Origin of the sequence: Azohydromonas australica DSM 1124 (assembly GCF_000430725.1) — a bacterium.
GTDB lineage: Bacteria > Pseudomonadota > Gammaproteobacteria > Burkholderiales > Burkholderiaceae_C > Azohydromonas > Azohydromonas australica.
This window is the reverse complement of record NZ_AUMO01000045.1, coordinates 1-55480: the sequence shown is the minus strand read 5'-3', so window position 1 is coordinate 55480 and position 55480 is coordinate 1. Positions and strand designations below refer to the sequence as shown.

Genomic DNA, 55480 nt, shown 5'->3' with positions numbered 1-55480 from the left:
GCCCTTCATGGCGGTGAGCGCCTGCAGGTCGTCGCTGAAGCGCTTGAAGCGCAGCAGCCGGCAGAAGGGCTTCTGCAGCGCCACGCGCTCCTGCACCGCAACCTCCACGCCGTTGACGGTGGCGGAGGTGATCTCGAACTGGGGCTTCTCGTAATCCTTGGCCAGCCGGTGCAGCAGGTCGAGGGCGGCGGAGATGCGCTGCGACAGGATCGAGTGGGCAAAGGGCGACAGCGGATGGTCGTACAGCTTTGAAGCCGCGCTGGCGAACTCGGAGAAGGGCGCCATCAGGGCGCGCTGGCTTTCGTAGAGCTGGTACAGCATCGAACGGAACCTCGCAGCAGATTGGGGACGGACGACGTCTCGGTCGTTTTTAGGATGAGCGCCGCAGATGAGCTGCACCTGACAAGGTACGGCTCTTTGTGCAAGTGCAGCAATTTTTATGCGCGACGAGGCGGGAGCGTGCCATCCTGAAACAAGTCAAGGATGTGCGAAGGGCCGGAAACCCGGCCCATGTGCGATGCAGTTCACGCAAAATTTCCGGCCACCGTGCCCGCTGTCGCGGCGGTGCGCCGGAAGTCAGGTTCGCGTCAGGCGGAAACCTGGGCCATGGCGCTGGCCACCGCGTCGATGTTGCGGCTGTTGAGCGCGGCCACGCAGATGCGGCCGGAGTCCACGCCGTAGACGCCGAACTCGCTGCGCAGGCGCTGCATCTGCTCCTTGCCCAGGCCGGAGTAGCTGAACATGCCCTTCTGGCGAACGATGTAGGAGAGGTCCTGCTTCACGCCGGCGGCCTGCAGCTTCTCCACCAGCAGCGAGCGCATGAGCTTGATGCGCTGGCGCATGCCGGCGAGCTCCTCTTCCCATTGCGCGCGCAACGAGGGCGTGGTCAGCACCGTGGCCACCACCTGCGCACCGAAGGTGGGCGGGTTGGAGTAGTTGGTGCGGATGACGATCTTGAGCTGCGAGAGCACGCGGGCGGCCTCGTCGGCGCTGTCGCACACCACGCTCAGCGCGCCCACGCGTTCGCCGTAGAGCGAGAAGCTCTTGGAGAACGAGGTGGAGACGAAGAAGTCGATGCCCGCGTCCAGGAACTGCTGGATCACGGCGCCGTCCTCGGCGATGCCCTCGCCGAAGCCCTGGTAGGCCATGTCGAGGAAGGCGACCAGGCCGGCGTCCTTGACGGCGGCGACCACCTGCGTCCACTGCTCGGGCGTGATGTCGTAGCCGGTGGGGTTGTGGCAGCAGGCGTGCAGCACCACGACCGTGCCCTTAGCGGCGCTGCGCAGCGCGGCAACCATGTCGTCGAAGCGCACGCCGCGCTTGTCGGCGTCGTAGTACGGGTAGGTGCCGACTTCGAAGCCCGCGTTGGTGAACAGCGCGCGGTGGTTCTCCCAGCTCGGGTCGCTGATCAGCACCTTGGCGCCCGGGTTGACGCGCTTCAGGAAGTCGGCGCCGATCTTCAGGCCGCCCGTGCCGCCCAGGGCCTGCACGGTGGCGACGCGGCCGCCCTTGACGGCGTCGCTGTCGGCGCCGAACACCAGGCCCTGCACCGCCTTGTCGTAGGCGGCGATGCCGTCGATGGGCAGGTAGCCGCGGGGCTTCTTGGCCTCCAGCAGCTGTTGCTCGGCGGCGGCGACGCACTTGAGCAGCGGCAGCTTGCCCTCATCATCGAAATACACACCCACGCCCAGGTTGACCTTGGCGGGGTTGGGGTCGGCGGCGAACTGTTCGTTGAGGCCCAGGATCGGGTCGCGCGGGGCCATTTCGACGGCGGCAAACAGGGACATGGGTGATTCCAGAAGGGGGAGAGGAGCGTCGCCGCTGAGGGTACGGGCGATGCGCTAGGCTGTCGGATTGCCCTGCGGTGTGACCCGCGAGGGCGCGCAATTCTAAGCCGCCACGTCGTTTTCCCCGGTATTCCAGGATTCCAGATGCCTTCTCCCAAGCCCGTACCGAGCTCCGCCGCCGTGCAGGACGACGCCCCGGCGGCGCCGCAAGCTGAAGCGCCGCAGGGCGAGTTCGCGCGCTTCGCCGGCTCGCCCTTCGAGCTGTTCCAGCCCTATCTGCCTGCGGGCGACCAGCCCACGGCCATCGAGCAGTTGGTGGAGGGCGTGCAGGACGGCCTGAGCTTCCAGACGCTGCTGGGCGTCACGGGCTCGGGCAAGACCTTCACCATGGCCAACACCATCGCGCGGCTGGGCCGCCCGGCGATCGTGTTCGCGCCCAACAAGACGCTGGCCGCGCAGCTCTACAGCGAGTTCCGCGAGTTCTTCCCCAAGAACGCCGTCGAGTACTTCGTCAGCTACTACGACTACTACCAGCCTGAGGCCTACGTGCCGCAGCGCGACCTGTTCATCGAGAAGGACAGCGCGATCAACGAGCACATCGAGCAGATGCGGCTCTCCGCCACCAAGAGCCTGCTGGAGCGGCGCGACGTGGTGATCGTCGCTTCGGTCTCGGCCATCTACGGCATCGGCAACCCGGCCGACTACCACCAGATGGTGATGACGCTGCGCGTGGGCGACAAGATGGGCCAGCGCGACGTGATCGCGCAGCTGGTGCGCATGCAGTATTCGCGCAACGACACGGAGTTCTCGCGCGGCGCTTTCCGCGTGCGCGGCGACACCATTGACGTGTTCCCGGCCGAGCACTCGGAGCTGGCCATCCGCATCGAGCTCTTCGACGACGAGGTGGAGTCGCTGCAGCTCTTCGACCCGCTCACCGGGCGCATCCGGCAGAAGATCCCGCGCTTCACGGTCTATCCCAGCAGTCACTACGTGACGCCGCGCGAGCGCGTGCTCGCGGCCGTCGAGGGCATCAAGGCCGAGCTGCGCCAGCGCGTGGACGAGTTCGTCGCCTCAGGCAAGCTGGTGGAGGCGCAGCGCCTGGAGCAGCGCACCCGCTTCGACCTGGAGATGCTGCAGGAGGTGGGCCACTGCAAGGGCATCGAGAACTACACCCGCCACCTCTCGGGCGCCATGCCCGGCTCGCCGCCGCCCACGCTGGTGGACTACCTGCCGCGCGACGCGCTGATGTTCTTCGACGAGTCGCACGTGCTCATCGGCCAGTTCGGCGGCATGTACAACGGCGACCGCGCGCGCAAGACGACGCTGGTGGAATACGGCTTCCGGCTGCCCTCGGCGCTGGACAACCGGCCGCTGAAGTTCGAGGAGTTCGAGACCAAGATGCGCCAGTGCGTCTTCGTCTCCGCGACGCCGGCGGACTACGAGAAGCGCCACACGGGCCAGGTGGTGGAGCAGGTGGTGCGGCCCACCGGGCTGGTCGATCCGCAGATCGAGGTGCGCCCGGCGCTGCACCAGGTGGACGACGTGCTGCAGGAGATCCGCGAGCGCGTGGAGCTCGACGAGCGCGTGCTCATCACCACGCTGACCAAGCGCATGGCCGAGCAGCTCACCGACTACCTCACCGACAACGGCGTGAAGGTGCGCTACCTGCACTCCGACGTGGACACGGTGGAGCGGGTGGAGATCATCCGCGACCTGCGGCTGGGCCTGTTCGACGTGCTGGTGGGCATCAACCTGCTGCGCGAGGGCCTGGACATCCCGGAGGTGTCGCTGGTGGCGATCCTGGACGCGGACAAGGAAGGCTTCCTGCGTGCCGAGCGCAGCCTGATCCAGACCATCGGCCGCGCGGCGCGCAACGCCTCGGGCAAGGCCATCCTGTACGCCGACAAGATCACCGACTCCATGCGCCGCGCCATCGACGAGACGCAGCGCCGGCGCGCCAAGCAGGAGGCCTACAACGCCGAGCACGGCATCACGCCGCGCACGGTGCGCAAGCAGGTGCGCGAGATGATCGACGGGGTGGTCTCGGACAAAACCGCCAAGGACGACCTCAAGAACGCCCAGGCCGCCGCCGCGGTGGAGGCCATGAGCGAGAAGGACCTGGGCAAGCGCATCAAGCTGCTGGAAAAGCAGATGCTGGAGCACGCGCGCAACCTGGAGTTCGAGCAGGCGGCGCGGCTGCGCGACCAGCTCGCGCTGCTGCGCGAGCAGGCCTTCGGCGCGGCGGTGCACGACAGCAACGTGGTGCCCATCAACGGCCGCGGCTGAGCCGTCCGGCCCGCGCCGCGCCCGGCGTTGGCGGGGCTTGGCGCGGCATTGCCGCCCCAAGCACGGCCCGCCTTTCCTGGCAAGCCCGCCGGGGGGTGAGGTGCGCAGCACTCACTGCAACCCGGGGTTGCGCCAAAGCAAGCTTTGTGCGGGCGCTGTATGGTTCCAGGGTGTAAACCCCGATGGCATCAAGGGAACTTCCACGTAGTTCCCCCGAGTCCAAAGGGTGGCTTCATGTATAATCGACCAAAACACTCGGAATAAGCCGGGTGGAAAGCCCTCGAAAGGGGGTAGAGGTCGCATGACGGCCGACCCGTGTGATCCGCGGGAGGACCGGGTCAGCGATTGCCGCCGCAGCGGCGCAGGAGTACTTCGATGCGTCTTACCACCAAGGGCCGTTTTGCCGTCACCGCGATGATCGATCTGGCGCTGCGCTCGCATTCGGGCCCGGTTGCCCTGGCGGCGATCAGCCAGCGCCAGCAGATCTCGCTGTCGTACCTGGAGCAGCTGTTCGGCAAGCTGCGCCGCCACGAGCTCGTGGAGAGCACCCGTGGCCCGGGCGGCGGCTACTCGCTGGGCCGCAAGGCCGAAGACATCACCGTGGCCGACATCATCGTCGCCGTGGACGAGGCGCTGGACGCCACGGGCTGCGGCGGCAAGGAAAACTGCATGGGCGAGGACTCGGGCAAGTGCATGACGCACGAGCTCTGGACCAACCTCAACAACAAGATGATCGAGTACCTCGATTCCATCTCGCTGCAGAAGCTCGTGGACGACCAGATCGCCAAGGGCGTGTCGGTGGAGGAAGCGCCGGTCAAGCGCGCCATCTCCAGCACCCCGGTGGTCAAGCCGATCAAGGTCACGGCGCCCAACTCGGTCTTCGCGCTGGGCAACGCCTTCACCAAGTGAGCACGCGGGGCGCGCGGGCGCTCCGTCTTCTCTAACACCCGCGGGCGGCATGCCGCCCGCCCAATGCTGGACAAAAGCTCTTTCCCATGGACATGACGCCGCACTTCCCGATCTACATGGATTATGGCGCCACCACGCCGGTGGACCCGCGCGTGGTCGATGCGATGGTGCCGTGGCTGCGCGAGCACTTCGGCAATCCCGCCTCGCGCAGTCATGCCTGGGGGTGGGAAGCGGAGGAGGCCGTGGAGAAGGCGCGCGCGCAGGTCGCCGCGCTGATCAACGCCGACCCGCGCGAGATCGTCTGGACCTCCGGTGCCACCGAGTCCAACAACCTCGCGCTCAAGGGCGCGGCGCATTTCTACAAGACGCGCGGCAAGCACATCATCACCGTCAAGACCGAGCACAAGGCGGTGCTGGACACGGTGCGCGAGCTGGAGCGCCAGGGCTTCGAGGCGACCTACCTGGACGTCCAGGAGGACGGGCTGCTCGAGCTGGAGAAGTTCAAGGCCGCGCTGCGTCCGGACACCATCCTGGTGTCGGTGATGCTGGTGAACAACGAGATCGGCGTGATCCAGGACATCCCGGCCATCGGCACGATCTGCCGCGAGCGCGGGATCATCTTCCACGTCGACGCGGCGCAGGCCACGGGCAAGGTGGACATCGACATGCAGACGCTGCCGGTGGACCTGCTGAGCCTGGCCTCGCACAAGACCTACGGGCCCAAGGGCATCGGCGCGCTGTACGTGCGCCGCAAGCCCCGCGTGCGCCTGGAGGCGCAGATGCACGGCGGCGGCCATGAGCGCGGCATGCGCTCCGGCACGCTGCCCACGCACCAGATCGTGGGCATGGGCGAGGCCTTCCGCATCGCCAAGGAAGAAGGCCCGGCCGAGCGCGAGCGCATCCGCGCGCTGCAGCAGCGGCTGCTCAAGGGCCTGTCGGACATCGAGCAGACCTTCGTCAACGGCGACCTGGAAAAGCGGGTGCCGCACAACCTGAACATCAGCTTCAACTTCGTCGAGGGCGAGTCGCTGATCATGGGCATCAAGGGCATCGCGGTGAGCTCGGGCTCGGCCTGCACCTCGGCCAGCCTGGAGCCCAGCTACGTGCTGCGCGCGCTGGGCCGCAGCGACGAGCTGGCGCACTCCAGCCTGCGCATGACGATCGGCCGCTTCACGACCGAGGAAGAGATCGACTACGCGGTCTCCACGCTCAAGGAGCGCGTGGCCAAGCTGCGCGAGCTCTCGCCGCTGTGGGAGATGTACCAGGACGGCGTCGACATCAGCACGATCCAGTGGGCCGCGCACTGACCCGCACACGCACTTGATTCACTAGTTTTTCGGAGAACGGTCATGGCATACAGCGACAAGGTGGTGGACCACTACGAGAACCCGCGCAACGTGGGCTCCTTCGCCAAGGGCGACGAGACGGTGGGCACCGGCATGGTGGGCGCGCCCGCGTGCGGCGACGTGATGAAGCTGCAGATTAAGGTCAACCCGGCCACGGGCCTGATCGAGGACGCCAAGTTCAAGACCTACGGCTGCGGCTCGGCCATCGCGTCGAGCTCGCTGGTGACGGAGTGGGTCAAGGGCAAGTCGCTGGACGAGGCGCTGACGATCAAGAACACGCACATCGCCGAGGAGCTGGCGCTGCCGCCGGTGAAGATCCACTGCTCGATCCTGGCTGAGGACGCGATCAAGGCCGCGGTGGACGACTACAAGGCCAAGCACGGCTCGGTGGCGCAGTAAGGCCATGGCTGTCACGTTGACCGAAGCGGCAGCCCGCCACGTCACGCGCTACCTCTCGCGCCGCGGCAAGGGCGTGGGGGTGCGGCTGGGCGTCAAGACCACCGGCTGCTCGGGCATGGCCTACAAGCTGGAGTACGCCGACGAGGTGGCGCCGGAGGACCATGTCTTCGAAGGGCATGGCGTCAAGATCCTGATCGATCCCAAGAGCCTGCCGTACCTGGACGGGACGGAGCTGGACTTCGTGCGCGAAGGGCTCAACGAGGGCTTCAAGTTCCACAACCCGCGCGAGAAGGACCGCTGCGGCTGCGGCGAATCCTTCCGCGTTTGAGCTCGCGCCACGCCCGTGCCGGTGCCGCCTTCGGGCGGCACTGTCGTTGCGTGGCCCACAATGCGCGCCCGCCGCGCCGCTCGATCCGCCGGCCCGGCCCGCGTTCATGAACCTCACCGACGACGACTTCACGCTGTTCGGCCTTGCGCCGAAGTTTTCCATCGACCGCGCCGCGCTCGATGCCTGCTGGCGCCAGCTGCAGGCGCGCGTGCACCCGGACCGCTTCGCCGCCGACGGCCACACCGCGCAGCGCCTGGCCATGCAGTGGTCGGTGCGCATCAACGAGGCCTACCGCCGCCTGCGCGACCCGCTCACCCGCGCCGCCTACCTGTGCGAGCTGCGCGGCGCGCCCATCGACGCGCACAGCAACACCGCCATGCCCGGTGCCTTCCTGATGCAGCAGATGGAATGGCGCGAGGCGCTGGAGGAGGCCGAGGATGCCGCCGCGGTGGAGGCGCTGGACGAGGAGGTGCGCGCCTCCGAGAAAGCGCTGCTGGACGAGGTGAGGCAGCTGCTGGACGAGCGCCACGACGCCGCCACGGCGGCGCAGCGCGTCAGAGCCCTCATGTTCGTCGCGCGCTTTCGCGAGGACATCGAAGCCCGATTGGACGCGCTGGGACAATAACGGCCCTCCCTCGGGCACACACAACAACGAGACATGGCACTGCTGCAGATCTCCGAACCCGGCCAGACGCCGGACCCGCACCAGCGGCGCATTGCCGTCGGTATCGACCTGGGCACCACGCACTCCTTGGTCGCCGCGGTGCGACACGGCGTGGCCGAGTGCCTGCCTGATGACCAGGGCCGCGTCATCCTGCCCTCGGCCGTGCGCTATCTCGACGGCGGCCGGCGCCAGATCGGCCATGAGGCGCTGGCCGTGCAGGCCGACGATCCGGAGAACACCGTCGTCTCCGTCAAGCGCTTCATGGGCCGCAAGCTGGCGGACCTCGCCGGCCACGCCAAGCTGCCCTACCGCTTCGTGGACCAGCCCGGCATGGTGGCGGTGCACACGCGCGAAGGCGTGAAGTCGCCGGTGGAAGTGTCGGCCGAGATCCTGGCCACGCTGCGCCACCGCGCCGAGGACACCTTCAACGACGACCTGTTCGGCGCCGTCATCACGGTGCCGGCGTACTTCGACGACGCGCAGCGCCAGGCCACCAAGGACGCCGCCAAGCTCGCCGGCATCAACGTGCTGCGCCTGATCAACGAGCCCACCGCAGCCGCCGTGGCCTACGGGCTGGACAACGGCAGCGAGGGCCTCTACGCCGTCTACGACCTGGGCGGCGGCACCTTCGACATCTCGCTGCTGCGCCTGACCAAGGGCGTGTTCGAGGTGGTTGCCACCGGCGGCGATGCCGCGCTGGGCGGCGACGACTTCGACGCCCTGCTGGCTGACTGGGCCCTGGCGCAGAGCGGCCGCGAGGCCGTGGGCGCCGAGTTCAGCGCGCACGACAAGCGCGCGCTGCTGGTGAGCGCGCGCGCAGCCAAGGAAGCGCTCAGCAACGAGGAGCAGGCCGTGCTGCGCTGCGAGTTGGGCGACGGCGTGCTGGAAGTGACGGTGACGCGCGCGCAGTTCGACGAAGTGACCAAGCCGCTGGTGGACCGCACGCTGGCCAGCGTGCGCCGCGTGCTGCGCGACGCCAAGGTCGCGCGCGACGAAGTGCAGGGCGTGGTGATGGTGGGCGGCTCCACCCGCATGCCGGCCGTGCGCCACGCCGTGGGCGCGTACTTCGGCCGCGACCCGCTGGTGAACCTCAACCCCGACGAGGTGGTGGCGCTGGGCGCCGCGGTGCAGGCGCACCAGCTCGCGGGCCACGCCGGCGCCGAGGACATCCTGCTGCTGGACGTGATTCCGCTGTCGCTGGGCATCGAGACCATGGGCGGGCTGGTGGAGCGCATCATCGAGCGCAACACCACCATTCCCGTGGCCAAGGCCCAGGAGTTCACCACCTTCAAGGACGGCCAGACCGCCATGGCCATCCACGTGGTGCAGGGCGAGCGCGAGCTGGTGAGCGACTGCCGCTCGCTGGCGCGCTTCGAGCTGCGCGGCATCCCGCCGATGGTCGCCGGCGCGGCGCGCATCCGCGTCACCTTCGAGGTGGATGCCGACGGCCTGCTGCACGTCGCCGCCCGCGAGCAGGGCTCGGGCGTGGAGGCCGCGGTGCAGGTGAAGCCCAGCTACGGGCTGGCCGACGAGGACATCGCGCGCATGCTGCAGGAGGGCTTCCAGCAGGCCGACGCGGACATGAGCGCGCGCGCGCTGCGCGAGGCGCTGGTGGAGTCCGAGCGCATGCTGCTGGCCACGCAATCGGCGCTGGCCGTTGACGCCGACCTGCTCAGTGAACAGGAGCGCGCCGACATCGACGCCCTCATGCGCGAGCTGGCCGAAGTGGCCCAGGGCCAGGACCACGCCGCCATCAACGCTGCCGTCGAGCGCCTGGCCAAGGGCACCGAGGCCTTTGCCGCCGCGCGCATGAACCGCGGCATCCAGTCGGCGCTCACCGGCCGCACCATCGAAGAAGTCTGAACCGAAAGTCGCCCATGCCCGTCATCCGCATCCTGCCCCACTCGGAGTACTGCCCCGAGGGCGCCACCATCGAGGCCAAGCGCGGTACCTCGATCTGCGAGGCGCTGCTCGACAACCACATCGAGATCGAGCACGCCTGCGAGCTGAGCTGCGCCTGCACCACCTGCCACGTGGTAGTGCGCGAGGGCTTCAAGTCCCTGGGCGAGATGGACGAGGCCGAGGAAGACCTGCTCGACCGCGCCTGGGGCCTGGAGCCCACCTCGCGCCTGTCGTGCCAGGCCATCATCTCGGACCAGGACGTGACGATCGAGATCCCGAAGTACTCGATCAACCACGCGCGCGAGAAGCACTGAGCGAAGCGCACGAGCAAAAGAAAAGGGGCCGCAAGGCCCCTTTTGCTTGGGTCCGGCATCTCGGCCGGCTCCAAGAAAAGACGCCTGCGTGCTGCGGCACGCAGGCGCCAAGGAAAGGGCGGCGTTCCGGAGTCGGGCCCCGCCGCCCTGCTGCAGCACGCGTCAGGCGGCGCGCTTCTCGCCGTGGCGGGTGTAGAGGAAGTCCAGCACCTGCTTGCGCAGCCGGATGTAGCGCAGGTCCTCGGCCAGCGCCACGCGGTCGCGCGGGCGCTCCAGGTCCACGGTGGCGATCTCGCCGATGGTGGCGGCCGGGCCGTTGGTCATCATCACGATGCGGTCGGACAGCAGCACGGCCTCGTCCACGTCGTGCGTGACCATCACCACGGTGCTCCTGGTGCGCGCCACGATGCGCAGCAGCTCGTCCTGCAGCTTGGCGCGGGTGAGGGCGTCCAGGGCGCCGAAGGGCTCGTCCATCAGCAGCACCTTGGGCTCCATTGCCAGGGCGCGGGCGATGCCCACGCGCTGCTTCATGCCGCCGGAAACCTCGTTGGGCCGCTTGGCTGTGGCGTGGCCCATGCCCACCAGCTCCAGCGCCGCCAGCGTGCGCGCCTTGAGCTGCGCCTTGCTCTCCTTGGCACCGAAGACGCGCTCCACGCCCAGGTACACGTTGTCGTAGCAGCTCAGCCAGGGCAGCAGCGAGTGGTTCTGGAACACGACCGCGCGTTCCGGGCCGGGGCCGGTGATCTCGCGGTTCTCGCACAGCAGCACGCCCTGGGTGGGCCGCGTCAGGCCGGCGATGAGGTTGAGCAGCGTGCTCTTGCCGCAGCCGGAGTGGCCGATGAGCGACACGCACTCGCCCTGGGCGATGCGCAGGTCGATGCCCTGCAGCGCGTGGAAGCGGCCCTTCTTGGTGTCGAACACCATCTCGGCGCCTTCGATGCTGATGAAGTTCTGCATGGTGGGTCCTCAGGCTCGTGTGTTGCGGTCAGTCATCGAAGGAGAAGCGCTTGGCCAGGGCCACCAGCGCCTGTTCCAGCAGCAGGCCCACCACGCCGATGACGACGATGGCGATGATGATGTGCTGCACGTTGAGGTTGTTCCACTCGTCCCAGACCCAGAAGCCGATGCCGACGCCGCCGGTGAGCATCTCCGCGGCCACGATCACCAGCCAGGCGGTGCCGACCGACAGGCGCACGCCGGTGAGCATGTAGGGCAGCACGGCGGGGAAGAGGATCTTGCGCGCCAGCGTCAGCTCGCTGAGGTTGAGCACGCGCGCCACGTTGAGGTAGTCCTGCGGCACGCGCTGCACGCCCACGGCGGTGTTGATCACCATCGGCCAGATCGAGCAGATGAAGATGGTCCAGATCGCGGCCGGGTTGGCGGACTTGAACACCAGCAGCCCGATGGGCAGCCACGCCAGCGGCGACACCGGGCGCAGCAGGCTCACCAGCGGCGAGACCATGCGGTTGAGCACGGCGAAGCGGCCGATCAGGAAGCCCAGCGGAATGCCCACCAGCGCCGCCAGCCCGAAGCCCACGGCCACGCGCTGCAGCGAGTTGAGGATGTTCCAGCCGATGCCCTGGTCGTTGGGGCCGTTGCGGTAGAACGGGTCGGCGAACAGCTGCACGGCGGCTTCCCAGGTCGCCGCCGGCGTCGGGAAGGTGGTGCTGTTCATCGTGAGCAGGGCCCAGAGGCCCACCAGCAGCGCGATGCCCCCCACCGGCGGCAGCACGGCGCCGGCCAGGGCGCGCAGGTCGATGAGCGGGCGGCGCTCCAGCGCGGGCTTGGCGGCCGGTGCGTGCGAGGGCTTGGCCGCGGCGGCGGGCTGGGCGGAAGCCTCTGCGGCGGCCTCGGCGGGCGAGTGAAAGACGGCACTGACCATGGTCTTCTCCTGAAGGGTGCTGGGGGCGGCGCCGTCAGGCGGCGGCCACGGCCTTGATCTGGAAGCCGTCGGCGTACTTGGCCGGGTCCTTGCCGTCCCACACCACACCATCGATGAGCTTGCTGGTGCGCATCACGTCCTTGGGCACGCTGATCTTCATGGCCGAGGCCACCTCCCGGTAAAGGTCCACCTGGTTGATCTGCTTGGCCACGGCCAGGTAGTCCGGATGCGACTTGAGCAGGCCCCAGCGCTTGTGCTGGGTGAGGAACCACATGCCGTCGGACAGGTACGGGAAGTTCACCGCGCCGTCGTTGAAGAACTTCATGTGGTTGGGGTCGTCCCAGGTCTTGCCCAGGCCGTTCTGGTAGCGGCCCAGGATGCGCTGGTTGATGGCGTCCACGCTGGTGTTGATGTAGGCCTTCTCGGCCACCGTCTCGGCCATCTTCATCTTGTTCTGCAGGCTGGCGTCGATCCAGCGGCCGGCCTCCAGCACGGCCATCATCACGGCGCGCGCGGTGTTGGGGTACTTCTTGACGAAGTCGCCCGTGGTGCCCAGGACCTTCTCGGGGTGGTCCTTCCAGATGTCCTGCGTGGTGTTGGCGGTGATGCCGATGCCGTCCATGATGGCCCGGTGGTTCCAGGGCTCGCCCACGCAGAAGCCGTCCATGTTGCCCACGCGCATGTTGGCCACCATCTGCGGCGGCGGCACCGTGATGAGCTTGGCGCCGGACAGCGGATTGATGCCCGCCGCGGCCAGCCAGTAGTGCATCCACATCGCGTGCGTGCCGGTCGGGAACGTGCCCGCGAAGGTGTACTCGCGCTTCTCCTTGGCCATCAGCTTGGCCAGCGAGGGGCCATCCACGGCGCCCTTGTCGGCCAGCGCCTTGGACAACGTGATGGCCTGGCCGTTGTTGTTGAGCGCCATGAGCACGGCCATGTCCTTCTTGGGGCTGCCCAGGCCCAGGTGCACGCCGTAGATCAGGCCGTAGAGCACGTGCGCCATGTCCAGCTCGCCGTTGACGAGCTTGTCGCGCACGCCGGCCCAGGAGGCTTCCTTGGTCGGCACGATCTTGACGCCGTACTTCTTGTCGAAGCCCAGCACCGAGGCCATCACCACCGAGGCGCAGTCGGTCAGCGGGATGAAGCCGATGCGCACTTCCTCCTTCTCCGGCTTGTCGGAGCCGGCGGCGTAGACCGCGGCTTGCAGCCCCGGGATCAGGCCGGTGGTGGCAGCGGTGGCGGCCGTCGCGGCGGCGGCCTTGACGATCGAGCGGCGTCCCATGTTGATCGCGTCCTTGTTCATCAGGTGTCCCTACAGATGGCAGTTGGTTTTGCGGCGGGCAAAAAAAAGCGGCGTCCCTGTGACCCGCGCTGCAGTGCAGCCGCGGGGCATGGGGACGCCGTCGTCCTGTTGGCGCTTCCGACCGACCTTGGCCGGATGCCATTCAAATTCCTTGGGAGATCGCCTTTGACTTCCCGCGGTACATGTCGCAATCCCTGTGCCAGGTGATTGACCCGGAATGCCGCCTTTTGGCGTTCCGGGTGCACCAAGCCGGGTTTCAAGGCCCTCCGGCCTGCGCTGCTTTGGTGCCCAGGCTTTGGGGGCGTGGGGGCAACTCAGCCGAGCAGGTCGGCCACGTCGATGATGCGCTGCGCCACCTCGGCCACCTTCAGGCCTTTGTCCATGGCGGTCTTGCGCAGCCGGGCGTAGGCCTGCGCCTCGTCGATGCCCTGTCGCTTCATCAGCAGGCCCTTGGCGCGCTCGATGAGCTTGCGCTCGTCGAGCTGCTTGCGGGCGTCGGCCAGCTCGCGGCGCATCTCCTCCTCGTGGCGGAAGCGCGCCATGGCGACGTCCAGCACCGACTTGATGCGCTCGGGTGCCAGTCCCGCCACCACGTAGGCCGTCACGCCTGCGGCGATGGCGTCGCCCACGTGCGAGGTGTCCTCGTCGTCGGTGAACAGCACGATCGGCCGGCGCGCGTCGCGCGTGGCCATCACGACGTGCTCCAGCGTGTCGCGCGCCTGGCTCTCGGCGTCCACGATGATCATGTCGGGCTGGATCTGCGCCAGCCGCTCCGGCAGGAAGGGGTCGATGGGCAGCACCGCGACGATGTTGTAGCCGTGCTGCAGCAGCCCGATGCGCAGGCTGCGCGAGCGCTCGACCTCGACCATCGCGGCGTCGTCGGACGGGTCGGGATGCAGCGAGTCAGGCGCGACGATGACGATGCGCAGGGCCTGCGAAGATTTCATGCCGCCCCGGCTTGCAAGCTTCACGCCATGAAAGTGCGCCAATGCCCCGCTGGCTACACTGCCGCACCATGAATGTGCTGGGAATCGAATCCTCCTGCGACGAGACGGGCGTGGCGCTGGTGCAGGTGCCGCCCGACGGCGGCGTGCCCCGGTTGCGCGCGCACGCGTTGCACAGCCAGATCGAGATGCACCGCGCCTACGGCGGCGTGGTGCCGGAGCTGGCCTCGCGCGACCACATCCGCCGCGTGCTGCCGCTGGCGCGCCAGGTGTTCGTCGACGCGGGCTGCAGCCTGGAGGACGTGGACGTGGTCGCCTACACGCGTGGCCCGGGCCTCGCGGGCGCGCTGCTGGTCGGCGCGGGCGTGGCCTGCGCCCTGGCCGCGGCGCTGGGCAAGCCGACGCTGGGCATCCACCACCTCGAAGGGCACCTGCTGTCGCCGTTCCTCTCCGACGACCCGCCCGAGTTCCCCTTCGTGGCGCTGCTGGTCTCGGGCGGCCACACGCAGCTCATGCGCGTGCAGGGCGTGGGCGAGTACGAATTGCTGGGCGAGACCATCGACGACGCCGCGGGCGAGGCCTTCGACAAGTCGGCCAAGCTGCTGGGCCTAGGTTATCCGGGTGGGCCGGCGCTGTCGCGACTGGCCGAGTTCGGCAACCCGGAGGCCTTCGAGCTGCCGCGGCCGCTGATGCACAGCGGCAACCTCGACTTCTCCTTCGCCGGGCTGAAGACGGCCGTGATGACGCAGCTGCGCAAGCTCGGCCCCGACGTGTGCGAACAGCCCAAGGCCGACCTCGCGGCGAGCACGCAGGAGGCCATCGTCGACGTGCTGAGCGCCAAGTCCATGAAGGCGCTCAAGGCCACGGGGCTGAAGCGGCTGGTGGTGGCCGGCGGCGTGGGTGCCAACCGCGCCCTGCGCACGCGGCTCAACAGCCTGTGCCGCCGCGTCGGCGTGCGCGTGCACTACCCCGAGCTGCATTTGTGCAGCGACAACGGCGCCATGATCGCCCTGGCCGGCGCGATGCGGCTGCAGAGCGGCCGGGCCGTGCCCGCGCACGACTACGCCTTCGACGTGAAGCCGCGCTGGCCGCTGGCCGAGGCCTGAGCTCAACAGGCGCGGGGCGCGTTGCCTCGCACCCCGTTCGACCTCCTTCCATTCCCGTCCGACCGGACAAGGTGCCTGCGATGCCCGAGTACATCCGTTCTTCCCTGGCGGCGCTGCCGGCGTCGCGGATCCGCGAGGTGGCCAACGCCGGCCTGGGCCGTCCCGACGTGCTGGCCTTCTGGTTCGGCGAGAGCGACGAGGTGACGCCGGCCGAGGTGCGCGAGGCCGCCGCGGCGTCGCTGGCGCGCGGCGAGACCTTCTACGCCCACAACCTCGGCCTGCCCGAAGTGCGCGAGGCGCTGGCGCGCTACGTCTCGGCGCTGCACGCGCCGGTGGGCGCGGAGCGCATCGCCGTGACCAGCGCCGGCGTCAGCGCGCTGATGGTTGCGGCGCAGCTGCTGCTGGCCGCGGGCGACGAGGTGGTGGCTGTGGTGCCCGTCTGGCCCAACATCGCGGCGCAGCCGGAGATCCTGGGCGCGCGGGTGAAGCGGGTGTCGCTGCATCCGCAGCAGGGTGCCTGGAAGCTGGACCTGCAGGAGCTGCTGGACGCCATCACGCCGGCCACGCGCGCGCTGCTGGTCAACGCGCCCAACAACCCCACGGGCTGGACGCTGTCGCGCGCGGAGCAGCAGGCGATCCTCGACCACTGCCGCCGCACCGGCACCTGGATCATGGCCGACGAGGTGTACGAGCGGCTGTGGTGGGGCGAGGGCAGCGAGGCGGGCCGTGCCGCGCCCAGCTTCCTGGACATCGCCGAGCCCGGGGACCGGCTGGTGGTCACGCAGAGCTTCTCCAAGAGCTTCCTCATGACGGGCTGGCGGCTGGGCTGGCTGGTGCTGCCGGGCGACCCGGGCGGGGAGGTGCTGGCGGCCACGGGCAAGCTGCTGGAGTTCAACAGCTCCTGCGCGCCAGTGTTCGTGCAGCGCGGCGCATTGCAGGCGCTGGCGATGGCCGACGACTTTGTGCCGGGGCTGGTGGCGCGCTTGAAGGCCGGGCGCGACACGTTGCTGGAAGGGCTGCAGGCGCTGCCGGGTATCGAGGTGGCGCCGCCGCCGGGCGGCCTGTACGCCTTCTTCCGCGTCGAGGGGCAGGACGATTCGCTGGCCTTCGCCAAGCGCCTGGTGGCCGAGCACGGGCTGGGGCTGGCGCCGGGCTCGGCCTTCGGCGCGGAGGGCGAGGGCTGGCTGCGCTGGTGCTTCGCCTCCAAAGACCTTGAGCGGCTGCGGCTGGGCGTGCAGCGGCTGGCCGGGGCGCTTGACCTATAATCGGAGGCTTCGCGCGTTTGTCCGCATTGCATGCAGTGCGGAAATGGGCGCGGAGACACCAAGAGCACGGCGTGGGTCGGTTTCACCCGCGACCGCAAGTAACCCGGAAACCGCGGCGGCCTGAGCCAGGCCTGTGCCCCGGTTTCCAGCACAGGAAACTCCACTCATGGCAGTTGCTGACATCAAGACGGCCGACATCGTCGCCGCCAACGCCCGCGGCCCCGCGGACACCGGTTCTCCCGAAGTCCAGGTCGCCCTGCTGACGGCTCGCATCAACGAGCTGACGCCCCACTTCAAGACCCACGCCAAGGACCACCACGGCCGCCGCGGTCTGCTCAAGATGGTCAACCAGCGCAAGCGCCTGCTGTCCTATCTGAAGAGCAAGGACGCCGACCGCTACGTGGCGCTGATCCAGAAGCTGGGCCTGCGCAAGTAAGCCTTGCATGAATGACGGGAGCCTGTACTGCAGCCGCAGCACAGGCTCTTTGTCTTTGGAGAGCTGAGGAAACCGGCGTTGATGTGTCATTCCAGGGGGGCTGCGGCTTGCTGCAGCCTCGCTGGAATGGCATCCGCCCCGTCCTCGATACTCCCGGTCCCCAGGCACCACCGACCAAGCGTGCCGAATTTCCGGAGAAAACAATGAGCCTGTTCAACAAGGTCACCAAGACGTTCCAGTGGGGACAGCACAGCGTCACGCTGGAGACCGGCGAGATCGCCCGCCAGTCCGGCGGCGCCGTCATCGTCAACATGGAAGACACCGTGGTGCTGGCCACCGTCGTGGCCGCCAAGAACGCCAAGCCCGGCCAGGACTTCTTCCCGCTGACGGTCGACTACATCGAGAAGACCTACGCCGCCGGCAAGATCCCGGGCAGCTTCTTCAAGCGCGAGGGCCGTCCCAGCGAGCTGGAGACGCTGACCAGCCGCCTCATCGACCGCCCGATCCGCCCGCTGTTCCCTGAAGGGTTCTACAACGAGGTGCAGGTGGTCATCCACGTGCTGTCGCTGAACCCGGAAGTGGCGGCCGACATCCCGGCGATGATCGGCGCCAGCGCCGCGCTGGCCATCAGCGGCATCCCGTTCAACGGCCCGATCGGCGCCGCCCGCGTGGGCTACGCCAACGGCGAGTACGTCCTCAACCCGAGCAAGGAACAGCTGACCACGTCCAAGATGGACCTGGTGGTCGCCGGCACCGAGGCCGCCGTGCTGATGGTGGAGTCCGAGGCCGACATGCTCAGCGAGGAGGTGATGCTGGGCGCCGTGGTCTTCGGCCACGAGCAGGGCAAGGTGGCCATCGCCGCCATTAACGAGCTGGTGCGCGAGGCTGGCAAGCCCGAGTGGAGCTGGCAGCCGCCGGCCAAGGACGAGGACTTCATCGCCAAGGTCACGGCCCTGGCCGAGGAGCCGCTGCGCGCCGCCTACCAGATCCGTTCCAAGCAGGCACGCACCCAGGCCACGCGCGAGGCCTATGCCGGCGTCAAGGCTGCGCTGGCGGCGCAGGGCGTGGCCTTCGACGAGGTCAAGGTCGAGTCGCTGCTGTTCGACATCGAGGCGCGCCTGGTGCGCACCCAGATCCTCAACGGCGAGCCGCGCATCGACGGCCGCGACACCCGCACGGTGCGCCCGATCGAGATCCGCACCGGCGTACTGCCGCGCACCCACGGCTCGGCGCTGTTCACCCGCGGCGAGACGCAGGCCCTGGTGGCCGCCACGCTGGGCACCGAGCGCGACGCGCAGCGCATCGACGCGCTGGCCGGCGAGTTCGAAGAGCGCTTCATGCTGCACTACAACATGCCCCCGTTCGCCACCGGCGAGACGGGCCGCGTGGGCAGCCCCAAGCGCCGCGAGATCGGTCACGGCCGCCTGGCCAAGCGCGCGCTGGTCGCCGCGCTGCCGAGCAAGGACGACTTCCCCTACACCATCCGCGTGGTGTCCGAGATCACCGAGAGCAACGGCTCCTCGTCGATGGCCTCGGTGTGCGGCGGCTGCCTGAGCCTGATGGACGCCGGCGTGCCGATGAAGGCGCACGTCGCGGGCATCGCCATGGGCCTGATCAAGGAAGCCAACCGCTTCGCGGTGCTGACCGACATCCTGGGTGACGAGGATCACCTCGGCGACATGGACTTCAAGGTGGCGGGCACCACCAGCGGCATTACCGCGCTGCAGATGGACATCAAGATCCAGGGCATCACCAAGGAGATCATGCAGGTCGCCCTGGCGCAGGCCAAGGAAGCGCGCCTGCACATCCTGGGCAAGATGCAGGAAGCCGTGGGCGGCGCGCGCGAGGACGTGTCGCAGTTCGCCCCGCGCCTGTACACGCTCAAGATCAACCCCGAGAAGATCCGCGACGTGATCGGCAAGGGCGGCGCCACCATCCGCGCGCTGACCGAGGAAACCGGTACGCAGATCGACATCGCCGAGGACGGCACCATCACCATCGCCTCCACCGATGCCGAGCGCGCCGAGTTCGCCAAGAAGCGCATCGAGGAGATCACGGCCGAGGTCGAGGTGGGCAAGATCTACGAAGGCCCGGTCACCAAGATCCTGGACTTCGGCGCCCTGGTGAACGTGCTGCCGGGCAAGGACGGCCTGCTGCACATCAGCCAGATCGCGCACCAGCGCGTGGAGAAGGTCACCGACTTCCTGACCGAAGGCCAGGTGGTGAAGGTCAAGGTGCTGGAGACGGACGACAAGGGCCGCGTGAAGCTGTCCATGAAGGCGCTGCTGGAGCGTCCGGAAGGCATGCCGGCGGACGAGGACCGTCCGCGCCGCGAGTACGGCGACCGTCCGCCGCGCCGCGAGTACGGCGACCGCCCGCCGCGCCGCGAGCCGCGTGAGCCGCGCGAGCCGCGTCCCGAGGGCGCTGGCGGCTTCGGCGAACAGCCGCAACAGCCTCAGCAGCCTCAGCAGCCGGCGGCGGTGCAGCCGCAGGTGGGCGAGCAGCAGCCCGAGTAAGCGCCATGCGTGCCGTCGAGATCGGCCAGTTCGGCGGGCCCGAGGTGCTGCGTCTGACGACGCGGCCCGACCCGGTGCCCGCCGCCGGCGAGCTGCTGGTGCGGGTGAGCGCCTCGGGCGTCAACCGTCCTGACGTGGTGCAGCGCAAGGGCCACTATCCGCCGCCTCCGGGCGCCTCCGACCTGCCGGGTCTGGAGGTCGCCGGCACGGTGGCGGGTGGCGATCCGGCCGAGCTCGCGGCCGCTGGCCTGAAGCTGGGCGACCGCGTGTGCGCGCTGGTGGCCGGCGGCGGCTATGCCGAGCTGTGTGTGGCGCCCATCGCGCAGGTGCTGCCCGCGCCTGCGGCGCTGTCCGACGTGGAGGCTGCGGCGCTGCCGGAGACCTTCTTCACGGTATGGCAGAACGTGTTCGAGATCGCGCGACTGCAGCCGGGCGAGACGCTGCTGGTGCAAGGCGGCTCCAGCGGGATCGGCGTCACGGCCATCCTGCTGGCCAAGGCGCTGGGCTCGCGGGTCATCGTCACCGCCGGCAGCGACGACAAGTGCGCCGCCTGCGTGGCGCTGGGTGCGGACGCGGCCATCAACTACCGCACGCAGGACTTCATCGAGGAGGCCAAGCGCCTCACCGGCGGGCGCGGCGTGGACGTGGTGCTGGACATGGTGGCCGGCGACTACGTGGGCCGTGAGCTGCAGTGCCTGGCGGAAGACGGGCGGCTGTCGATCATCGCGGTGCAGGGCGGCACGAAGAGCGCCATCGACGCCGGACTGGTGCTGCGCAAGCGGCTGCAGATCACGGGCTCCACGCTGCGCGCGCGCAGCGTGGCCTACAAGGCGCAGCTGGCCGCGGCACTGCGCGCCAGGGTGTGGCCGCTGATCGAGGCCGGGCAGGTGAAGCCCGTGATCCACAAGGTGTTCGAGGCTGCACAGGCGGCCGACGCCCATGCGCTCATGGAATCGAGCACGCACGTGGGCAAGATCGTTCTGACTTGGTGAACAGAAAAATGACTTCTAGACGCAAGCTGGTGGTGGGGAACTGGAAGATGCACGGCAGCCACAAGGCCAACGCCGAGCTGCTGGAGGGCGTGCTGGCCGCGCGTCCCTTCGGCTGCGACGTGGCGGTGTGCGTGCCGTTCCCTTTCCTGTCCGAGACCGCCGTCACGCTGGCTTCCAGCGACATCCGCTGGGGTGCGCAGGACTGCTCTGCGCACGAGCAGGGTGCCTACACCGGCGAGGTGTCGGCGCCGATGCTGCGTGAGTTCGGCTGCCGCTACGTGATCGTGGGCCACTCCGAGCGCCGCGCCTACCACGCCGAGAGCGACCAGCTCGTGGCGGACAAGGCGCGCGTTGCGCTGGCCCACGGCGTCACGCCCATCGTGTGCGTGGGCGAGACGCTGGCCCAGCGCGAGGCCGGCGAGACGGCCTCGGTGGTCAAGCGCCAGCTCTCGGCCGTGATCCACACCCTGGGCCACTGCGTGGCCGAGATGGTGGTGGCTTATGAGCCGGTGTGGGCCATCGGCACCGGCAAGACCGCAACGCCCGAGCAGGCGCAGGAAGTGCATGCATTGCTGCGCGCGCAACTGCAAGCTGCCACGCCGCGCGCCGGCGAGATGCGGCTGCTCTACGGCGGCAGCGTCAAGCCCGACAACGCCGTGCAGCTGTTCGCGCAGCCCGACATCGACGGCGGCCTCATCGGCGGTGCCGCGCTGAAGGCGGCGGACTTCGCCGCCATCTGCCGCGCCGGGGACTGAAGGCGCGCATCGGAACAACGAGAGATCTATGCAAATCTGGTTCAACATCGTCCTGGCGGTGCAACTGCTGGCGGCCGTGGCCATGATCGGCCTGGTGCTGGTGCAGCACGGCAAGGGCGCCGACATGGGCGCCTCCTTCGGCAGTGGCGCCTCGGGCAGCCTCTTCGGTGCCACGGGCAGTGCCAACTTCCTGTCGCGGTCCACCGCCTTGTGCGCCACCGTGTTCTTCGTGTGCACGCTGGCGCTGGCTTACCTGTCGAACTACCGCGGTGCCGAGCCGGCGGCCAACAGCGGCGGCAGCGTACTTGACCGTGCGGTGCCTGCGGCCAGCGCGCCTGCGGCCTCGGCGCCTGTGCAGATCCCGGGTGCCGTTCCCGGTGCCATCCCGGGTGTTGCGGCGCCGGCGGTGCCTGCACCTGCGCCTGTGGCTTCGGACGCGGCGCCGGCGCGCTGATTGCTCAGCTTGTCAGCCGCTTGCAGTCCCGCTCGGTGCGGGCTGCAAGCCCGCTAAAAGGCGCTGTGTCAGCGGCATGAAAAGCACACCCTCTAAGGTGTGAGTTCTGCGCCCTAGGCGTGGAATTGGCCGACCCGAAAGGGCTCGGTTGCGCTCTGGAGGGAAGGGCGCACTGGCTCACCGAGCGAGCCAGCAAAAAACTCCGGGAAGTCCCTCGAATGAGGGAAAACTGGTATAGAATGCAGGTCTGCCGACAAGCAATGCCTCAAGCAAGTCGAGCAGTGCCTGACAAGGCCGACGTGGTGAAATTGGTAGACACGCTATCTTGAGGGGGTAGTGGCGAAAGCTGTGCGAGTTCGAGTCTCGCCGTCGGCACCAGACATTTTTCTCGACCTCTCTGCAAGGTTCTGAGTAGGCGCCTTGCAAGGCGCCCTGAACCAGAGCAGGGAACCCGCAGGCGCGCTCGGCAGGCAGTCCATCAAGGCTGCTGTGGGCGCGCTTTTTTTCTGGTCGCTTTTTGTCGTCACCCACCCACCCACCCAACCAGCTCAGCACGCACATGGACCTGCAGCAATACCTGCCCGTCATTCTGTTCATCCTGGTCGGTGTAGGGATCGGGGTCGTGCCCCAGGTTCTCGGCTTCCTGATGGGGCCGAATCGACCCGACGCGCAGAAGAACTCGCCGTACGAGTGCGGCTTCGAAGCTTTCGAAGACGCGCGCATGAAGTTTGACGTGCGCTACTACCTGGTGGCCATTCTCTTCATCCTGTTCGACCTCGAGATTGCGTTCCTCTTTCCGTGGGCGGTCTCGCTGCGCGAAATCGGCGTGTCAGGTTTCGTGGCCATGATGGTGTTCTTGACCATCCTGGTGGTTGGCTTCATCTACGAGTGGAAAAAGGGCGCCCTGGATTGGGAATGAGCCTGGAATTTCGCTCGGCAATAGGACATTGACGGACTGACCCCATGGGCATCGAAGGCGTTCTCAAGGAAGGCTTCGTCACCACCTCGGTGGACAAGCTGATCAACTGGTCGAAGACGGGCTCGCTGTGGCCCATGACCTTCGGCCTGGCGTGTTGTGCGGTGGAGATGATGCACGCGGGTGCCGCGCGCTACGACATCGACCGCTTCGGCATGCTGTTCCGTCCCAGCCCGCGCCAGAGCGATCTGATGATCGTCGCGGGCACGCTGTGCAACAAGATGGCGCCGGCGCTGCGCAAGGTCTATGACCAGATGGCCGAGCCGCGCTGGGTGCTGTCCATGGGCACCTGCGCCAACGGCGGCGGCTACTACCACTACAGCTACTCGGTGGTGCGTGGTTGCGACCGCATCGTGCCGGTGGACGTCTACGTGCCGGGCTGCCCGCCCACGGCCGAGGCGCTGCTCTACGGCATCCTGCAGCTGCAGGCCAAGATCCGGCGCGAAAACACGATCGCGCGCTGAAGGCGCGCCCGGCGAGCTAGAACCGCATGACCACTTCTCTCGACAACCTGCAGTCGGCGCTGGATGCCGCGCTGGGCGGCCGGATCAAGGCCATCAAGCGTGATCGCGGCGAGATCACCATCACCGTCTCGGCCGCCGACTACGCGGGCGTGGTGCGCGTGCTGCGTGACGATGGGCAACTCAAGTTCGAGCAGCTCATCGACCTGTGCGGCGTGGACTACTCCACCTACAAGGACCAGCCGTGGGACGGCCCGCGCTTCTGCGTGGTGCTGCACCTGCTCTCGGTGAGCCTGAACTGGCGCGTGCGCGTGAAGGTGTTTGCGCCCGACGACGACCTGCCCGTGGTTCCCTCCGTCACCGAGGTGTGGAGCGCGGCGAACTGGTTCGAGCGCGAGGCCTTCGACCTCTACGGCATCGTCTTCGACGGCCACGAGGACCTGCGTCGCCTGCTCACCGACTACGGCTTCATCGGCCACCCGTTCCGCAAGGACTTCCCGATCTCCGGCCACGTGGAGATGCGCTACGACCCCGAGACCAAGCGCGTCATCTACCAGCCCGTGACGATCGAGCCGCGCGAGATCACGCCGCGGATCATCCGCGAAGAGAACTACGGCGGCCTGCACTGAACAACGCGCCATGGCAGAGATCAAGAACTACACCCTGAACTTCGGCCCGCAGCACCCGGCTGCCCACGGCGTGCTTCGCCTGGTGCTGGAGCTCGACGGCGAGGTGATCCAGCGCGCCGACCCCCACATCGGTCTGCTGCACCGCGCCACCGAGAAGCTGGCCGAGACCAAGACCTACATCCAGTCGCTGCCCTACATGGACCGGCTGGACTACGTCTCGATGATGTCCAACGAGCACGCGTACTGCCTGGCGATTGAAAAGCTGCTGGGCATCGAGGTGCCGCTGCGCGCGCAGTACATCCGCGTGATGTTCGCCGAGCTCACCCGGCTGCTGAACCACCTGCTGTGGCTGGGCTGCCACGGGCTGGACTGCGGCGCGATGAACATCCTCATCTACTGCTTCCGCGAGCGTGAGGACATCTTCGACATGTACGAGGCGGTGTCGGGCGCGCGCATGCACGCGGCCTACTTCCGTCCGGGCGGCGTCTACCGCGACCTGCCCGACAGCATGCCGCAGTACAAGGCCTCGAAGATCCGCAACGCCAAGGCGATTTCCAAGCTCAACGAGAACCGCCAGGGCTCGATGCTGGATTTCATCGAGGACTTCTGCAGCCGCTTCCCCAAGAACGTCGACGACTACGAGACGCTGCTGACCGACAACCGGATCTGGAAGCAGCGCACCGTGGGCGTCGGTGTGGTCAGCCCCGAGCGCGCGCTGAACATGGGCTTCACCGGCGCCATGCTGCGCGGCTCCGGCATCGCGTGGGACCTGCGCAAGACGCAGCCCTACGACGTGTACGACCAGGTGGACTTCAACGTCCCGGTGGGCACCAACGGCGACACCTACGACCGTTACCTGGTGCGCGTGCAGGAGATGCGCGAGGCCAACAAGATCATCCAGCAGTGCGTGAAGTGGCTCAAGGCCAACCCCGGCCCGGTGATCACGGACAACCACAAGGTGGCGCCGCCTCCGCGCGTGGACATGAAGTCCAACATGGAAGAGCTGATCCACCACTTCAAGCTCTTCACCGAGGGCTTCCACGTGCCCGAGGGCGAGGCCTACGCGGCGGTGGAGCATCCCAAGGGCGAGTTCGGCATCTACTTCATCAGCGACGGCGCCAACAAGCCCTATCGCATGAAGATCCGCGCGCCCGGGTTCGTGCACCTGTCCGCGCTGGACGAGATGGCCCGCGGCCACATGATCGCTGACGCCGTGGCGGTGATCGGCACCATGGACATTGTTTTTGGCGAGATCGATCGATGAGTTCGCAATCCTTCTTCGCGCCCGCCACGCTGGAGCGCTTCGCGCGCGAGGTCGCCAAGTACCCCGCGGGGCTGCAGCAGTCGGCCGTCATGGCCTGCCTGTCCATCGTGCAGCAGGAGCAGGGCTGGGTGTCGGCCGAGGCCGAGGCGGCCATCGCCGAGTATCTGGCCATGGCACCCATCGCGGTGCGCGAGGTCACGACCTTCTACAACATGTACAACCAGCAGAAGCTGGGCAAGTACAAGCTCAACGTCTGCACCAACCTGCCGTGCCAGCTGCGCAACGGCCAGGGTGCGCTGGAGCACCTGTGCCAGAAGCTGGGCGTGGAGGAGGGCGGCACCACTGCCGACGGCCTCATCACGGTCCAGAAGTGCGAGTGCCTGGGCGCCTGCGCCGACGCGCCGGTGATGCTGGTCAATGACCGTCAGATGCTGAGCTACATGAGCAACGAGCGCCTGGACGAGCTGGTCGACACGCTCAAGGCGCAGGGGTGAACCGCATGCTCGACCTCTCGAAATTCCAGGCGACCGGCCGCGAGACCTGCTTCCACGGCCGCCACATCCAGCCCCAGATCTACGCCGGTCTGGACGGCAGCAACTGGCGCCTCAAGGACTACGTGGCCCGCGGCGGCTACCAGGCCCTGAAGAAGGTGCTGGGCCTCGATGGCGGCGCGGGCATGACGCCGGAGCAGGTCATCGCCGAGGTCAAGGCCTCGGGCCTGCGCGGCCGCGGCGGTGCGGGCTTCCCCACCGGCCTGAAGTGGAGCTTCATGCCGCGGGCGTTCCCGGGCCCCAAGTACCTGGTGTGCAACTCCGACGAGGGCGAGCCGGGCACCTGCAAGGACCGCGACATCCTGCGCTACAACCCGCACATCGTCATCGAGGGCATGGCCATCGCCGCCTACGCGATGGGCATCGGTCGCGGCTACAACTATATCCACGGCGAGATCTTCGAGGTCTACGAGCGCTTCGAGGAGGCGCTGGCCGAGGCCCGTGCCGCTGGCTTCCTGGGTGAGAAGATCCTGGGCAGCGGCTTTAGCTTCGACCTTTTCGCCCACCACGGTTTCGGCGCCTACATCTGCGGCGAGGAAACGGCGCTGATCGAGTCGATCGAGGGCAAGAAGGGCCAGCCGCGCTTCAAGCCGCCGTTCCCGGCGAGCTTCGGCCTCTACGGCAAGCCCACCACCATCAACAACACCGAGACCTTCGGCGCGGTGCCCTGGATCATCCGCAACGGCGGCCAGGCCTACCTCGAAGTCGGCAAGCCCAACAACGGCGGCACCAAGATCTTCTCGGTGGTCGGCGACGTGAACGAGCCGGGCAACTTCGAGGTCCCGATGGGCACGCCCTTCGCGACGCTGCTGGAGATGGCCGGTGGGGTGACCAAGGGCCGCAAGCTCAAGGCCGTGATCCCGGGCGGGTCCTCGTCGCCGGTGCTGCCGGCGAACATCATGATGGACTGCACGCTGGACTATGACTCCATCGCCAAGGCCGGCTCCATGCTGGGCTCGGGCGCCGTCATCGTGATGGACGACAGCCGTTGCATGGTCAAGAGCCTGCTGCGCCTGTCCTACTTCTACCAGCACGAGAGCTGCGGCCAGTGCACGCCCTGCCGCGAGGGCACGGGCTGGCTGTGGCGCGTGGTGGACCGCATCGAGCACGGCAAGGGCCGCATGGACGACCTGGACCTGCTGAACTCGGTGGCCGACAACATCCAGGGCCGAACCATCTGCGCGCTGGGCGACGCTGCGGCGATGCCGGTGCGCGCGATGCTCAAGCATTTCCGCGACGAATTCGCGTACCACGTCGAAAACAAGCGCTGCCTGGTGGGCGGGGCCTGAGACACAACTGCAAGGTGAAGCACCTTTGAACCCCCCGGGCGCCCTTGGGCGCCCGCTGCGCGCCAGGGGGTCTTCGCCAAGAGAAGCCATGGTTGAAATCGAACTCGACGGCAAGAAGGTCAGCGTAGCCGAAGGCAGCATGGTGATGCATGCGGCCGAGGCCGCCGGCACCTACATCCCGCACTTCTGCTACCACAAGAAGCTCAGCATCGCGGCCAACTGCCGCATGTGCCTGGTGGAAGTGGAGAAGGCTCCCAAGCCGCTGCCTGCCTGCGCCACGCCCGTGACGCAGGGCATGATCGTGCGCACCAAGAGCGACAAGGCGATCAAGGCTCAGCAGTCGGTGATGGAGTTCCTCCTCATCAACCACCCGCTGGACTGCCCGATCTGCGACCAGGGCGGCGAGTGCCAGCTGCAGGACCTGGCCGTGGGCTACGGTGGCTCGTCCTCGCGCTACGCCGAGGAAAAGCGCGTGGTGTTCCACAAGGACGTGGGCCCGCTGATCTCCATGGAGGAGATGACGCGCTGCATCCACTGCACCCGTTGCGTGCGCTTCGGCCAGGAAATGGCCGGCGTGATGGAACTGGGCATGCTGCACCGTGGCGAGCACGCCGAGATCACGACCTTCGTCGGCCAGACGGTGGACTCCGAGCTCTCGGGCAACATGATCGACCTGTGCCCGGTCGGCGCGCTCACCAGCAAGCCCTTCCGCTACAGCGCCCGCACCTGGGAGCTGTCGCGCCGCAAGAGCGTGAGCCCGCATGACAGCACCGGCGCCAACCTGATCGTCCAGGTCAAGGCCAACCAGGTCAAGCGCGTGCTGCCGCTGGAAAACGAGGCCGTCAACGAGTGCTGGCTGGCCGACCGCGACCGCTTCAGCTACGACGCCCTCAACAGCACCGCGCGCCTGACCGCCCCGATGATCAAGCAGGGCGGCGAGTGGAAGACCGTGGACTGGACCACGGCGCTGGAGTTCGTCGCCAACGGCCTCAAGCAGGTCAAGGCCCAGTTCGGTGCCCAGGGCATCGGCGCCATCGGCTCCGCGCACAGCACGGTGGAAGAGCTGCACCTGCTGGCCGAGCTGGTGCGCGGCCTGGGCAGCGACAACATCGACTACCGCACGCGCCACGCCGACTTCGGCAACGTGGACGCACCGGGCACCGCGCGCTGGCTGGGCATGCCCATCGCCGAGCTCTCGACACTGGACCGCGCCTTCGTGGTCGGTTCCTTCCTGCGCAAGGACCACCCGCTGTTCGCGCAGCGCCTGCGCCAGGCCGCCCGCCACGGCGCCCAGATCAGCAGCCTGCACGCGCTCAAGAACGACTGGCTGCTCCCCGTGGACAACCACATCACGGCTGCGCCGAGCGGCTGGGTGCAGGCACTGGCCGAGGTGGCCGCCGCCGTGGCCGCCAGCGCCGGCGTGGCCGCGCCGGTCAAGGCCGAGGCGACCGAAGCCGCGCGCGCCGTGGCCGAGTCGCTGCTGTCGGGCCACAACAAGGCCGTGCTGCTGGGCAACGCTGCCGCGCAGCATCCGCAGGCCTCGACGCTGCTGAAGCTGGCCAGCTGGATCGCCGAGCACACCGGCGCCAAGGTCGGCTACCTCACCGAGGCCGCCAACACCGTGGGCGCGCAGCTCGTGGGCGCGATGCCGAAGCAGGGCGGCCTCAACGCCGGCCAGATGCTGTCGCAACCGATGAAGGCGCTGCTGCTGCTCAATACCGAGCCGGTGTGGGACGCTGCCGACGCCGCCGCGGCCACCGCGGCGCTGGAAGGCTCCGGCCTGGTGGTGGCGCTCACCGCGTTCAAGGACGCCGCGGTGCCCAACGCCGATGTGCTGCTGCCCATCGCGCCTTTCGCCGAGACCGCCGGCAGCTTCGTCAATGCCGAAGGCCGTCTGCAGAGCTTCTTCGGCGTGGTCAAGCCCGTGGGCGAGACGCGTCCGGCCTGGAAGGTGCTGCGCGTGCTGGGCAACCTGCTGGGGCTGGACGGCTTCAACCAGGAAAGCGCCGAGGAAGTGCGCGCCGAGGCGGTGGGCGACGGCAGCGGCATTGCCGCCAAGCTGTCCAACCGCAGCAGCGCGCAACTGCCGGCCAGCACCGCGACCGCCACGCCGGGCCTGTTCGAGCGCATCGCCGACGTGCCCATCTATGGTGCCGACATGCTGGTGCGCCGCTCCGGTCCGTTGCAGCTGACCGCCGATGCCCGTCCGCCGGTGGTGGGTCTGCCCAGCGCGCTGTGGCAGGCACTGGGTCTCGCCGAGGGCCAGCGCGTGCGCGTGACCCAGGGCAGCGTCAGCGCCGAGCTGCCGGCCCGCGAGGACGCCACGCTGGCCCCGAACGCCGTGCGCGTGAGCGCGGCGCATCCTGACACCGCCACGCTGGGCGCCATGTTCGGTGCCATCACTGTGCAGAAGATTTGAGGACGACGCGATGATCGATTCCCTCAACCAATTCGGCAATGCCACGCTGGGCACCGGCCTGTGGCTGGTGGTGTGGTCGCTGCTCAAGATCGTGGTGGTGGTGCTGCCGCTGCTGGGCTGCGTGGCCTACCTGACGCTGTGGGAGCGCAAGGCCATCGGCTGGTCGCAGATCCGTCCGGGTCCCAACCGCGTCGGTCCGCTGGGCCTGCTGCAGCCGATCGCCGACGCGGTCAAGCTGATCTTCAAGGAGATCATCCGCCCGACCGCCGCCAACAAGGGCCTGTTCTTCCTGGGCCCGATCATGACCATCATGCCCGCGCTGGCGGCCTGGGCCGTGGTGCCTTTCGGTCCCGACGTGGCGCTGGCCAACGTCAACGCTGGCCTGCTGTTCCTGATGGCCATCACCTCGCTGGAGGTGTATGGCGTGATTATCGCCGGCTGGGCCTCTAACTCGAAGTACGCCTTCCTGGGCGCGCTGCGTGCCTCGGCGCAGATGGTGAGCTACGAGATCGCCATGGGCTTCGCGCTGGTGGTGGTGCTGATGGTGACCGGCAGCCTGAACATGACCGACGTGGTGATGTCGCAGGACAAGGGCCGTTTCGCCGGCATGGGCCTGAGCTTCCTGTCCTGGAACTGGCTGCCGCTGCTGCCGATCTTCGTCGTGTACTTCATCTCCGGCTTGGCTGAGACCAACCGCCATCCCTTCGACGTGGTTGAGGGCGAATCGGAAATCGTGGCCGGTCACATGATCGAGTACTCGGGCATGAGCTTCGCCATGTTCTTCCTGGCCGAGTACGCCAACATGATCTTGGTCTCCACGCTGGCCGTGATCATGTTCCTGGGCGGCTGGCTGTCGCCGGTCAGCGCGCTCGACTGGATCCCGGGCTGGATCTGGCTCGCTGCCAAGGTCTTCGTCGTGGTGACGATGTTCCTGTGGGTGCGCGCCACGTTCCCCCGCTTCCGCTACGACCAGATCATGCGCCTGGGCTGGAAGATCTTCATCCCGGTCACCCTGGTGTGGCTGCTGGTCGTGGGTCTGTGGATCCAATCGCCCTGGAACATCTGGAATTGAGCCATGTCTGCTGTCAAGGACTTCTTTTCAAGCTTCCTGCTCCTTGAGCTGTTCAAGGGCATGGCCCTGACCGGGCGCCACTTCCTCTCCAAGACCATCACGGTCCAGTTCCCCGAGGAAAAGACGCCCCTGTCTCCGCGCTTCCGCGGCCTGCATGCGCTGCGCCGCTATGAGAACGGCGAGGAGCGCTGCATCGCCTGCAAGCTGTGCGAGGCGGTGTGCCCGGCCATGGCCATCACGATCGAGTCGGACGTGCGCGAGGACGGCAGCCGCCGCACCACGCGCTACGACATCGACCTGACCAAGTGCATCTTCTGCGGCTTCTGCGAGGAAAGCTGCCCGGTGGATTCCATCGTCGAGACGCACATCCTCGAGTACCACGGCGAGAAGCGCGGCGACCTGTACTACACCAAGGACATGCTGCTGGCGGTCGGCGACCGCTACGAGCGCGAGATCGCAGCCAACAAGGAGGCCGACGCCCGCTACCGCTGACGGCCCACGACGTGCCGCCGGCACGCATGCGCAAGCCGCATGCGTGAGGGTGGTGCGCGTGCCCGCGTGTCTCAAGCGTCCAACGACATGACCACGACCGCTCTGTTCTACCTCTTCGCCACAGTGTTGCTGCTGGCGTCCTTCGCCGTGATCACGGCGCGCGACACGGTGCACTCCGCCCTGTACCTGGTGCTGGCGTTCTTCACCGCCTCGTGCGTGTGGATGCTGCTCAAGGCCGAGTTCCTCGCCATCACGCTGGTGCTCGTGTACGTGGGCGCCGTCATGGTGCTGTTCCTCTTCGTGGTGATGATGCTCGACATCAACACCGATGCCTTCCGGCACAACTTCTGGAAGCACTTTCCCATCGCGGGCCTGGTGGGTGCGCTCATCGCGCTGGAGATGGCGCTGGTGCTGACCAGCGGCTTCAACGTGCCCGAGGCTGCGGCGGTGGATCCGAAGCTGGCCGAGCTGGGCAACACCAAGCTGCTGGGCATCGAGATCTACACCCACTACCTGTACCCGCTGCAGATTGCGGCCGTGCTGCTGCTGGTGGCCATCGTGGCGGCCATCGCGCTGACGCTGCGCCGCCGCAAGGACTCGCGCTACCTCAACCCGTCGGAGCAGGTGCGCGTGAAGAAGAGCGACCGCCTGCGCATCGTGCAGATGCCGCCGGTGGTGCAGGCCAAGAACGCCGCGGAGGAGGGCAAGGCATGAATCTCGGATCCATCACGCTGGGGCACTACCTGTCGCTGGGCGCGATCCTGTTCGCGCTGTCGGTGATCGGCATTTTCCTCAACCGCCGCAACCTGATCGTGCTGCTGATGGCCATCGAGCTGATGCTGCTGGCCGTCAACCTCAACTTCGTCGCCTTCTCGCACTACCTGGGCGACATGGCGGGCCAAGTCTTCGTGTTCTTCATCCTGACCGTGGCGGCCGCTGAGTCGGCCATCGGCCTGGCGATCCTGGTGGTGCTGTTCCGCAACCGCGCCACGATCGCAGTGGAAGAGCTCGACACGCTCAAGGGTTGACGCGGGAAGGCCTACAACAAATGTCTGCAGAACTGTCCAAGAACCTGCTGCTGGTCGTGCCGCTGGCGCCCCTCGTGGGCTCCATCGTGGCCGGCATGGCCGGCCGAGCCGTCGGCCGCCGCGGCGCCCACGTGATCACCATCCTCGGGGTGCTGATCTCCTTCATCATCTCGGCGCTGGTGCTGCGCGACGTCATCGCCGGCGCGCGCTTCAACGAGACCATCTACGAGTGGATGGTGCTCGGCGACCTGAAGATGGAAGTCGGCTTCCTGGTCGACGGCCTCACCGCGATGATGATGTGCGTGGTGACCTTCGTGTCGCTGATGGTGCACATCTACACCATCGGCTACATGCACGAGGACCCGGGCTACCAGCGCTTCTTCTCGTACATCTCGCTGTTCACCTTCTCGATGCTCATGCTGGTCATGAGCAACAACTTCCTGCAGCTGTTCTTCGGCTGGGAAGCGGTGGGCCTGGTGAGCTACCTGCTGATCGGCTTCTGGTACACGCGGCCCACGGCGATCTTCGCCAACATGAAGGCGTTCCTGGTCAACCGCGTGGGTGACTTCGGCTTCATCCTGGGCATCGGCCTGCTGGCTGCCTACGCCGGCACGCTCAACTACGGCGAAACCTTCGCCAAGGCCGACGAGCTGGCCAAGCTGAGCTTCCCGGGCACCGACTGGATGCTGATCACGGTGGCGTGCATCTGCCTGTTCATCGGCGCCATGGGCAAGAGCGCGCAGTTCCCGCTGCACGTGTGGCTGCCCGACTCGATGGAAGGCCCCACGCCGATCTCCGCGCTGATCCACGCCGCCACTATGGTGACGGCCGGCATCTTCATGGTCACGCGCATGTCGCCGCTGTTCGAGCTGTCGGACACCGCGCTGAACTTCGTGCTGGTCATCGGCTCGATCACCGCGCTGTTCATGGGCTTCCTGGGCATCATCCAGAACGACATCAAGCGGGTCGTTGCGTACTCCACGCTGTCGCAGCTGGGCTACATGACGGTGGCGCTGGGCGTGTCGGCCTACTCGGTGGCGGTGTTCCACCTGATGACGCACGCGTTCTTCAAGGCACTGCTGTTCCTGGGCGCGGGCTCGGTGATCATGGGCATGCACCATGACCAGGACATCCGCAACATGGGCGGGCTGCGCAAGTACATGCCCATCACCTGGATCACCTCGCTGCTGGGCTCGCTGGCGCTGATCGGCACGCCGCTGTTCTCGGGCTTCTACTCCAAGGACAGCATCATCGAGGCCGTTCACGCCAGCCACCTGCCGGGCGCGGGCTTCGCGAACTTCGCGGTGCTGGCCGGCGTGTTCGTGACGGCGTTCTACTCGTTCCGCATGTACTTCCTGGTCTTCCACGGCAAGGAGCGCTTCGGCCAGGCTCACCATGACCACCATGGCGACCACCACGACGAGGAGCCGTCGGACGACCACCACCACGGCCTGGCGCCGGGGCAGAAGCCGCACGAGTCGCCCTGGGTCGTGACGCTGCCGCTGCTGCTGCTGGCCATCCCGTCGGTGATCATCGGCTACCTGACCATCGAGCCGCTGCTGTACGGCGACTTCTTCAAGGACGCGATCTTCATCGACCTGGAGAAGCACCCGGCGATGGAAGAGCTGGCGCACGAGTTCCACGGCGCGATGGGCATGGCCTCGCACGCGCTGACCTCGCTGCCCTTCCTGCTGGCCCTGGCCGGTGTGGTGACGTCCTACGTGTTCTACATGATTGCTCCCGCCATCCCCGCCGCCATCCGGCGCGTGGCGAGCCCGATCTACACGATCCTGGAAAACAAGTACTTCATGGACGCCTTCAACGAGCACGTGATCGCCGCCGGCGCGCGCCTGCTGGGCAAGGGCCTGTGGAAGGGTGGTGACCAGGGAATCATCGACGGTGCCGTCATCAACGGTTCGGCCAAGGCCGTCGGGGGTATCGCGGGCGTCGTGCGTCTGGTGCAGACCGGCTACCTCTACTGGTACGCGCTGGTCATGATCCTGGGCGTGTTCGGGCTGATGACGTGGCAGCTGTGGCCCCAGCTGACGAGCCTCTTCGGGCGTTGATAGGCAGGGCGGAGAATAACGATGGGATTGTTGAGTGTTGCCATCTGGCTGCCGGTCGTCGTAGGCGCCGTGCTGCTGGCATTGGGTCGGGACGAACAGGCGAACACGGTGCGCTGGCTGGCACTGCTGGGTTCGATCGCGGGCTTCCTGGTCACGCTGCCGCTGCTGTCGGGCTTCGACAACACGACGGCCGCGATGCAGTTCGTTGAGCGCGCGCCCTGGATCGAGCGCTTCAATGTCTTCTACCACCTGGGCCTGGACGGCATCTCGCTGTGGTTCGTGCCGCTGACCGCGTTCATCACGGTGATCGTGGTGATGGCGGGCTGGGAGGTCATCACCGAGCGCGTGAACCAGTACATGGGCGCGTTCCTGATCCTCTCGGGCCTGATGATCGGCGTGTTCTCGGCGCTGGACGGGCTGCTGTTCTACGTCTTCTTCGAAGCCACGCTGATCCCGATGTACATCATCATCGGCGTGTGGGGCGGCCCGCGCCGGGTGTACGCGGCCTTCAAGTTCTTCCTGTACACGCTGGCCGGTTCGCTGCTGATGCTGATCGCGCTGATCTACCTGTACTACAAGTCGGGTGGCAGCTTCAACATCCTGGACTGGCACAAGCTGCCGCTGCCGCTGTCGGCCCAGACGCTGCTGTTCTTTGCGTTCTTCGCCGCTTTCTCGGTGAAGGTGCCGATGTGGCCGGTGCACACCTGGCTGCCCGACGCGCACGTCGAGGCGCCTACCGGTGGTTCGGTGGTGCTGGCGGCGATCATGCTGAAGCTCGGCGCCTACGGCTTCCTGCGCTTCTCCATGCCCATCGCCCCCGATGCGGCGCGCGAGTACGACTGGTTCATCATCGCGCTGAGCCTCACGGCGGTGATCTACATCGGCCTGGTTGCGCTGGTGCAGAACGACATGAAGAAGCTGGTGGCCTACTCGTCCATCGCGCACATGGGCTTCGTGACCCTGGGCTTCTTCATCTTCAACGAGCTGGGCGTCTCCGGCGGCCTGGTGCAGATGATCAGCCACGGCTTCGTCTCGGGCGCGATGTTCCTGTGCATCGGCGTGCTCTACGACCGCGTGCACTCGCGTGAGATCGCCTCCTACGGTGGCGTGGTCAACACCATGCCCAAGTTCGCCGCCTTCGCGCTGCTGTTCTCCATGGCCAACTGCGGCCTGCCGGGCACCGGCGGCTTCGTGGGCGAGTGGATGGTGATCCTGGGCACGGTCAAGGCCAACTTCTGGCTGGGCATGCTCGCCGCGACCGCGCTGATCTCGGGCGCCGCCTACACGCTGTGGATGTTCAAGCGCGTCTACTTCGGCGACGTGACCAACGACGACGTGCGCACGCTCTCCGACCTCAGCGTGCGCGAGTTCGCGATGCTGGGCGTGCTGGCGGTCGCCACGCTGTGGATGGGCCTCTATCCGAAGCCCTTCACCGATTCGATGCACGTGTCGGTGAACCAGCTGCTGGCGCACGTCGCCACCCCCAAGCTGGGCAACGCCACCGCCCAGACTGAAGGTCAAGCCACCGACGCCACGGTGGCCGACGCCGCCAAGCCGAACTGAGCCGCACGGGAGTCTTCACAACATGAATCCGATGAACTGGCTGGTAGTCCAGCCTGAGATCGTGCTGCTGGTGATGGCCTGTGTGGTCGCGCTGGCGGACCTCTTCGTCAAGGACGAGCGACGCCGTCCGACCTTCTGGCTGTCGCAGCTGTCGCTGGCGGTGGTGGCCTTCATCCAGGTCGACCAGCTCGGCGCCATGATGCAGGCCGAGCAGCTGGGCAACGGCCTCACCAGCATGTACGGCATGCAGCAGATGGTGGTGGCCGACCCGATGGGCCGGCTGCTGGCGGTCTGCGCCACGCTGACCCTGATGGCGACGCTGGCCTATGCGCAGCCCTACATCGGCTCGCGCGACATGCTCAAGGGCGAGTTCTTCTCGCTGTCGATGCTGTCGCTGCTGGGCGTGCTGGTCATGCTCTCGGCCAACAACTTCCTGGTGATCTACCTGGGCCTGGAGCTGATGACGCTGTCGCTGTACGCCCTGGTGGCGCTGCGCCGCGACCATGCCGTCGCCACCGAGGCGGCCATGAAGTACTTCGTGCTGGGCGCACTGGCCAGCGGCTTCCTGCTCTATGGCCTGTCCATGATGTACGGTGCCACCGGCACGCTGGAGATCGGTGGCGTGTTCGACGCCATCCAGGGCGGCCGCATCAACCGCGACGTGCTGACCTTCGGCCTGGTGTTCATCGTGGCGGGCCTGGCCTTCAAGCTCGGCGTGGTGCCCTTCCACATGTGGGTTCCCGACGTGTACCAGGGCGCTCCGACGGCCGTGACGCTGCTCATCGCCGGCGCGCCGAAGCTGGCTGCCTTCGGCATCACCATCCGCCTGCTGCACGAGGGCATGAACGGCCTGGCGCGCGACTGGCAGCAGATGCTGATCGTGCTGGCCGTGGCTTCACTGGTGATCGGCAACCTGGCCGCCATCGCGCAGACCAACCTCAAGCGGCTGCTGGCCTACTCGACCATCGCGCAGCTGGGCTTCATGCTGCTGGGCCTCACGCCCACCGTCGTCGGCGGCAACACCGTCTCGGCGGCCAACGGCTACAGCTCCGCGCTGTTCTACCTGATCACCTACGTGCTCACCACGCTGGCGAGCTTCGGCCTGATCATGCTGCTGGCGCGCCAGGGCTTCGAGGCCGAGGAGATCAAGGACCTGGCGGGCTTGGGCAAGCGCAGCCCCTGGATGGCCGGCGTGATGCTGATCGTGATGTTCTCGCTGGCCGGCATCCCGCCGACGGTGGGCTTCTACGCCAAGCTCGCCGTGCTGCAGGCGCTGGTGACGACGGGCGAAGCGGCCTACATCACGCTGGCCGTGGTGGCGGTTGTGCTGTCGCTGATCGGCGCCTTCTACTACCTGCGCGTCGTGAAGGTCATGTACTTCGACGAGCCCGTCGAGAGCGTGCAGATCACCGGCCCCGCGGGCGCCCGTGCGCTGCTGGCCGTCAACGGCGCCGCCGTGCTGGTCCTGGGCCTGCTGCCCAGCGGCCTGATGGCCCTGTGCCGCGACGTCATCGTCAAGGCGCTGGCGACCTGAGGCCGCTGCCATGAACCACGGCGCCGAGGTCGCACTGGTGCTGCTGGCCGCCGTGGTCGGCGCCAACTTGCCGTTCTTCACCGAGCGGCTGCTGCTGGTGGGTCCGCGGCGTGCTCCCAAGGCCTTCGGCTGGCGGTTGCTGGAGCTGCTGCTCCTGGCACTGCTGACGCTGGGGCTGGGGCGCCTGCTGGAAGCCCGCATCGGCCAGATCTACCCGCAGGGCTGGGAGTTCTACGCCGCGCTGGGCTGCCTGTTCCTGACGCTCGCCTTCCCCGGCTTCATCTGGCGTTACCTGAGGCGGCAACATGGCTGAAGACGATCACCTGCGTGAACACCAGCTCCAGTCGGAGCAGGTGTTCAAGGGCAACTTCCTGCGCGTGAGCCGCGACAAGGTGCGGCTGCCCGACGGCCACGAGACAGAGCGCGAGTTCATTCGCCACTCGGGCGCCTCGGTGGTGGTGCCGGTGCTCGATGACGGGCGGCTGGTGCTGGTGCGCCAGTTCCGCTATCCGCTGCAGCGGGTGATCCTGGAGTTCCCCGCCGGCAAGATCGATCCGGGCGAGCCGCCGCTGCACACCGCCGTGCGCGAGCTGACCGAGGAGACGGGCTACACCGGTGGCGAATGGGCCTATGCCGGCCCGATCCACAACGCCGCGGCCTACTCCGACGAGGTGATCCACCTCTATTTCGCCCGTGGCCTGCGCGAGGGCGAAGCCGCGCTGGACCAGGGCGAGCACCTCGACGTGGTGTGCATGACCGAGGACGAGCTCGATGCGCTGGCCGCGCGGGGCGAGCTCAGCGACGCCAAGACGCTCATCGGCCTGCTGTGGCTTACCAAGTGGCGGCAAAAGCTGTGGTCGCTGGAATGGCAGCCGGCGCCTGTGCTGCCCGAGGACGATAATTCCTCCCATGAAGGTGCTTGATCTGCGCTGTGACAACAGCCATGGCTTCGAGGGCTGGTTTGGCTCCGAGAACGATTTCACCAGCCAGCTGGAGCGCGGCCTGGTCGAATGCCCCCTGTGCGGCAGCAAGGCCGTGAACCGCTTGCCCAGCGCGCCGCGGCTCAACCTGTCCAACGCCCGCGAGCCCGCACCGCAAGCAGCCGAGCAGGCCAGTGTTCCCCGCCAGGCGCCCACGCCGGAAGCGCAACAGCTCCAGGCGCTGTGGATGAAGGCGGTGCGGCACGTGATGGCCAACACCGAGGACGTGGGCGAGCGCTTCGCGGACGAAGCCCGCCGCATCCATTACGGCGATGCGCCAGATCGCGGTATCCGCGGCCAAGCCAGTGCCGACCAGGCCGCCGAGCTGGCGGAGGAGGGCATTGACGTGCTGCCCCTGCCTATCCCGAAGGCGCTCAAGGAGCCGATCCAGTAAGCGGCTGCGGCTGCTGCTGTTTCTCTGATGAACCCGGCCGCTGGCCGGGTTTTTTCATGCCGGCGCGCTGTGCCTACAGCACCCGGCCCGGGTTCAGCAGCCCCTGCGGATCGAGCGCCTGCTTGATGGCGCGCATCAGCGCCATGGCGGTGGGCGACTTGCGCTGCGCCAGCTCTTCACGCTTGAGCGAGCCGATGCCGTGCTCGGCGGAGAAACTGCCGTCGAAGGACTGCACGGCGTCGAACACGATCCGGTTCACCGCCGGCTCGTGGTCGCGCAGGAAGGCCGCGCCATCGCCGCCTTCCGGCACCTGCACGTTGTAGTGAAGGTTGCCGTCGCCCAGGTGGCCGAAGTTGACGATGCGCACGCCGGGAAAGGCCGACTGCAGCGCCGCGTCCGCCTGCGCACAGAAGGCCGGGATGCTGGAGACGGGCAGCGCGATGTCGTGCTTGATGTTGAGCCCTTCCTGCGCCTGGGCCAGCGAGATGGACTCGCGCACGTGCCACATGGCCTTGGACTGCGTCTGGCTCTGGGCCACTGCGGCGTCCTCGATCAGCCCGTCCTCCAGCGCCGTGGCCAGCAGCGCCTCGAAGCGTTCCTGTGCGTGCGTCTCGCTTTCGTCGTCGCTCTGCTCCAGCAGCACCGTCCACGCTGCGCCGGGCAGCGGCTGCGGCAGCTCAGGAAAGTGCTTGGCCACCAGGTCCAGCGCGAAGCGGCCCATCACTTCGAAGCCGGTGAGGCCCGCGCCCAGCTTCTGGCGCGCCGCCTTGAGCAGCCCCACCGCCTGTTCCATCGAGGCGCAGGCGGCCAGTGCCGTGGTGACGGCCGCGGGCCGCGGGAAGAGCTTCAGCGTCGCGCCCGTGATCACGCCGAGCGTGCCTTCGCTGCCGATGAACAGGTCGCGCAGGTCGTAGCCGGTGTTGTCCTTGCGCAGCCCGGTGAGGCCGTCCCAGACCTCGCCCTGCGCCGTGACCACCTCCAGGCCCAGGCAGAGCTCGCGCGCGTTGCCGAAGCGCAGCACCTGGGTACCGCCGGCATTGGTCGCGAGGTTGCCGCCGATGGTGGCGCTGCCCTCGGCCGCCAGGCTCAAGGGGAACAGCAGCCCCTGCGCCTCGGCCGCCTCCTGCACCGACTGCAGCACGCAGCCGGCGTCCACCGTGAGCGTGAGGTTGGCCGTGTCCAGCGCGCGCACGCGGTTCATGCGGCGCAGGCTCAGCACCAGCTGGCGTCCGCTGTCGTCCGGTACGCTGCCCACCACCAGCCCGGTGTTGCCGCCTTGCGGCACCACTGTCACGCCGTGCCGGGCGCACAGGCGCATCACGGCTGCCGCCTGGGCCGTGTCCGCCGGGCGGGCCACCGCCAGCGCCTTGCCGTGCCAGCGCTTGCGCCAGTCCTGCTCGTAGCTGGAGAGGTCGCCGTCGCACAGCACATGGTCGGCGCCGAGGGCGGCGCGCAGCTCGTTCAGAAATTCCGCGCTCATGGCTTACTTCTTTCCTTCCGCGGGAACCGGGGCATGCTTGAGGCGCCAGCGCACGTGCGTCGCGCAGGCGACGAACAGCAGCAGGCACAGGACGATCTCGATGAGTGCAAGCCAGGCGCCCGGGGCCGGCTCGCTGGTGGCGCGCACGACGCCCTCGGCAAAATAGATCCACACCAGCAGGCTGACCCAGCGGTAGGTGTACATGCGCCGCCTGAGCAGCCCCGCCAGCGGCACCACCAGTGGCAGCACTTTCAGCGCCAGCGTGCCGCGCCCGGTGGGTGCCAGCCACAGCTCCCACGCCAGCCCAAGAACGATCAGTGCCACCAGGCAGGCCACGGCCAGGTTGCGCGTGCGGCGCACCATTGGCGGCAGCGTGTTGAAGGCAGGATCAATCGACATGTTTGGCATCATAGTGTTGATGAACACCCCCTCCGCCCGCTGGCGTGGCCGGTGCCTGGAGGCGTGGCGGGTGCTGCGCCACTGGCCTTGGCGCGACACGTTCCGCACGCTGCACCAGCGTTTCCGCGAAGACAAGCTCAGCCTCACTGCCAGCAGCCTGACCTTCACCACGCTGCTGGCGCTGGTGCCGCTGACCACCATGGCCTTCGCGCTGTTCTCGGCCTTTCCGGTGTTCGGCAGCTTCCAGACGGCGCTGGAGAAGTACTTCATCCAGGCGCTGGTGCCCGACAACATCTCGCGCCAGGTGCTGAGCCAGCTCACGCAGTTCGCGGCCAAGGCGCGGCGCCTGAGCGGCGTGGGCTTGGTGCTGCTGGGTGCCACGGCCGTGGCCACCATGCTCACCATCGATCGCGCGCTCAACGCCATCTGGGCCGTGCGGCGCCCGCGTCCCATCGGGCAGCGCGTGCTGGTGTACTGGGCCGCGATCACGCTGGGGCCGCTGGTGCTGGGCGTGAGCCTGTCCGTCACCTCCTACGCGCTGTCGGCTTCGCAGGGCTGGGTGCACGCGCCGCCCTGGGGCGTGAGCCTGCTGCTCAACCTCTTCGAGTTCGGGCTGCTGGTGACCAGCATCGCGGCGCTGTTCCATTACGTGCCCAACACGCAGGTGCGCTGGGCGCATGCCTTCGCCGGCGCGCTGTTCGTGGCACTGGGCTTCGAGCTGGCCAAGGACCTGATCGCCTGGTACTTCAGCAAGGTGCCGACCTACTCGGCCATCTACGGTGCCTTCACCACGCTGCCGATCCTGCTGGTGTGGCTCTACGCGGGCTGGGTGATCGTGCTGCTGGGCGCGCTGATCGCCGCCAGCGCGCAGAGCCTGATGCAGGGCACCGCGCGGCTGCCCACCGGACCGGGCCAGCCTTTCACGCTGGCGCTGGCGCTGCTGCGGGTGCTGGTGGCGGCGCAGCGCGAGGGCCGGCCCGGGCGCTCGCAGACGGCGCTGGCGCGCACGCTGGGCGTGGACCCGCTGCGCCTGGAGCCGGTGGTGGACACGCTGGTGGAGCTGGACTGGATCGGCCGCCTGGAGGAGGGCGGCGCTCAGCGCCTGGTGCTGCTGTGCGACCCGGGCCGCACGCCGGCGACGCCGCTGATCGACCGGCTGCTGCTGCAGCCCAGTGCCGAGACCCAGGCCTTCAGGCTCCAGGCCGGCGTGGAGAGCGTGTCGCTGGAAGAGCTGCTGCGCTGAGCGCGCAGCCCCGGGCGCAAGATCCTTGCTGACACCAGGGCGGCATGCCGCTACGGTGCCGTCAGGCGCGGCCTGATGCCGCAAGGGAGCCGCCTATGAACGCCAGCGAGGAATTCATGGCCCACGTCGGGCGCGAGCTGCAGGGCCTGCGCACCGCTGGGCTGTTCAAGCAGGAACGCGTCATCGCCGGCGCGCAGGGGCCGCGCGTCGTGCTCGCCGATGGGCGCGAGGTCCTCAACCTGTGCGCCAACAACTACCTGGGCCTCAGTGCGCATCCGCGCGTGGTGCAGGCGGCGCAGCAGGCGCTGCAGAGCCACGGCTACGGCATGAGTTCGGTGCGCTTCATCTGCGGCACGCAGGACCAGCACAAGGCGCTGGAAGCGCGGCTGTCGCGCTTCCTTGGCACCGAGGACACCATCCTCTACGCGGCGGCCTTCGACGCCAACGGCGGGCTGTTCGAGCCGCTGTTCAGCGAGGAGGACGCCATCGTCAGCGACACGCTCAACCACGCCTCCGTCATCGACGGCATCCGGCTGTGCAAGGCGCGCCGCTACCGCTACGCCCACGACGACATGGCGGACTTGGAGCGCTGCCTGATCCAGGCCCGTGCCGACGGCGCGCGCTTCGTGCTCGCCTTCACCGACGGCGTGTTCTCCATGGACGGGAGCGTGGCGCAGCTCGACCGCATGCGCGCGCTGTGCGACGCCCACGGCGCGCTGCTGGGCATCGACGACAGCCACGCCACCGGCTTCGTCGGCCCCACGGGCCGCGGCACGCACGAGCACCGCGGGCTGCTGTTAGACGGCCGGGCGCGGGTGGACCTGATCACCGGCACGCTGGGCAAGGCCCTGGGCGGCGCCTCGGGCGGCTTCACCAGCGGGCGGCGCGAGGTGATCGAGCTGCTGCGGCAGCGCTCGCGGCCCTACCTATTCTCCAACTCGCTGGCGCCGGCGATCGTGGGCGCGTCGCTGGCCGTGCTGGACCTGCTGGAGCAAAGCGCCGGGCTGCGCGAGACGCTGATGGACAACGCGCGCTGGTTCCGCGCCGCCATGGCCGAGGCCGGCTTCGAGCTCAAGCCGGGCGAGCATCCGATCGTGCCGATCATGGTTTACGACGCACCCAAGGCCCAGGCGCTGGCGACGCGGCTGCTGGAGCTGGGCGTGTACGTGGTGGGCTTCTTCTACCCGGTGGTGCCGCAGGGCCAGGCGCGCATCCGCGTGCAGCTCAGCGCCGCGCATGCGCGCGCCGACCTGGAGCAGGCGGTGGCAGCGTTCCGGCAGGCCGGGTGCGAGCTGGGGCTGGTGCGGTGACGGCGGGGCGTGGAGCAGGGGGCGGCGTGGGCGAAGCTCTGAAGATCCTGGTGGTGGGGGCCAACGGTCAGATCGGCAGCGAGCTGGTCGAGGCGCTGGTGCAGTGCCATGGGCGCGAGGCGGTGGTGTCGGCCGACCTGGCGCCCACGGGCCGTGTGCCGGGCGTGGCGCACGAGGTGCTCGACGCCACCGATGCCGCCGCGCTGGGCGAGGTGGCGCGCCGGCACGGCATCACGCAGCTCTACCTGCTGGCCGCGGCGCTGTCGGCGCGCGGCGAGCAGCACCCGACCTGGGCCTGGGACCTGAACATGAAGAGCCTGATCAACGTGCTGGAGCTGGCGCGCACGCTGCCGCTGCAGCGCGTGTTCTGGCCCAGCTCCATCGCCGCCTTCGGCGCCTCCACGCCCAAGGACGCCACGCCGCAGCACACAGTGATGGAGCCCGACACCGTCTACGGCATCTCCAAGCTCGCGGGCGAGGGCTGGTGCGCGTGGTACCACCGCCGCCACGGCGTGGACGTGCGCAGCCTGCGCTACCCCGGCCTCATCAGCTGGAAGACGCCGCCCGGCGGCGGCACGACCGACTACGCCGTGGAGATCTTCCACGCCGCGCTGGCGCAGAACCGCTACACCTGCTTCCTGCGCGAGGACCAGGCGCTGCCGATGATGTTCATGCCCGATGCCATCCGCGCCACGCTGGAGCTGATGGCGGCGCCGGCCGAAGCCATCCGCGAGCGCCGCAGCTACAACCTGGCGGGCATGAGCTTCACGCCGCGCCAGATCGCCGACGCGATCGCGCAGCGCCTGCCCGGCTTCACGCTGCACTGCGAGCCCGACTTCCGTCAGGCCATCGCCCAGAGCTGGCCGGCCTCCATCGACGACGCGCCCGCGCGCGCCGACTGGGGCTGGCAGCCGCGCTACGACCTGCAGGCCATGGTGGACGCGATGCTCTCCGCATTGCGCCCATGGTGATTGCGCGTAAGGGATTGCACTGGGCGCTGTGATATGTTGGATGCAGTTTGTTTTTCTAATTTCCTGGGGAATTTCATGAAGGTCAGCGACATCCTTCGCGTCAAGGGCAGCGCCCTCTTCACCGTCTCGCCGGACCAGTCTCTGGCCCAAGCATTGCAGACCATGGCCGAGCACGACATCGGCTCGCTGGTCGTGGTGAGCTATGGCGACGTGGTGGGCATGCTGACCTTCCGCGAAGCCATCCAGGCCGTGGTGCGCACGGGCGGCAAGCTCGAAGACGCCACGGTGCGCAGCGTGATGGACGACTTCCCGCTGAGCTGCACGCCCGAGACGCCGATGGACGAGGTGCGGCGCATGATGCTGCAGCGCCATGCGCGCTACATGCCGGTGCTGGACAAGCGCACGCTCATGGGCGTGATCTCCTTCTACGACGTGGCCAAGGCCGTGGTGGACGCGCAGGACTTCGAGAACCGCATGCTCAAGGCCTACATCCGCGACTGGCCGGCCGAGGAAGAGGGCGCCACCGCCGCGGCGCCGCTGCCGCCGGCCGCCTGATCCACGGCCAAGCGGCTGTCACAATGAGGGGCCCGCACGAGCGGGCCCTTTTTCTTTGTCCGACCGATTCACTTCGCAGCGCACCAGCATGTCCGGCAGCACCCTTGGCGAACTCTTCCGCGTCACCAACTTCGGCGAAAGCCACGGCCCGGCCATCGGCTGCGTGATCGACGGCTGCCCGCCCGGGCTCGCGCTCAGCGAGGCCGACATCCAGCCCGAGCTGGACCGCCGCCGCCCCGGCACCTCGCGCCACGTGACGCAGCGCAGCGAGGCCGACGCGGTGGAGATCCTCTCCGGCGTGTACGAGGGCCAGACCACCGGCACGCCGATCTGCCTGCTGATCCGCAACACCGACCAGCGCAGCAAGGACTACGGCAACCTGCTCGACACCTTCCGCCCCGGCCATGCCGACTACGCCTACTGGCGCAAGTACGGCGTGCGCGATCCGCGCGGCGGCGGGCGTTCCTCGGCGCGGCTGACGGCGCCCACGGTGGCTGCCGGCGCGGTGGCCAGGAAGTGGCTGCAGCACAAGTACGGCATGCGCTTCATCGGCTGGATGTCGGCGCTGGGCGCGACCGAGATCCCCTTCGAGGGCTTCGAGCACATTCCCAACAACCCCTTCTTCGCCGCCAACGCCAGCCTCATTCCCGAGCTGGAGGCGCAGATGGACCAGCTGCGCCGCGACGGCGACTCCATCGGCGCGCGCATCAGCGTCATCGCGCAGGGCGTTCCGGCCGGGCTGGGCGAGCCGCTGTTCGACCGGATCGATGCCGACATCGCCCACGCCATGATGGGCCTCAATGCCGTCAAGGGCGTGGAGATCGGCGACGGCTTCCGCAGCGTGGCGCAGCGCGGCTCCGAGCATGGCGACGAGCTCACGCCCGAAGGTTTCACCAGCAACCATGCCGGCGGTGTACTGGGTGGCGTGAGCACAGGGCAGGACCTGGTGGTGTCGCTCGCCATCAAGCCCACGAGCTCGATCCGCGTGCCGCGCGCCTCCATCGACCGCGCCGGCCAGCCGACCACGGTGCAGACCTTCGGTCGCCACGACCCCTGCGTGGGCATCCGCGCCACGCCCATCGCGGAAGCGCTGCTGGCGCTGGTGGTGATGGACCACGTGCTGCGCCACCGCGCCCAGTGCGGCGACGTGGCGCTGCCGCTGCCGCAGATCCCGGCGTCCGCGCCGCGCTGAGCGCGCCGGCAGGGCCAGGCACTTCGCCCACCGTGGCGGCACTTCGTTCCTGCGGCCCAGAATGAGAAAACCGGCCCGCGAGGGCCGGTTTTGCTTGGGAGCCGCGGCGGCTGCCGCTTCAGCGCTTCAGTGCTTGCGCGTGTTGTCGTTGAAGAGCGTGCGGCCGGCGTCGGCGACGTGGCCGGACCAGCTCAGCCAGTCGTTCCAGCCGTTGGCCGCCATCTGCGCCACCTGCCGGCCGGCTTCCTGCGCCGGCCACATCAGCGGGCTGGCGGCCATGGGGCTGAGCACATGCTCCACCTCGGCTTCGATCATCTCGGAGGAGCCGCCGAGGGCGGCCTGCAGCTTGAAGAAGTTGAGCGCCGATTCCCAGTAGGCGCTCTGCAGCCGCAGCAAGCCGTTGCCGGTGGCCTGGGCCACCTGCAGCCACTGGTCGGTGCCCAGCTCGGTGAGGCGGGTGGCGAAGCGCAGCAGGGCGTCGAAGTCGGCGCGAGCCAGGCTGGCCTGGACGCTGGCGAGGTCGCTGAGGTTGCGGGCCTCGCCAAGTTCTCCATCAAGTTGCTGCAGGCCCTGCATCACTTGGCGGCTGAGCTCGGCCTGGGCCTCGCCCAGGTGCTGCGTGCCGCTGAGCATCGCGTTGATGGCGGCCAGGTGCCAGCGCAGCTGCTCGCGGCCCACGCGCTCGCCCCAGCCGTTGATCACTTCGTCCAGCGTGGCCTCGCTGGAGGCACGGGCCTCGTTGGCGGAAGCGCCCAGGGGAGTGTTGATGGCAGCGCCGTGGGAATGTTCAAGCGTGGCTTCTGTGGCGGCAGCCAGCGGGGTGCGCGGGCTGCGAGGGGAGGTGGCGCGTTGCGGGGAAGTCGACACGTGGTTCTCTCCTTCTGTTCCCTCTAGCGGGAGCCGGACCGGGCCGTGCTTCGGCCTGCCGGGGCGGGGAGCCCGGACCATAAAGGTCACGGCCGCGGCGAACAACCCAGGTTTTCCATCTGTAACGGTAGCTGTAACAAATGCACCTTGGAAGGTGATGGCTCGCTTACATCGGGAATCAAGTGCTGCCCCGGGTCACCAGGGTGCAACCCACATCGACGCTGCTGCGAACCGCCGTCTCACCCCGCATGAGCTGCAGCAGCATGGCGGCGCCCTGGCGTCCGATCTGTTCGCGCGGCGTGCGCACGGTGGTCAGCGGCGGCAGCATCTGGTCGCTGCCGGCAAGGTCGTTGAACCCGGCCACGGCCACGCGCTGCGGCACTGGCACGCCCAGGCGCAGTGCCGCCAGCAGCCCGCCTTGCGCCAAGTCGTCGTTGCAACAGAAGAGGGCATCGGCGTCCTCGCACTGCTGCAGGGCGCGCTCGAACAGCTCCGCGCCCAGCGCCATCGACGAGCGCCGCGGATCCAGCAGCTCCAGCCCAGGGTCGTGGAGGCCCGCGCCGCGCAGCGCATCCCGGTAGCCCTGCAGCCGCTGCAGCGTGCGCGGGTCCAGTTGCGCGCCGATGAACATCACGCGCCGGCGCCCGCGCTCGATGAGGTGGCGCGTCATCGCGTAGCCCGCGGCCGTCTGAGAGAAGCCCACGCTGTGCACGCCCGGCGTGTCGGAGGTTTCCATCAGGTGCACGCAGGGCACGCCGGCCGATTCGATCAGCTGACGGCTGCCCTCGGTGCGGTCGAAGCCCGTGAGCAGCAGGCCAGCCGGACGGTGCGCCATGTAGCCGCGCAGCAGCTCTTCCTCCTCGGCCGGGTCGTAGTGCGTCACGCCGATGAGCATCTGGTAGCCCGCGGGCATCAGCGTGGCGTGGACCGCTTCCAGCAGATCGACGAACACGGTGTTGCTGAGCATGGGCACCAGCACCACCACCTGCGAGCTGCGCGCCGAGGCCAGCGCTCGGGCAGCCGGATCGGGCACGTAGCCCAACTGCTGCGCCGCTTCCTGCACCCGCGCCACCAGCGCCGGGTCCACGCTGCGCTGGCCGCGCAAGGCGCGCGAGGCGGTGATGGGGCTCACGCCGGCGGCCTGCGCCACTTCGTTCAGCGTGATGCGGCCCGTGGCCCGGCGTCTGATGGAACTCATCTCGGTAATTGCCCTGTGTCGTGATGCTTGCGCTTGTTTTAGGATAGCGCTGTCCCAGCCTTGTTGCAAAGTGTTAACTTGCTGAGGGCGAAGGGTACATGGAGCAGGAAGAGGCGGACCGGATGGTCCGTTTTTTGTGTCGCAGTGGGGTAGCGCTGTCCAATCAGGTTCACATCAATGTGGACCGTCGTGTTTCGGGAGCTGGAATGGATTCGATCGTGGTCATGGGCGTGGCGGGGTGCGGCAAGTCGAGCCTGGGCGCCGACCTGGCGCGCGCGCTGGGCCTGCCGCTGGTGGAGGGCGACGACTTCCACCCGCCGGCCAACCAGCAAAAGATGCGGGACGGCATACCGCTGACCGATGCGGACCGCGCCGGCTGGCTGGACGCGCTGGCCGGCGAGCTGGCCGCGGCGCCGGACGGCACGGTGCTGACCTGCTCGGCGCTCAAGCAGGCCTACCGTGACCGGCTGCGCGCCGCGGCGCCGGGCCTGCGCTTCGTGCACCTGGTGCTGAGCCGCGAGGAGGCCTTGCGCCGCGTGGGCGCGCGCGCCTCGCATTTCTTTCCTTCCAGCTTGGTGGACAGCCAGCTCGCGACGCTGGAGTCGCCGGCCGGCGAGCCTGGCGTGGTCGAGCTCGATGCGACGCTGCCGCCCGAGGCGCTGCGGGCAGAGGCGCTGCGCCAGCTTGGTTCCTCAGGAAAACCCTAGGACGCGAAAAAACTTGCACCTGGCTGTCATCCGGTCCGGGGGTTGCTCCGTTGTGCAGTGACCGTCCCGATGGACGCCACGACGTATCAGCCATGACGAAGCACGCCGCCCACAACCGCCCCGCCGAGCGCAAGCCTGCCGACCCGCTGTTCGAAGGGACCGACAGTGCCGACAAGGGCCGCAAGTTCGAGCCCTTCTACATCGCTCCGCTGGGACACGACCGGCGTGTCGGCGGCCGTGCCCGCCGCTTCGACCAGAAGCGCTGACAGGTTCTTGCCGGTGGTCGCCCTCTCGCGACTGCCGGTCTGAGCCAGCTCAAGGCGCCTGCCACGGCGCCGCGCGATGCTGGTCCTGCCAGGCGCCAAGCGGCCGCACTCGTGGCCCGCGCCGTGCGAAGGAGTCACCATGCAAGCTGCACCTCACACGGGCTTCACGCCCATGGACCCGGGCCGTGTCAACACGATGGACCCGGCCGAGCTGCGCTACTGGTGTGACCAACTCCATTGCACCGAAGACGAGTTGAAGGACATCGTCGACCGCGTGGGCGAGCACGTGGCCGCGGTGCGCGAGGCGCTGGAACAGCGCCTGCCGCGGCAGTAGCCGTCCTTCCTTGCAGGTCGCTGCCTTCGCGCAGCGCTCAGCACTCGACGATGTTGACCGCCAGCCCGCCGCGGGCGGTCTCCTTGTACTTGGTCAGCATGTCGGCGCCGGTCTCGCGCATGGTCTTGATGACCTTGTCCAGGCTGACGTGGTGCGTGCCGTCGCCGCGCAGCGCCATGCGCGCGGCGTTGATGGCCTTGACCGAGGCGATGGCGTTGCGCTCGATGCACGGGATCTGCACCAGCCCGCCCACGGGGTCGCAGGTCAGCCCCAGGTGGTGCTCCATCGCGATCTCGGCGGCGTTCTCCACCTGCGCCGGGCTGCCGCCCGTCACTGCGCACAGCGCGCCGGCGGCCATGGAGCAGGCCACGCCCACTTCGCCCTGGCAGCCGACCTCGGCGCCGGAAATGCTGGCGTTCTCCTTGTAGAGAATGCCGATCGCCCCGGCCGTGAGCAGGAAGTCCACCACGCCGGCGTCTGTGGAGCCCGGCACGAAGCGCCGGTAGTAATGCAGCACCGCCGGCACGATGCCGGCCGCGCCGTTGGTGGGCGCCGTCACCACGCGCCCGCCGGCCGCGTTCTCCTCGTTGACCGCCAAGGCGAACAGGTTCACCCAGTCGATCACGGCCAGCGGGTCCTGCGGGCCCGGCGTCGCCGCCTGCACCGTGAGCTGGCGCCAGAGTTCCGGCGCGCGCCGCCGCACCTTGAAGCCGCCGGGCAGCACGCCCTCAGTGCGGCAGCCGCGCGCCACGCACTGCTGCATCACGCTCCAGATGTGCATCAGCCCGGCGTCGATGTTGGCGTCGGCGCGCCAGTGGCGCTCGTTGCGCCGCATCAGCTCGGCAATGGAGATCTTTTCCCGCTCGCACAGCGCCAACAGCTCCGCGCCGCTGTGGAGGGGGTACGGCAGCACCGTGGTGTCCGGCGCGATGGCGCGGTGCCGGCTGCCGTCGGCCGCCACCTCCTCGCTGACCACGAAGCCGCCGCCCACCGAGTAGTAGGTGCGCTCGGCGAGCACCGCGTCGGCCGCGTCCAGCGCCCGCAGCGTCATGCCGTTGGCGTGGAAGGGCAGCGTCTCGGTGCGGTGGAAGCGCAGGTCCGCGGCGGCGAACCGCACCGGGTGGCTGCCGCCCAGCGGCAGCCGCTCGTCCTCGCGAAAGCGCTGCAGCAGGCCCGGCACGGCATCCACGTCCACCGTCTCCGGGTCGTGGCCGGCCAGGCCCAGCAGCACCGCCTTGTCGCTGCCGTGGCCCTTGCCGGTGGCGCCCAGCGACCCGTACAGCTCGCACTGCACGCGCGCCGTGCGCTCCAGCAAGCCTTCCTGGCGCAGCCGATCGGCAAACCGCCGCGCCGCGCGCATCGGCCCCACCGTGTGGGAGCTGCTTGGGCCGATGCCCACCCGGAACAGATCGAAGACCGACACCGCCATGCGTGTGCTCCTTCAGGCGTTGCCGGCCGCACGGCGTTTCAGTCCTCGTAGGACGCCGTGGGCGGGCAGGTGCAGAACAGGTTGCGGTCGCCGTGCACGTTGTCCACGCGCCCGACCGGCGGCCAGTACTTCTGGCGCCGCAGCGCGGCCACCGGGTAGGCGGCCTGCTCGCGGCTGTAGGCGTGAGTCCACTCGGACTTGAGCAGCATCTCGGCCGTGTGCGGCGCGTTCTTCAGCGGGTTGTCCTCGCGCGGCCAGGCGCCGGACTCGACCTGCGCGATCTCCTCGCGGATGGCGATCATCGCGTCGCAGAAGCGGTCCAGCTCCACCAGCGGCTCGCTCTCGGTGGGCTCCACCATCAGCGTGCCGGCCACGGGGAAGGACAGCGTGGGCGCGTGGAAGCCGTAGTCGATGAGCCGCTTGGCCACGTCCTCGGCCGTCACGCCGGAGCTGTCCTTGAGCGGGCGCAGGTCCAGGATGCACTCGTGCGCCACGCCGCCGCCCTGCAGGCCGTCGATCTCGCCGCTGAAGTGGATGTCGTAGTGCGCCGACAGCCGCGCCGCCACGTAGTTGGCCGACAGGATCGCCGTCTCGGTGGCGGCCGTGAGGCCGTCGGAGCCCATCATGCGGATGTACATCCAGCTGATGGGCAGCACCGCCGCGTTGCCCAGCGGCGCGGCCGACACCGGGCCCACGCCGCCTTGCACTTGCGCGCCGCCCGGCTGGCTGGGCAGGAAGGGCACGAGGTCCTCCACCACGCACACCGGGCCCACGCCGGGGCCGCCGCCGCCGTGCGGGATGCAGAAGGTCTTGTGCAGGTTCAGGTGGCTCACGTCGCCGCCGAACTCGCCCGGCGCCGCCAGACCCACCAGCGCGTTCATGTTGGCGCCGTCCACGTACACCCGGCCGCCGTGCTCGTGCACCAGGGCGCAGAGCTCCTTGACGTGCGGATCGAACACGCCGTAGGTGGAGGGGTAGGTGATCATGATCGCGCCCAGCTTGGCCGAGTGCTGCTCGCACTTGGCGCGCAGGTCCGCCAGGTCCACGTTGCCCATGGCGTCGCACTTCACCACCACCACCTTCATGTTCACCATGCCGGCGCTGGCCGGGTTGGTGCCGTGGGCGGACTCGGGGATCAGGCACACGTCACGGTGGCCCTGGCCGCGCGAGGCGTGCCAGGCCTGGATCGCCAGCAGGCCGGCGTACTCGCCCTGCGAGCCGGCGTTGGGCTGCAGGCTGATGCCGGCGTAGCCCGTGGCCTGGCACAGCCAGGCGCGCAGCTGCTCGTCCATCAGCCGGTAGCCCTCCAGCTGGTCCGCCGGCGCGAAGGGGTGCACGTGCGCGAAGCCCGGCCAGGTGATGGGGATCATCTCGCTGGTGGCGTTGAGCTTCATGGTGCAGGAGCCCAGCGGGATCATCGTGCGGTCCAGCGCCAGGTCCTTGTCCGACAGGCCGCGCAGGTAGCGCAGCATCTCGGTCTCGCTGTGGTGGCTGTTGAACACCGGGTGCGTCAGGAAGGCGCTCTCGCGCGCCAGCGCCGCGGGCAGCAGCGGGGCGCTGCGCTCCAGGTCGGCGAAGGTGGGCACGGCCTGCTCGCCGGCGAACACCTTCCACAGCGCCTGCAGCTCCTCGCGCGTGGTGGTCTCGTCCAGCGTGATGCCCAGCGAGTCGGCGCCGGCGCGGCGCAGGTTCATGCCGGCGGCTTCCGCGGCGGCCAGCAGCCCGGCGGTGCGCTCGCCGGTGAGCACGTGCAGCGTGTCGAAGGCCTCCTCGTTCGCCAGCGTCCAGCCCAGCTGCTTCAGGCCCGCGGCCAGGATCGCCGTGTAGGCCGCCACGCGGCGGGCGATGCGCTTGAGGCCTTCGGGGCCGTGGTAGACGGCGTACATGCTCGTCACCACGGCCGGCAGCACCTGCGCCGTGCAGATGTTGGACGTGGCCTTCTCGCGGCGGATGTGCTGCTCGCGCGTCTGCAGCGCCAGGCGCAGCGCCGGGGCGCCCTGCGAGTCCACGCTCACGCCCACCAGGCGGCCGGGCATGGAGCGCTTGGCCGCGTCGCGGGTGGCCATGTAGGCGGCGTGCGGGCCGCCGCAGCCCATGGGCATGCCGAAGCGCTGCGTGTTGCCCACGGCGATGTCGGCGCCCAGCTCGCCCGGCGCCTTCAGCAGCGTCAGCGCCAGCAGGTCGGCGGCGACGATGACCTGGCCGCCGCGCGCGTGCACGGCATCGGCCAGCGGTTTCAGGTCGCGCACGCGGCCGGTGACGCCGGGGTACTGGAACAGCGCGGCGAAGCAGTCGTGCTCGCCGGCGGACTCGGCCGGGCCGGTGACGATCTCGATGCCCAGCGGCTGCGCGCGGGTGCGCATGACCTGCAGCGTCTGCGGCAGCACGTCGTCGGCGACGAAGCAGCGCGTGCTCTTGCTCTTGCCCACGCGCATGGCCAGCGTCATGGCCTCGGCGGCGGCGGTCGCCTCGTCCAGCATGGACGCGTTCGCGATGTCCATGCCCGTGAGGTCCGTGAGCATGGTCTGGAAGTTCAGCAGCGCCTCCATGCGGCCCTGCGAGATCTCGGCCTGGTAGGGCGTGTAGGCGGTGTACCAGGCGGGGTTCTCCAGCACGTTGCGCAGGATGACCGTGGGCGTGAGCGTGCCGTGGTAGCCCTGGCCGATGAAGCTCTTCAGAACGCGGTTGCGCGAGGCGATCTCGCGCAGCTCCAGCAGCGCCTGGGCCTCGGTGGCCGGCGCGGGCAGCGCCATCGGCTTGCTGCGCGCGATGTTGCGCGGCATCACCGCCTCCACCAGCGCGCGGCGCGAGGCGGCGCCGATGGCCGACAGCATCTGCGCCTGCTCATGCGGCTCCGGGCCGATGTGGCGGGAAACGAATTCGGACCTGTTCTCGAGTTCGGCCAGCGACGGGAAGGATTCAGGCATGGTGAGGAGGCGGCAAGAGAGGGTGTGCGGCGCAGGCCAGGAGCGCCTGCCGGAGACTTGGGGGGCTTGGGAGGGGCGCGGCAATCGACTTGCCGCGCCGGCGGCACGGGCGCTCGCGGCCCGTGCCGGGGGGCATCACGACTCGGACTTCAGCAGCACGTCGTAGGCCGGGCCGTCCATGAGCTCGTCGAACTCGGCCATGTTGGTGATGCGCACCTTGAAGAACCAGCCTTCGCCCATCGGGTCGGAGTTGGCCAGGTCGGGCTGGTCGCGCAGCGCCTCGTTGACCTCCACCACCTCGCCGCTGACGGGCATGTAGATGTCGGCGGCGGCCTTGACGGACTCCACCACGCCTGCCACCTCGCCCTTGGCGTAGGTCTTGCCCACCTCGGGCAGATCGACGAACACCACGTCGCCCAGCGCGTCCTGCGCGTGCTGCGTGATCCCGACCACGGCGGCATCGTGGTCCTCGATGTTGATCCACTCGTGTTCGGGCGTGTACTTGGTGGTCATGGGCAGGTCTCCTGGGCGGACGGCGCGCTGCGGGCGCCGGGTTGAGAAACGAAGAGGATGTTGCGTGACGGGCGCCGGCGGCGGGTGCCGCGGCCGGCGCCGCGCGGGAGTCGTCAGCCGCGGTGGTAGCGGTGCGGCGTGAAGGGCATGGCCACCACGCGCATGGGCTGCGGCTTCAGGCGCACTTCGGCGCTGAGGTCCGCGCCCGGCACGGCGTGCGCCGTGTCCACGTAGCCCATGGCGATGGGCTTGGCGAGCTGCGGCGACATCGTGCCGCTGGTGACCTTGCCCACGCGCTGGCCCTGCGCGTCCAGCACCGGCGCGCCCTCGCGCACCGGGGCGCGCTCCAGGCCGAGCAGGCCCACGCGCTTGCGCGGCGCGCCGTTGGCCAGCTGGGCCTCGATGGCCGCGCTGCCCGGATAGCCGCCGGCGCGCGCGCCGCCCGGGCGGCGCACCTTCTGGATGGCCCAGGTCAGCGCCGCTTCCACGGGCGTGGTGTCCTCGTCGATGTCGTGGCCGTAGAGGCACAGGCCCGCTTCCAGGCGCAGCGTGTCGCGCGCGCCCAGGCCGGCGGGCTTCACTTCGGGCAGCGCGAGCAGCGCCTTGGCCAGGGCCTCGGCGGCCTCGGCCGGCACGGAGATCTCGAAGCCGTCCTCGCCGGTGTAGCCGCTGCGGCTGACGAAGCACTCGGCGCCGGCCAGCGTGAAGGTGCCGGTGCCCATGAAGGTCAGCGCCGCCACGCCGGCGTCCAGCTGCGCCAGCGCCTGCACCGCCAGCGGGCCCTGCAGCGCCAGCAGCGCGCGCTCGGGCATGGAGATCACCTGGCAGCGGTGGCCGATCTGGGTGCGCATCAGCTGCAGGTCGTGGTCCTTGCGGCTGGCGTTGATGACCATGAACAGGTCGTCCGGACGGCGCGCGACCATCAGGTCATCCAGGATGCCGCCGGCGGTGTTGGTGAAGAAGCCGTAGCGCTGCTTGCCCACGGGCAGGTCCGCCACGTCCACCGGCACCAGCGACTCCAGCGCCAGCGCCGCGTCCTGGCCCACCAGGCGCACCTGGCCCATGTGCGAGACGTCGAAGAGGGCCGCCGCCTCACGGCAGTGCCGGTGCTCGGCCAGGATGCCGCCGGGGTAGCTCACCGGCATCTCGTAGCCGGCGAAGGGCACCATGCGCGCGCCCAGCTCCAGGTGCAGCGCGTGCAGCGGCGTGCGCTGCAGGGCAGGGGTGGACGAGGCGTCGGCGGGCGAGGAGGCGGTCGGAGCGGTCATGGCAGGTCTCCCAAGGGCGGGCGGCCACCGGTGAAGGTGGAGCTTGTGTGCCCCCGCTGTCCGCTTTACCTGAGAGATTGGCGAGGGCCCCTGACTTGAGGATGCCACTGCGCTTGCCCCTTCGGTGGACTGCAAAAACCCGTGACGGGTGCAGCCTCTCTCCAGTGAGGTGTCGTCCTTGGAAGGACGCTTGCCAGTCCTTTTGCCTGAGCGTTCGGAGCCGAGCCCCTGCGCCTTCGGCGGCCCCACGTTCAAGGGGGCTCTCTCCTGGCGGGCGGCAGTGTAGCAGCCGCGCCCCGGGCTTCCGCCCGGTCCCGCCCGGGATGTCGCAAAAGAAACAACAGTCGTCGCCGAGAGACAAGTCTTCCTGCGCAAGACCCGCTAGCCGGCGGCTGCCGGCGCCGGGCTCACATGCCGCCGTAGTTGGGCCCGCCGCCGCCTTCGGGCGTGACCCAGACGATGTTCTGCGTCGGGTCCTTGATGTCGCAGGTCTTGCAGTGCACGCAGTTCTGGGC

The 55480-nt window shown here is 68.6% G+C and carries 54 protein-coding genes, 1 tRNA gene, 1 pseudogene and 2 riboswitches (1 of these 58 cut by a window edge); of the genes and pseudogenes, 41 read left to right on the top strand and 15 right to left on the bottom strand.

Going from position 1 to position 55480, the window contains the following annotated elements; genetic code table 11:
• Window positions 1–321, bottom strand: partial view of a polyhydroxyalkanoate depolymerase gene (locus tag H537_RS41855; RefSeq protein ID WP_051242173.1) — the beginning only. Its footprint begins 1026 nt before the window's first position; 321 of the gene's 1347 nt are visible here — the first part of the coding sequence; it begins with the start codon at window positions 319–321; its stop codon lies off the left edge, out of view.
• 266 nt (window positions 322–587) lie between these two features.
• Window positions 588–1787, bottom strand: a complete 1200-nt coding sequence (locus H537_RS0108305) for an amino acid aminotransferase (RefSeq protein WP_028997539.1) — start codon at window positions 1785–1787, stop codon at window positions 588–590.
• Window positions 1788–1931: 144 nt separating this feature from the next.
• Between H537_RS0108305 and uvrB the strand changes: the two genes are divergently transcribed.
• The 8 genes from uvrB (at window position 1932) to fdx (ending at window position 9935) form a co-directional block, all read left to right on the top strand.
• Window positions 1932–4073, top strand: a complete 2142-nt coding sequence (gene uvrB / locus H537_RS0108300) for an excinuclease ABC subunit UvrB (RefSeq protein WP_084150521.1) — start codon at window positions 1932–1934, stop codon at window positions 4071–4073.
• Window positions 4074–4448: 375 nt separating this feature from the next.
• Window positions 4449–4982 (top strand): Fe-S cluster assembly transcriptional regulator IscR, encoded by a 534-nt coding sequence (iscR, locus tag H537_RS0108295; protein ID WP_028997537.1) that lies wholly within the window; start codon window positions 4449–4451, stop codon window positions 4980–4982.
• 86 nt (window positions 4983–5068) lie between these two features.
• Window positions 5069–6289 carry an IscS subfamily cysteine desulfurase gene (locus H537_RS0108290; protein ID WP_028997536.1) on the top strand — a complete coding sequence of 407 codons (1221 nt, stop codon included), beginning with the start codon at window positions 5069–5071 and terminating at the stop codon, window positions 6287–6289.
• Window positions 6290–6331: 42 nt separating this feature from the next.
• On the top strand, window positions 6332–6727 hold the full coding sequence (iscU, locus tag H537_RS0108285; RefSeq protein ID WP_028997535.1) for a Fe-S cluster assembly scaffold IscU: 396 nt from the start codon (window positions 6332–6334) through the stop codon (window positions 6725–6727).
• Between the two features lie 4 nt (window positions 6728–6731).
• A complete protein-coding gene (gene iscA, locus H537_RS0108280) occupies window positions 6732–7055 on the top strand; it encodes an iron-sulfur cluster assembly protein IscA (protein ID WP_028997534.1) in 324 nt (107 codons plus the stop codon).
• Window positions 7056–7161: 106 nt separating this feature from the next.
• Entirely contained in the window at window positions 7162–7680 is a 519-nt protein-coding gene (gene hscB, locus H537_RS0108275; protein WP_028997533.1) for a Fe-S protein assembly co-chaperone HscB, read from the top strand.
• Between the two features lie 33 nt (window positions 7681–7713).
• Window positions 7714–9582, top strand: a complete 1869-nt coding sequence (gene hscA / locus H537_RS0108270) for a Fe-S protein assembly chaperone HscA (RefSeq protein ID WP_028997532.1) — start codon at window positions 7714–7716, stop codon at window positions 9580–9582.
• 14 nt (window positions 9583–9596) lie between these two features.
• Window positions 9597–9935 carry an ISC system 2Fe-2S type ferredoxin gene (gene fdx / locus H537_RS0108265; RefSeq protein WP_028997531.1) on the top strand — a complete coding sequence of 113 codons (339 nt, stop codon included), beginning with the start codon at window positions 9597–9599 and terminating at the stop codon, window positions 9933–9935.
• A 162-nt stretch (window positions 9936–10097) separates the two neighbouring features.
• Here the strand turns inward: fdx and H537_RS0108260 are convergent, their stop codons facing one another.
• The 4 genes from H537_RS0108260 to H537_RS0108245 form a co-directional block, all read right to left on the bottom strand.
• Complete coding sequence (locus tag H537_RS0108260) at window positions 10098–10892, bottom strand: ABC transporter ATP-binding protein (protein WP_028997530.1); 795 nt, start codon at window positions 10890–10892, stop codon at window positions 10098–10100.
• A gap of 28 nt (window positions 10893–10920) precedes the next feature.
• Window positions 10921–11817 (bottom strand): nitrate ABC transporter permease, encoded by an 897-nt coding sequence (ntrB, locus tag H537_RS0108255; protein WP_028997529.1) that lies wholly within the window; start codon window positions 11815–11817, stop codon window positions 10921–10923.
• A gap of 34 nt (window positions 11818–11851) precedes the next feature.
• The gene (locus H537_RS0108250) at window positions 11852–13099 is read right to left on the bottom strand and encodes a CmpA/NrtA family ABC transporter substrate-binding protein (protein ID WP_238446635.1); all 1248 of its coding nucleotides are present in this window, start codon (window positions 13097–13099) and stop codon (window positions 11852–11854) included.
• A 335-nt stretch (window positions 13100–13434) separates the two neighbouring features.
• On the bottom strand, window positions 13435–14067 hold the full coding sequence (locus H537_RS0108245; RefSeq protein ID WP_028997527.1) for an ANTAR domain-containing response regulator: 633 nt from the start codon (window positions 14065–14067) through the stop codon (window positions 13435–13437).
• A 68-nt stretch (window positions 14068–14135) separates the two neighbouring features.
• Here H537_RS0108245 and tsaD point away from each other — a divergent pair, with 68 nt between their 5' ends.
• The 25 genes and pseudogenes from tsaD (at window position 14136) to H537_RS0108120 (ending at window position 38306) form a co-directional block, all read left to right on the top strand.
• Window positions 14136–15170, top strand: coding sequence for a tRNA (adenosine(37)-N6)-threonylcarbamoyltransferase complex transferase subunit TsaD (tsaD, locus tag H537_RS0108240; protein ID WP_028997526.1), 1035 nt, complete (start codon window positions 14136–14138; stop codon window positions 15168–15170).
• Window positions 15171–15250: 80 nt separating this feature from the next.
• Window positions 15251–16435, top strand: a complete 1185-nt coding sequence (locus H537_RS0108235) for a pyridoxal phosphate-dependent aminotransferase (protein ID WP_375136315.1) — start codon at window positions 15251–15253, stop codon at window positions 16433–16435.
• A 166-nt stretch (window positions 16436–16601) separates the two neighbouring features.
• Window positions 16602–16871, top strand: a complete 270-nt coding sequence (gene rpsO, locus H537_RS0108230) for a 30S ribosomal protein S15 (protein ID WP_028997524.1) — start codon at window positions 16602–16604, stop codon at window positions 16869–16871.
• Between the two features lie 203 nt (window positions 16872–17074).
• The gene (gene pnp / locus H537_RS0108225; RefSeq protein ID WP_028997523.1) at window positions 17075–19387 is read left to right on the top strand and encodes a polyribonucleotide nucleotidyltransferase; all 2313 of its coding nucleotides are present in this window, start codon (window positions 17075–17077) and stop codon (window positions 19385–19387) included.
• 5 nt (window positions 19388–19392) lie between these two features.
• Window positions 19393–20379: an NAD(P)H-quinone oxidoreductase gene (locus tag H537_RS0108220; RefSeq protein WP_028997522.1), complete on the top strand. Its 987-nt coding sequence runs from the start codon at window positions 19393–19395 to the stop codon at window positions 20377–20379.
• An 8-nt stretch (window positions 20380–20387) separates the two neighbouring features.
• The gene (tpiA, locus tag H537_RS0108215; RefSeq protein ID WP_028997521.1) at window positions 20388–21134 is read left to right on the top strand and encodes a triose-phosphate isomerase; all 747 of its coding nucleotides are present in this window, start codon (window positions 20388–20390) and stop codon (window positions 21132–21134) included.
• 28 nt (window positions 21135–21162) lie between these two features.
• A complete protein-coding gene (secG, locus tag H537_RS0108210) occupies window positions 21163–21588 on the top strand; it encodes a preprotein translocase subunit SecG (RefSeq protein ID WP_028997520.1) in 426 nt (141 codons plus the stop codon).
• Window positions 21589–21881: 293 nt separating this feature from the next.
• A tRNA-Leu gene (locus tag H537_RS0108205) sits at window positions 21882–21966 on the top strand.
• A 181-nt stretch (window positions 21967–22147) separates the two neighbouring features.
• Window positions 22148–22507, top strand: coding sequence for an NADH-quinone oxidoreductase subunit A (locus tag H537_RS0108200; RefSeq protein ID WP_028997519.1), 360 nt, complete (start codon window positions 22148–22150; stop codon window positions 22505–22507).
• A 44-nt stretch (window positions 22508–22551) separates the two neighbouring features.
• Window positions 22552–23028, top strand: coding sequence for a NuoB/complex I 20 kDa subunit family protein (locus H537_RS0108195; RefSeq protein WP_028997518.1), 477 nt, complete (start codon window positions 22552–22554; stop codon window positions 23026–23028).
• A gap of 26 nt (window positions 23029–23054) precedes the next feature.
• Window positions 23055–23654, top strand: coding sequence for an NADH-quinone oxidoreductase subunit C (locus tag H537_RS0108190; protein ID WP_028997517.1), 600 nt, complete (start codon window positions 23055–23057; stop codon window positions 23652–23654).
• A gap of 10 nt (window positions 23655–23664) precedes the next feature.
• Window positions 23665–24918, top strand: a complete 1254-nt coding sequence (locus H537_RS0108185; RefSeq protein WP_028997516.1) for an NADH-quinone oxidoreductase subunit D — start codon at window positions 23665–23667, stop codon at window positions 24916–24918.
• The gene (locus H537_RS0108180) at window positions 24915–25412 is read left to right on the top strand and encodes an NADH-quinone oxidoreductase subunit NuoE family protein (RefSeq protein WP_028997515.1); all 498 of its coding nucleotides are present in this window, start codon (window positions 24915–24917) and stop codon (window positions 25410–25412) included. Before H537_RS0108185 ends, H537_RS0108180 begins: the two co-directional genes overlap by 4 nt.
• A gap of 5 nt (window positions 25413–25417) precedes the next feature.
• A complete protein-coding gene (nuoF, locus tag H537_RS0108175) occupies window positions 25418–26758 on the top strand; it encodes an NADH-quinone oxidoreductase subunit NuoF (RefSeq protein WP_028997514.1) in 1341 nt (446 codons plus the stop codon).
• An 88-nt stretch (window positions 26759–26846) separates the two neighbouring features.
• Entirely contained in the window at window positions 26847–29177 is a 2331-nt protein-coding gene (nuoG, locus tag H537_RS0108170; protein ID WP_028997513.1) for an NADH-quinone oxidoreductase subunit NuoG, read from the top strand.
• Between the two features lie 10 nt (window positions 29178–29187).
• Window positions 29188–30249, top strand: coding sequence for an NADH-quinone oxidoreductase subunit NuoH (nuoH, locus tag H537_RS0108165; protein ID WP_028997512.1), 1062 nt, complete (start codon window positions 29188–29190; stop codon window positions 30247–30249).
• A gap of 3 nt (window positions 30250–30252) precedes the next feature.
• A complete protein-coding gene (gene nuoI / locus H537_RS52470) occupies window positions 30253–30741 on the top strand; it encodes an NADH-quinone oxidoreductase subunit NuoI (RefSeq protein ID WP_028997511.1) in 489 nt (162 codons plus the stop codon).
• An 87-nt stretch (window positions 30742–30828) separates the two neighbouring features.
• A complete protein-coding gene (locus tag H537_RS0108155) occupies window positions 30829–31455 on the top strand; it encodes an NADH-quinone oxidoreductase subunit J (RefSeq protein WP_028997510.1) in 627 nt (208 codons plus the stop codon).
• The gene (nuoK, locus tag H537_RS0108150) at window positions 31452–31769 is read left to right on the top strand and encodes an NADH-quinone oxidoreductase subunit NuoK (protein ID WP_028997509.1); all 318 of its coding nucleotides are present in this window, start codon (window positions 31452–31454) and stop codon (window positions 31767–31769) included. The genes H537_RS0108155 and nuoK overlap by 4 nt, the downstream gene beginning before the upstream one ends.
• A gap of 20 nt (window positions 31770–31789) precedes the next feature.
• Window positions 31790–33835, top strand: coding sequence for an NADH-quinone oxidoreductase subunit L (gene nuoL / locus H537_RS0108145; protein ID WP_028997508.1), 2046 nt, complete (start codon window positions 31790–31792; stop codon window positions 33833–33835).
• 21 nt (window positions 33836–33856) lie between these two features.
• Window positions 33857–35326, top strand: a pseudogene (locus H537_RS41845) (NADH-quinone oxidoreductase subunit M); the annotation flags it as partial.
• Window positions 35327–35420: 94 nt separating this feature from the next.
• Complete coding sequence (gene nuoN, locus H537_RS0108135) at window positions 35421–36932, top strand: NADH-quinone oxidoreductase subunit NuoN (protein ID WP_028997507.1); 1512 nt, start codon at window positions 35421–35423, stop codon at window positions 36930–36932.
• Window positions 36933–36942: 10 nt separating this feature from the next.
• Window positions 36943–37245: a DUF2818 family protein gene (locus H537_RS0108130; protein WP_028997506.1), complete on the top strand. Its 303-nt coding sequence runs from the start codon at window positions 36943–36945 to the stop codon at window positions 37243–37245.
• A complete protein-coding gene (locus tag H537_RS0108125; protein ID WP_028997505.1) occupies window positions 37238–37855 on the top strand; it encodes an NUDIX domain-containing protein in 618 nt (205 codons plus the stop codon). The genes H537_RS0108130 and H537_RS0108125 overlap by 8 nt, the downstream gene beginning before the upstream one ends.
• Complete coding sequence (locus H537_RS0108120; protein ID WP_028997504.1) at window positions 37842–38306, top strand: DUF1178 family protein; 465 nt, start codon at window positions 37842–37844, stop codon at window positions 38304–38306. The genes H537_RS0108125 and H537_RS0108120 overlap by 14 nt, the downstream gene beginning before the upstream one ends.
• 73 nt (window positions 38307–38379) lie before the next feature.
• Here the strand turns inward: H537_RS0108120 and H537_RS0108115 are convergent, their stop codons facing one another.
• Both H537_RS0108115 and H537_RS0108110 read right to left on the bottom strand, forming a co-directional pair.
• The gene (locus H537_RS0108115; RefSeq protein WP_028997503.1) at window positions 38380–39786 is read right to left on the bottom strand and encodes an FAD-binding oxidoreductase; all 1407 of its coding nucleotides are present in this window, start codon (window positions 39784–39786) and stop codon (window positions 38380–38382) included.
• Window positions 39787–39789: 3 nt separating this feature from the next.
• Window positions 39790–40185 carry a DUF2069 domain-containing protein gene (locus H537_RS0108110; RefSeq protein ID WP_051242171.1) on the bottom strand — a complete coding sequence of 132 codons (396 nt, stop codon included), beginning with the start codon at window positions 40183–40185 and terminating at the stop codon, window positions 39790–39792.
• A 19-nt stretch (window positions 40186–40204) separates the two neighbouring features.
• Between H537_RS0108110 and H537_RS0108105 the strand changes: the two genes are divergently transcribed.
• The 5 genes from H537_RS0108105 to aroC all read left to right on the top strand — a co-directional run bounded on the left by H537_RS0108105 (window position 40205) and on the right by aroC (window position 45456).
• Entirely contained in the window at window positions 40205–41428 is a 1224-nt protein-coding gene (locus tag H537_RS0108105; protein WP_051242192.1) for a YihY family inner membrane protein, read from the top strand.
• Between the two features lie 95 nt (window positions 41429–41523).
• Window positions 41524–42738, top strand: coding sequence for a glycine C-acetyltransferase (gene kbl / locus H537_RS0108100; protein ID WP_028997500.1), 1215 nt, complete (start codon window positions 41524–41526; stop codon window positions 42736–42738).
• A 26-nt stretch (window positions 42739–42764) separates the two neighbouring features.
• Window positions 42765–43709, top strand: coding sequence for an NAD-dependent epimerase/dehydratase family protein (locus tag H537_RS0108095; RefSeq protein ID WP_028997499.1), 945 nt, complete (start codon window positions 42765–42767; stop codon window positions 43707–43709).
• Window positions 43710–43784: 75 nt separating this feature from the next.
• Complete coding sequence (locus H537_RS0108090; protein WP_028997498.1) at window positions 43785–44264, top strand: CBS domain-containing protein; 480 nt, start codon at window positions 43785–43787, stop codon at window positions 44262–44264.
• A gap of 88 nt (window positions 44265–44352) precedes the next feature.
• Complete coding sequence (gene aroC / locus H537_RS0108085) at window positions 44353–45456, top strand: chorismate synthase (RefSeq protein WP_028997497.1); 1104 nt, start codon at window positions 44353–44355, stop codon at window positions 45454–45456.
• Between the two features lie 126 nt (window positions 45457–45582).
• Here the strand turns inward: aroC and H537_RS0108080 are convergent, their stop codons facing one another.
• Complete coding sequence (locus H537_RS0108080) at window positions 45583–46323, bottom strand: phasin family protein (RefSeq protein ID WP_028997496.1); 741 nt, start codon at window positions 46321–46323, stop codon at window positions 45583–45585.
• 178 nt (window positions 46324–46501) lie between these two features.
• Window positions 46502–47521 (bottom strand): HTH-type transcriptional regulator GntR, encoded by a 1020-nt coding sequence (gene gntR, locus H537_RS0108075; protein WP_028997495.1) that lies wholly within the window; start codon window positions 47519–47521, stop codon window positions 46502–46504.
• A gap of 206 nt (window positions 47522–47727) precedes the next feature.
• Here gntR and H537_RS0108070 point away from each other — a divergent pair, with 206 nt between their 5' ends.
• The 3 genes from H537_RS0108070 to H537_RS0108060 all read left to right on the top strand — a co-directional run bounded on the left by H537_RS0108070 (window position 47728) and on the right by H537_RS0108060 (window position 48828).
• A complete protein-coding gene (locus H537_RS0108070) occupies window positions 47728–48228 on the top strand; it encodes a gluconokinase (RefSeq protein ID WP_028997494.1) in 501 nt (166 codons plus the stop codon).
• A gap of 92 nt (window positions 48229–48320) precedes the next feature.
• A complete protein-coding gene (locus H537_RS52465) occupies window positions 48321–48494 on the top strand; it encodes a hypothetical protein (protein ID WP_156901540.1) in 174 nt (57 codons plus the stop codon).
• Window positions 48495–48633: 139 nt separating this feature from the next.
• Window positions 48634–48828, top strand: a complete 195-nt coding sequence (locus H537_RS0108060; protein ID WP_028997493.1) for a DUF3606 domain-containing protein — start codon at window positions 48634–48636, stop codon at window positions 48826–48828.
• A gap of 37 nt (window positions 48829–48865) precedes the next feature.
• Here the strand turns inward: H537_RS0108060 and H537_RS0108055 are convergent, their stop codons facing one another.
• The 5 genes from H537_RS0108055 to H537_RS50745 form a co-directional block, all read right to left on the bottom strand.
• The gene (locus tag H537_RS0108055; RefSeq protein WP_028997492.1) at window positions 48866–50257 is read right to left on the bottom strand and encodes an L-serine ammonia-lyase; all 1392 of its coding nucleotides are present in this window, start codon (window positions 50255–50257) and stop codon (window positions 48866–48868) included.
• Between the two features lie 38 nt (window positions 50258–50295).
• Window positions 50296–53184 carry an aminomethyl-transferring glycine dehydrogenase gene (gcvP, locus tag H537_RS0108050; protein WP_028997491.1) on the bottom strand — a complete coding sequence of 963 codons (2889 nt, stop codon included), beginning with the start codon at window positions 53182–53184 and terminating at the stop codon, window positions 50296–50298.
• A 135-nt stretch (window positions 53185–53319) separates the two neighbouring features.
• Window positions 53320–53697 carry a glycine cleavage system protein GcvH gene (gene gcvH / locus H537_RS0108045; RefSeq protein WP_028997490.1) on the bottom strand — a complete coding sequence of 126 codons (378 nt, stop codon included), beginning with the start codon at window positions 53695–53697 and terminating at the stop codon, window positions 53320–53322.
• A 113-nt stretch (window positions 53698–53810) separates the two neighbouring features.
• Window positions 53811–54965, bottom strand: coding sequence for a glycine cleavage system aminomethyltransferase GcvT (gene gcvT, locus H537_RS0108040; protein ID WP_051242168.1), 1155 nt, complete (start codon window positions 54963–54965; stop codon window positions 53811–53813).
• Window positions 54966–55011: 46 nt separating this feature from the next.
• Window positions 55012–55140: riboswitch (glycine riboswitch) on the bottom strand.
• Window positions 55141–55149: 9 nt separating this feature from the next.
• Window positions 55150–55245: riboswitch (glycine riboswitch) on the bottom strand.
• A gap of 127 nt (window positions 55246–55372) precedes the next feature.
• On the bottom strand, window positions 55373–55480 hold a 108-nt coding region (locus tag H537_RS50745; protein WP_156901538.1), incomplete at its 5' end, for a 4Fe-4S dicluster domain-containing protein.

Coding starts and splice junctions, on each gene's coding strand:
- H537_RS0108305 (WP_028997539.1), bottom strand. CDS start 1,787: ATGTCCCTGTTTGCCGCCGTCGAAATGGCCCCGCGCGACCCGATCCTG.
- uvrB (WP_084150521.1), top strand. CDS start 1,932: ATGCCTTCTCCCAAGCCCGTACCGAGCTCCGCCGCCGTGCAGGACGAC.
- iscR (WP_028997537.1), top strand. CDS start 4,449: ATGCGTCTTACCACCAAGGGCCGTTTTGCCGTCACCGCGATGATCGAT.
- H537_RS0108290 (WP_028997536.1), top strand. CDS start 5,069: ATGGACATGACGCCGCACTTCCCGATCTACATGGATTATGGCGCCACC.
- iscU (WP_028997535.1), top strand. CDS start 6,332: ATGGCATACAGCGACAAGGTGGTGGACCACTACGAGAACCCGCGCAAC.
- iscA (WP_028997534.1), top strand. CDS start 6,732: ATGGCTGTCACGTTGACCGAAGCGGCAGCCCGCCACGTCACGCGCTAC.
- hscB (WP_028997533.1), top strand. CDS start 7,162: ATGAACCTCACCGACGACGACTTCACGCTGTTCGGCCTTGCGCCGAAG.
- hscA (WP_028997532.1), top strand. CDS start 7,714: ATGGCACTGCTGCAGATCTCCGAACCCGGCCAGACGCCGGACCCGCAC.
- fdx (WP_028997531.1), top strand. CDS start 9,597: ATGCCCGTCATCCGCATCCTGCCCCACTCGGAGTACTGCCCCGAGGGC.
- H537_RS0108260 (WP_028997530.1), bottom strand. CDS start 10,892: ATGCAGAACTTCATCAGCATCGAAGGCGCCGAGATGGTGTTCGACACC.
- ntrB (WP_028997529.1), bottom strand. CDS start 11,817: ATGGTCAGTGCCGTCTTTCACTCGCCCGCCGAGGCCGCCGCAGAGGCT.
- H537_RS0108250 (WP_238446635.1), bottom strand. CDS start 13,099: ATGGGACGCCGCTCGATCGTCAAGGCCGCCGCCGCGACGGCCGCCACC.
- H537_RS0108245 (WP_028997527.1), bottom strand. CDS start 14,067: ATGAAATCTTCGCAGGCCCTGCGCATCGTCATCGTCGCGCCTGACTCG.
- tsaD (WP_028997526.1), top strand. CDS start 14,136: ATGAATGTGCTGGGAATCGAATCCTCCTGCGACGAGACGGGCGTGGCG.
- H537_RS0108235 (WP_375136315.1), top strand. CDS start 15,251: ATGCCCGAGTACATCCGTTCTTCCCTGGCGGCGCTGCCGGCGTCGCGG.
- rpsO (WP_028997524.1), top strand. CDS start 16,602: ATGGCAGTTGCTGACATCAAGACGGCCGACATCGTCGCCGCCAACGCC.
- pnp (WP_028997523.1), top strand. CDS start 17,075: ATGAGCCTGTTCAACAAGGTCACCAAGACGTTCCAGTGGGGACAGCAC.
- H537_RS0108220 (WP_028997522.1), top strand. CDS start 19,393: ATGCGTGCCGTCGAGATCGGCCAGTTCGGCGGGCCCGAGGTGCTGCGT.
- tpiA (WP_028997521.1), top strand. CDS start 20,388: ATGACTTCTAGACGCAAGCTGGTGGTGGGGAACTGGAAGATGCACGGC.
- secG (WP_028997520.1), top strand. CDS start 21,163: ATGCAAATCTGGTTCAACATCGTCCTGGCGGTGCAACTGCTGGCGGCC.
- H537_RS0108200 (WP_028997519.1), top strand. CDS start 22,148: ATGGACCTGCAGCAATACCTGCCCGTCATTCTGTTCATCCTGGTCGGT.
- H537_RS0108195 (WP_028997518.1), top strand. CDS start 22,552: ATGGGCATCGAAGGCGTTCTCAAGGAAGGCTTCGTCACCACCTCGGTG.
- H537_RS0108190 (WP_028997517.1), top strand. CDS start 23,055: ATGACCACTTCTCTCGACAACCTGCAGTCGGCGCTGGATGCCGCGCTG.
- H537_RS0108185 (WP_028997516.1), top strand. CDS start 23,665: ATGGCAGAGATCAAGAACTACACCCTGAACTTCGGCCCGCAGCACCCG.
- H537_RS0108180 (WP_028997515.1), top strand. CDS start 24,915: ATGAGTTCGCAATCCTTCTTCGCGCCCGCCACGCTGGAGCGCTTCGCG.
- nuoF (WP_028997514.1), top strand. CDS start 25,418: ATGCTCGACCTCTCGAAATTCCAGGCGACCGGCCGCGAGACCTGCTTC.
- nuoG (WP_028997513.1), top strand. CDS start 26,847: ATGGTTGAAATCGAACTCGACGGCAAGAAGGTCAGCGTAGCCGAAGGC.
- nuoH (WP_028997512.1), top strand. CDS start 29,188: ATGATCGATTCCCTCAACCAATTCGGCAATGCCACGCTGGGCACCGGC.
- nuoI (WP_028997511.1), top strand. CDS start 30,253: ATGTCTGCTGTCAAGGACTTCTTTTCAAGCTTCCTGCTCCTTGAGCTG.
- H537_RS0108155 (WP_028997510.1), top strand. CDS start 30,829: ATGACCACGACCGCTCTGTTCTACCTCTTCGCCACAGTGTTGCTGCTG.
- nuoK (WP_028997509.1), top strand. CDS start 31,452: ATGAATCTCGGATCCATCACGCTGGGGCACTACCTGTCGCTGGGCGCG.
- nuoL (WP_028997508.1), top strand. CDS start 31,790: ATGTCTGCAGAACTGTCCAAGAACCTGCTGCTGGTCGTGCCGCTGGCG.
- nuoN (WP_028997507.1), top strand. CDS start 35,421: ATGAATCCGATGAACTGGCTGGTAGTCCAGCCTGAGATCGTGCTGCTG.
- H537_RS0108130 (WP_028997506.1), top strand. CDS start 36,943: ATGAACCACGGCGCCGAGGTCGCACTGGTGCTGCTGGCCGCCGTGGTC.
- H537_RS0108125 (WP_028997505.1), top strand. CDS start 37,238: ATGGCTGAAGACGATCACCTGCGTGAACACCAGCTCCAGTCGGAGCAG.
- H537_RS0108120 (WP_028997504.1), top strand. CDS start 37,842: ATGAAGGTGCTTGATCTGCGCTGTGACAACAGCCATGGCTTCGAGGGC.
- H537_RS0108115 (WP_028997503.1), bottom strand. CDS start 39,786: ATGAGCGCGGAATTTCTGAACGAGCTGCGCGCCGCCCTCGGCGCCGAC.
- H537_RS0108110 (WP_051242171.1), bottom strand. CDS start 40,185: ATGTCGATTGATCCTGCCTTCAACACGCTGCCGCCAATGGTGCGCCGC.
- H537_RS0108105 (WP_051242192.1), top strand. CDS start 40,205: ATGAACACCCCCTCCGCCCGCTGGCGTGGCCGGTGCCTGGAGGCGTGG.
- kbl (WP_028997500.1), top strand. CDS start 41,524: ATGAACGCCAGCGAGGAATTCATGGCCCACGTCGGGCGCGAGCTGCAG.
- H537_RS0108090 (WP_028997498.1), top strand. CDS start 43,785: ATGAAGGTCAGCGACATCCTTCGCGTCAAGGGCAGCGCCCTCTTCACC.
- aroC (WP_028997497.1), top strand. CDS start 44,353: ATGTCCGGCAGCACCCTTGGCGAACTCTTCCGCGTCACCAACTTCGGC.
- gntR (WP_028997495.1), bottom strand. CDS start 47,521: ATGAGTTCCATCAGACGCCGGGCCACGGGCCGCATCACGCTGAACGAA.
- H537_RS0108070 (WP_028997494.1), top strand. CDS start 47,728: ATGGATTCGATCGTGGTCATGGGCGTGGCGGGGTGCGGCAAGTCGAGC.
- H537_RS52465 (WP_156901540.1), top strand. CDS start 48,321: ATGACGAAGCACGCCGCCCACAACCGCCCCGCCGAGCGCAAGCCTGCC.
- H537_RS0108060 (WP_028997493.1), top strand. CDS start 48,634: ATGCAAGCTGCACCTCACACGGGCTTCACGCCCATGGACCCGGGCCGT.
- H537_RS0108055 (WP_028997492.1), bottom strand. CDS start 50,257: ATGGCGGTGTCGGTCTTCGATCTGTTCCGGGTGGGCATCGGCCCAAGC.
- gcvP (WP_028997491.1), bottom strand. CDS start 53,184: ATGCCTGAATCCTTCCCGTCGCTGGCCGAACTCGAGAACAGGTCCGAA.
- gcvH (WP_028997490.1), bottom strand. CDS start 53,697: ATGACCACCAAGTACACGCCCGAACACGAGTGGATCAACATCGAGGAC.
- gcvT (WP_051242168.1), bottom strand. CDS start 54,965: ATGACCGCTCCGACCGCCTCCTCGCCCGCCGACGCCTCGTCCACCCCT.